This window comes from Candidatus Enterococcus courvalinii (genome assembly GCF_017315945.1).
GTDB lineage: Bacteria > Bacillota > Bacilli > Lactobacillales > Enterococcaceae > Enterococcus_B > Enterococcus_B courvalinii.
The window spans coordinates 173015-230685 of the sequence record NZ_JAFLWI010000002.1; the positions used below are offsets into that span (position 1 = coordinate 173015).

At 36.5% G+C, this 57671-nt stretch carries 47 protein-coding genes, 5 pseudogenes and 1 CRISPR repeat array (2 of these 53 running past the window's edge); of the genes and pseudogenes, 41 read left to right on the top strand and 11 right to left on the bottom strand.

Annotation, left to right across the window (positions count from 1 at the left end; all coding sequences use genetic code 11):
• The 3 genes in view from JZO71_RS01655 to JZO71_RS01665 are tightly spaced (at most 43 nt apart) and all read left to right on the top strand, a layout consistent with a single transcriptional unit that may run on beyond the window.
• On the top strand, positions 1-980 hold the 3' portion of the coding sequence (locus JZO71_RS01655) for an FtsW/RodA/SpoVE family cell cycle protein (RefSeq protein ID WP_347401322.1). It extends 169 nt beyond the left edge of the window; the window shows 980 of its 1149 coding nt (coding positions 170-1149); its start codon lies off the left edge, out of view; its stop codon occupies positions 978-980.
• Positions 952-2103, top strand: a complete 1152-nt coding sequence (locus JZO71_RS01660) for an FtsW/RodA/SpoVE family cell cycle protein (RefSeq protein ID WP_206897864.1) — start codon at positions 952-954, stop codon at positions 2101-2103. The genes JZO71_RS01655 and JZO71_RS01660 overlap by 29 nt, the downstream gene beginning before the upstream one ends.
• A 43-nt stretch (positions 2104-2146) precedes the next feature.
• Positions 2147-3712 carry a phosphatase PAP2/LCP family protein gene (locus tag JZO71_RS01665; protein ID WP_206897865.1) on the top strand — a complete coding sequence of 522 codons (1566 nt, stop codon included), beginning with the start codon at positions 2147-2149 and terminating at the stop codon, positions 3710-3712.
• A 179-nt stretch (positions 3713-3891) separates the two neighbouring features.
• On the opposite strand, the gene JZO71_RS01670 is transcribed toward JZO71_RS01665, so the two are convergent.
• Positions 3892-4641, bottom strand: a complete 750-nt coding sequence (locus JZO71_RS01670) for a MurR/RpiR family transcriptional regulator (protein WP_206897866.1) — start codon at positions 4639-4641, stop codon at positions 3892-3894.
• A gap of 119 nt (positions 4642-4760) precedes the next feature.
• Between JZO71_RS01670 and JZO71_RS01675 the strand changes: the two genes are divergently transcribed.
• From JZO71_RS01675 to JZO71_RS01730, 13 genes and pseudogenes are all read left to right on the top strand, one after another.
• Positions 4761-6128, top strand: coding sequence for an alpha-amylase family glycosyl hydrolase (locus JZO71_RS01675; RefSeq protein ID WP_242590340.1), 1368 nt, complete (start codon positions 4761-4763; stop codon positions 6126-6128).
• A gap of 131 nt (positions 6129-6259) precedes the next feature.
• Positions 6260-6445 carry a hypothetical protein gene (locus tag JZO71_RS12420; RefSeq protein ID WP_242590341.1) on the top strand — a complete coding sequence of 62 codons (186 nt, stop codon included), beginning with the start codon at positions 6260-6262 and terminating at the stop codon, positions 6443-6445.
• Positions 6442-7599, top strand: coding sequence for a glycerate kinase (locus JZO71_RS01680; protein ID WP_206897867.1), 1158 nt, complete (start codon positions 6442-6444; stop codon positions 7597-7599). Before JZO71_RS12420 ends, JZO71_RS01680 begins: the two co-directional genes overlap by 4 nt.
• On the top strand, positions 7586-9562 hold the full coding sequence (locus tag JZO71_RS01685) for a fructose-specific PTS transporter subunit EIIC (protein ID WP_206897868.1): 1977 nt from the start codon (positions 7586-7588) through the stop codon (positions 9560-9562). The genes JZO71_RS01680 and JZO71_RS01685 overlap by 14 nt, the downstream gene beginning before the upstream one ends.
• Positions 9563-9577: 15 nt before the next feature.
• Entirely contained in the window at positions 9578-12229 is a 2652-nt protein-coding gene (locus JZO71_RS01690; protein ID WP_206897869.1) for a glycoside hydrolase family 38 N-terminal domain-containing protein, read from the top strand.
• Positions 12230-12248: 19 nt separating this feature from the next.
• On the top strand, positions 12249-13967 hold the full coding sequence (locus tag JZO71_RS01695) for a class I mannose-6-phosphate isomerase (protein WP_206897870.1): 1719 nt from the start codon (positions 12249-12251) through the stop codon (positions 13965-13967).
• A 182-nt stretch (positions 13968-14149) separates the two neighbouring features.
• Entirely contained in the window at positions 14150-15133 is a 984-nt protein-coding gene (locus JZO71_RS01700; RefSeq protein ID WP_206897871.1) for a LacI family DNA-binding transcriptional regulator, read from the top strand.
• Between the two features lie 135 nt (positions 15134-15268).
• A pseudogene (locus JZO71_RS01705) lies at positions 15269-16645 on the top strand (sucrose-specific PTS transporter subunit IIBC); the annotation flags it as partial.
• 59 nt (positions 16646-16704) lie between these two features.
• A complete protein-coding gene (locus JZO71_RS01710) occupies positions 16705-18090 on the top strand; it encodes a glycoside hydrolase family 32 protein (protein ID WP_206897874.1) in 1386 nt (461 codons plus the stop codon).
• Between the two features lie 527 nt (positions 18091-18617).
• Positions 18618-19187, top strand: coding sequence for an RNA polymerase sigma factor (locus tag JZO71_RS01715; RefSeq protein WP_206897875.1), 570 nt, complete (start codon positions 18618-18620; stop codon positions 19185-19187).
• Positions 19184-20575 (top strand): hypothetical protein, encoded by a 1392-nt coding sequence (locus JZO71_RS01720; protein WP_206897877.1) that lies wholly within the window; start codon positions 19184-19186, stop codon positions 20573-20575. The genes JZO71_RS01715 and JZO71_RS01720 overlap by 4 nt, the downstream gene beginning before the upstream one ends.
• Positions 20576-21014: 439 nt before the next feature.
• A complete protein-coding gene (locus tag JZO71_RS01725; protein ID WP_206897879.1) occupies positions 21015-21713 on the top strand; it encodes a PTS transporter subunit EIIC in 699 nt (232 codons plus the stop codon).
• Between the two features lie 155 nt (positions 21714-21868).
• Entirely contained in the window at positions 21869-22570 is a 702-nt protein-coding gene (locus tag JZO71_RS01730; RefSeq protein ID WP_206897880.1) for a YcjF family protein, read from the top strand.
• A gap of 390 nt (positions 22571-22960) precedes the next feature.
• Here JZO71_RS01730 and JZO71_RS01735 read toward each other — a convergent pair whose 3' ends face one another.
• From JZO71_RS01735 to JZO71_RS01745, 3 genes are all read right to left on the bottom strand, one after another.
• Positions 22961-23698, bottom strand: coding sequence for a nitroreductase family protein (locus JZO71_RS01735; RefSeq protein ID WP_206897881.1), 738 nt, complete (start codon positions 23696-23698; stop codon positions 22961-22963).
• Positions 23699-23838: 140 nt separating this feature from the next.
• Positions 23839-24324 (bottom strand): hypothetical protein, encoded by a 486-nt coding sequence (locus JZO71_RS01740; protein ID WP_206897882.1) that lies wholly within the window; start codon positions 24322-24324, stop codon positions 23839-23841.
• Entirely contained in the window at positions 24321-25346 is a 1026-nt protein-coding gene (locus tag JZO71_RS01745) for an NADP-dependent oxidoreductase (protein ID WP_206898064.1), read from the bottom strand. The genes JZO71_RS01740 and JZO71_RS01745 overlap by 4 nt, the downstream gene beginning before the upstream one ends.
• 199 nt (positions 25347-25545) lie before the next feature.
• Between JZO71_RS01745 and JZO71_RS01750 the strand changes: the two genes are divergently transcribed.
• The 13 genes and pseudogenes from JZO71_RS01750 (at position 25546) to JZO71_RS01805 (ending at position 35313) form a co-directional block, all read left to right on the top strand.
• Positions 25546-25863, top strand: a complete 318-nt coding sequence (locus JZO71_RS01750; RefSeq protein WP_206897883.1) for an ArsR/SmtB family transcription factor — start codon at positions 25546-25548, stop codon at positions 25861-25863.
• Between the two features lie 60 nt (positions 25864-25923).
• Positions 25924-26070, top strand: a complete 147-nt coding sequence (locus JZO71_RS12425) for a hypothetical protein (RefSeq protein ID WP_242590342.1) — start codon at positions 25924-25926, stop codon at positions 26068-26070.
• A gap of 12 nt (positions 26071-26082) precedes the next feature.
• A pseudogene (locus tag JZO71_RS01755) lies at positions 26083-27141 on the top strand (oxidoreductase); the annotation flags it as partial.
• A 14-nt stretch (positions 27142-27155) separates the two neighbouring features.
• A pseudogene (locus JZO71_RS01760) lies at positions 27156-27976 on the top strand (oxidoreductase).
• An 86-nt stretch (positions 27977-28062) separates the two neighbouring features.
• Positions 28063-28438, top strand: a pseudogene (locus JZO71_RS01765) (VOC family protein).
• 315 nt (positions 28439-28753) lie between these two features.
• On the top strand, positions 28754-29023 hold the full coding sequence (gene rpsN / locus JZO71_RS01770; RefSeq protein WP_206897884.1) for a 30S ribosomal protein S14: 270 nt from the start codon (positions 28754-28756) through the stop codon (positions 29021-29023).
• A 31-nt stretch (positions 29024-29054) separates the two neighbouring features.
• Positions 29055-29228: a 50S ribosomal protein L32 gene (gene rpmF / locus JZO71_RS01775; RefSeq protein ID WP_206897885.1), complete on the top strand. Its 174-nt coding sequence runs from the start codon at positions 29055-29057 to the stop codon at positions 29226-29228.
• Positions 29229-29240: 12 nt separating this feature from the next.
• Positions 29241-29618: a hypothetical protein gene (locus JZO71_RS01780; RefSeq protein ID WP_206897886.1), complete on the top strand. Its 378-nt coding sequence runs from the start codon at positions 29241-29243 to the stop codon at positions 29616-29618.
• Between the two features lie 7 nt (positions 29619-29625).
• A complete protein-coding gene (rpmG, locus tag JZO71_RS01785) occupies positions 29626-29790 on the top strand; it encodes a 50S ribosomal protein L33 (protein ID WP_277988581.1) in 165 nt (54 codons plus the stop codon).
• A 28-nt stretch (positions 29791-29818) separates the two neighbouring features.
• Positions 29819-30866 (top strand): annotated as a pseudogene (locus JZO71_RS01790) (CobW family GTP-binding protein).
• 13 nt (positions 30867-30879) lie between these two features.
• The gene (locus tag JZO71_RS01795) at positions 30880-30999 is read left to right on the top strand and encodes a putative metal homeostasis protein (RefSeq protein ID WP_206897888.1); all 120 of its coding nucleotides are present in this window, start codon (positions 30880-30882) and stop codon (positions 30997-30999) included.
• A gap of 18 nt (positions 31000-31017) precedes the next feature.
• The gene (locus tag JZO71_RS01800) at positions 31018-32541 is read left to right on the top strand and encodes a zinc ABC transporter substrate-binding protein AdcA (RefSeq protein ID WP_206897889.1); all 1524 of its coding nucleotides are present in this window, start codon (positions 31018-31020) and stop codon (positions 32539-32541) included.
• A 243-nt stretch (positions 32542-32784) separates the two neighbouring features.
• Positions 32785-35313, top strand: coding sequence for an ATP-binding cassette domain-containing protein (locus tag JZO71_RS01805; protein WP_206897890.1), 2529 nt, complete (start codon positions 32785-32787; stop codon positions 35311-35313).
• A 34-nt stretch (positions 35314-35347) separates the two neighbouring features.
• Here JZO71_RS01805 and JZO71_RS01810 read toward each other — a convergent pair whose 3' ends face one another.
• From JZO71_RS01810 to JZO71_RS01820, 3 genes are all read right to left on the bottom strand, one after another.
• Positions 35348-36091 (bottom strand): TraX family protein, encoded by a 744-nt coding sequence (locus tag JZO71_RS01810; protein ID WP_242590350.1) that lies wholly within the window; start codon positions 36089-36091, stop codon positions 35348-35350.
• A gap of 332 nt (positions 36092-36423) precedes the next feature.
• A CRISPR array of direct repeats spans positions 36424-37516; the repeat unit is 36 nt; unit sequence GTTTTAGAGCTATGCTGTTTTGAATGCTTCCAAAAC.
• Positions 37517-37826: 310 nt separating this feature from the next.
• Entirely contained in the window at positions 37827-39617 is a 1791-nt protein-coding gene (locus JZO71_RS01815) for an ABC transporter ATP-binding protein (RefSeq protein ID WP_206897892.1), read from the bottom strand.
• 4 nt (positions 39618-39621) lie between these two features.
• Positions 39622-41343 (bottom strand): ABC transporter ATP-binding protein, encoded by a 1722-nt coding sequence (locus JZO71_RS01820; protein WP_206897893.1) that lies wholly within the window; start codon positions 41341-41343, stop codon positions 39622-39624.
• 77 nt (positions 41344-41420) lie between these two features.
• Here JZO71_RS01820 and JZO71_RS01825 point away from each other — a divergent pair, with 77 nt between their 5' ends.
• The 3 genes from JZO71_RS01825 to JZO71_RS01835 all read left to right on the top strand — a co-directional run bounded on the left by JZO71_RS01825 (position 41421) and on the right by JZO71_RS01835 (position 43955).
• Positions 41421-42197 carry a MerR family transcriptional regulator gene (locus tag JZO71_RS01825; RefSeq protein ID WP_206897894.1) on the top strand — a complete coding sequence of 259 codons (777 nt, stop codon included), beginning with the start codon at positions 41421-41423 and terminating at the stop codon, positions 42195-42197.
• 241 nt (positions 42198-42438) lie between these two features.
• Positions 42439-42741 carry a hypothetical protein gene (locus JZO71_RS01830; protein WP_206897895.1) on the top strand — a complete coding sequence of 101 codons (303 nt, stop codon included), beginning with the start codon at positions 42439-42441 and terminating at the stop codon, positions 42739-42741.
• Positions 42742-43085: 344 nt separating this feature from the next.
• The gene (locus JZO71_RS01835; protein WP_206897896.1) at positions 43086-43955 is read left to right on the top strand and encodes a histidine phosphatase family protein; all 870 of its coding nucleotides are present in this window, start codon (positions 43086-43088) and stop codon (positions 43953-43955) included.
• 203 nt (positions 43956-44158) lie between these two features.
• Here the strand turns inward: JZO71_RS01835 and JZO71_RS01840 are convergent, their stop codons facing one another.
• A complete protein-coding gene (locus JZO71_RS01840) occupies positions 44159-45007 on the bottom strand; it encodes an SDR family oxidoreductase (protein ID WP_206897897.1) in 849 nt (282 codons plus the stop codon).
• Positions 45008-45119: 112 nt separating this feature from the next.
• On the opposite strand from JZO71_RS01840, the gene JZO71_RS01845 reads away from it, so the two are divergent.
• The 4 genes from JZO71_RS01845 to JZO71_RS01860 all read left to right on the top strand — a co-directional run bounded on the left by JZO71_RS01845 (position 45120) and on the right by JZO71_RS01860 (position 49720).
• The gene (locus JZO71_RS01845) at positions 45120-45587 is read left to right on the top strand and encodes an Rrf2 family transcriptional regulator (protein ID WP_206897898.1); all 468 of its coding nucleotides are present in this window, start codon (positions 45120-45122) and stop codon (positions 45585-45587) included.
• Between the two features lie 517 nt (positions 45588-46104).
• Positions 46105-47268: an SAM-dependent methyltransferase gene (locus tag JZO71_RS01850; RefSeq protein WP_206897899.1), complete on the top strand. Its 1164-nt coding sequence runs from the start codon at positions 46105-46107 to the stop codon at positions 47266-47268.
• A gap of 169 nt (positions 47269-47437) precedes the next feature.
• Positions 47438-48817, top strand: coding sequence for an FAD-dependent oxidoreductase (locus tag JZO71_RS01855; RefSeq protein ID WP_206897900.1), 1380 nt, complete (start codon positions 47438-47440; stop codon positions 48815-48817).
• A 303-nt stretch (positions 48818-49120) separates the two neighbouring features.
• Complete coding sequence (locus tag JZO71_RS01860) at positions 49121-49720, top strand: hypothetical protein (RefSeq protein ID WP_206897901.1); 600 nt, start codon at positions 49121-49123, stop codon at positions 49718-49720.
• Between the two features lie 124 nt (positions 49721-49844).
• Here JZO71_RS01860 and JZO71_RS01865 read toward each other — a convergent pair whose 3' ends face one another.
• The gene (locus JZO71_RS01865; RefSeq protein ID WP_206897902.1) at positions 49845-51752 is read right to left on the bottom strand and encodes a BglG family transcription antiterminator; all 1908 of its coding nucleotides are present in this window, start codon (positions 51750-51752) and stop codon (positions 49845-49847) included.
• A 262-nt stretch (positions 51753-52014) separates the two neighbouring features.
• Here JZO71_RS01865 and JZO71_RS01870 point away from each other — a divergent pair, with 262 nt between their 5' ends.
• The 4 genes from JZO71_RS01870 (at position 52015) to JZO71_RS01885 (ending at position 54914) form a co-directional block, all read left to right on the top strand.
• Entirely contained in the window at positions 52015-52482 is a 468-nt protein-coding gene (locus JZO71_RS01870; RefSeq protein WP_206897903.1) for a PTS sugar transporter subunit IIA, read from the top strand.
• Positions 52482-52763 carry a PTS sugar transporter subunit IIB gene (locus JZO71_RS01875; RefSeq protein WP_067481906.1) on the top strand — a complete coding sequence of 94 codons (282 nt, stop codon included), beginning with the start codon at positions 52482-52484 and terminating at the stop codon, positions 52761-52763. The genes JZO71_RS01870 and JZO71_RS01875 overlap by 1 nt, the downstream gene beginning before the upstream one ends.
• 62 nt (positions 52764-52825) lie before the next feature.
• Positions 52826-54196 (top strand): PTS ascorbate transporter subunit IIC, encoded by a 1371-nt coding sequence (gene ulaA, locus JZO71_RS01880; RefSeq protein WP_067481908.1) that lies wholly within the window; start codon positions 52826-52828, stop codon positions 54194-54196.
• Between the two features lies 1 nt (position 54197).
• Positions 54198-54914 (top strand): transaldolase, encoded by a 717-nt coding sequence (locus tag JZO71_RS01885; RefSeq protein WP_206897904.1) that lies wholly within the window; start codon positions 54198-54200, stop codon positions 54912-54914.
• A gap of 76 nt (positions 54915-54990) precedes the next feature.
• Here JZO71_RS01885 and JZO71_RS01890 read toward each other — a convergent pair whose 3' ends face one another.
• Both JZO71_RS01890 and JZO71_RS01895 read right to left on the bottom strand, forming a co-directional pair.
• Positions 54991-55380, bottom strand: coding sequence for a YxeA family protein (locus JZO71_RS01890; RefSeq protein ID WP_206897905.1), 390 nt, complete (start codon positions 55378-55380; stop codon positions 54991-54993).
• A 322-nt stretch (positions 55381-55702) separates the two neighbouring features.
• Complete coding sequence (locus JZO71_RS01895; RefSeq protein WP_206897906.1) at positions 55703-56530, bottom strand: restriction endonuclease; 828 nt, start codon at positions 56528-56530, stop codon at positions 55703-55705.
• Positions 56531-57020: 490 nt separating this feature from the next.
• On the opposite strand from JZO71_RS01895, the gene JZO71_RS01900 reads away from it, so the two are divergent.
• Positions 57021-57671 carry the 5' end (the start) of a HelD family protein gene (locus tag JZO71_RS01900; RefSeq protein ID WP_206897907.1) on the top strand. It continues 1482 nt past the right edge of the window, so only the first 651 of its 2133 coding nucleotides appear in the window; it begins with the start codon at positions 57021-57023; the stop codon falls past the right edge of the window.

The window sequence follows — 57671 nt, forward strand, 5'->3', positions numbered from 1 at the left end:
TTGTGATTGCGGGAATTTATCGGCTAAAAAAGAAAATTTTATTAAAAGGATTCCTTGCCAAAATTGCGCTGGGTTTGGGAGTCGTTAGTTTGATTTTGGTTTATGTCATTGGCGTAAATATCAATGGTGCACAACGATGGGTTTCGTTAGGTGGTATTCAATTTCAGCCTTCTGAAATAACAAACGTTGCATTAATTCTCTATCTAGCGTATTTTTTTCGGGTGGAACGATCGAAGAAGGAAATGTGGGTACCTTACGTCCTCGTTTTATTTAGTGGATTGCTGATTTTATTTCAACCAAAAGTGACAGGAGCAATCATTCTTTGGGGAATCGCACTAGTGATCATTACGACAGCACAGTTGCCTTATCAGTTTTCAATTGCCGTTTTTCTAGCAACAATTGCAGGAGTTGCAGTGGTAGGTGGAACGATCCTTTTTCTAGGTAATCATGATCTTTTACCAAATTTGTTCATGCATACCTATGACCGTATTCAGTTAGTGAGGGATCCATTTTTAGATCCGTATGGAAAAGGATTTCAGATGAGTAACTCCTATTATGCGTTATATAATGGTGGCTTCTTTGGTCGAGGGTTAGGAAATAGTATTACAAAAAAAGGTTATTTACCAGTAGCAGAAACAGATTTTATTTATTCGATTTTAGTAGAAGAATTGGGAATGATCGTGGGACTAATTGTTTTAGCACTTCTTTTTTTAATCATTCTTCGATTATTTATGCTAGCTGCAAAAGAAGCTAGTCAACAAATTAGTCTGATTTATTTTGGTGTCGGGACTTTGTTGCTCTTACAGACGAGTATCAACATTGCAAGTATCTTAGGAATGATTCCGATGACTGGAATTCCACTGCCGTTTATCAGTTATGGAGGAACCAGTTATTTGTTCTTATCGATTGCTTTAGGAATCTGTCTAAAATTCTCCTCGGAGGTAAGTGTAAATGATCAAGCGTTTGAGCAACGAGTTTAATTATTCTCTGTTTTTGCCAATTTTCATTTTTTATTTGATGAGTATAGGGGTGCAAGCGATAGCTGCTGATCTGGATGGGGTTGACGTAAGACGTGTCGTCTTCAAGCAAACGATTTTTTGTCTAGTTTCATTTATCCTGTTAGTTGTGACTAGTAGAATTCCTGTAGCAACTTTACTAAGATACGCACCGGTTTTGTATGTGCTGTCACTTGGCTTGATGGCTCTCTTATATTGGTTTTATGATCCATCAATGTATATTTTGACAAACACAAAACGTTGGCTGCGAATCGGCTCATTTTCTTTCCAGCCTTCTGAGTTGATGAAACTAAGTTTTATTCTTTTTATGGTAAGTCTGACAGTTCGTTTTGAGATGGAATGGTCTCAAAAAAAATTAGCAAGAGATTTGAAAAGCGATTTATGTTATTTAGGAAAAATTATCCTGTACAGTTTGCCCACCTTTTTGTTGATGTTTATGCAACGAGATTTTGGAACAAGTTTAGTTTTTATTGCAATCCTAGGTGCGCTGTTTATTATTGCTGGCGTGCATTGGAAAATTTTGACAATCATTACAGGTATCGGTGCAACGTTAGGTGGTGCATTATTAGTTCTGGTGTTCAGCGAATGGGGGAACAAATTGCTCTATTCCTTACATTTTAAGACCTATCAATTAGACCGTGTTCGCGCATGGATCGATCCATTTCAATATAGTGACACGATTGCGTATCAGCAAGTTCAAAGTCTTTATGCGATTGGTAGCGGTGGGTTATTTGGACGTGGGATTAGCGGAATCTCTGTGTATGTGCCAGTTCGAGAATCAGATATGATCTTTACCGTAGTTGGTGAGGGTTTTGGTTTTATGGGCGCGGCATTCGTTGTTTTTCTCTATTTCTATTTGTTTTATCAAATACTTTCTGCAGCTTTGAGAACCAATAACAAAGCGAATCTTTATCTTGCAGTGGCGTTTGTTTTTGGACTGATGTTTCAAATTTTTGAAAATATTGGTGCAGCAATTGGTATATTGCCACTAACCGGCATTCCGTTACCCTTTTTAAGTCAAGGTGGTACTTCGTTGATTGTGTTAGGAATTGGGTTAGGTGTCACGATGGGATTCAAGAAAAAATAGCTTGTTAGAAACAAAATAAAAGAATAAAAAGTGAGGATACTTTATGCGAAAGAAATTGTTTTTGAACAGCGCTGCCGCGTTGTTCTTACTACTCATAGTTACAGCTGGAGTTATGATGAATGCACCATGGCTTAATCGTGTGGATCAAATTTTTACCCAACATCGATTACCAGATAACGCCTATGTAACTATTTTTGTGGGTGTGGTATCGAAGGTGGCAACGATTGCTCCAATATTACTCATTTTTGGTGCAGTAGCGATTTTCTTACTAAAGACCAATCGGAAATCATTAGCAATTTGGTGTCTGGGAAATCTCCTATTTGTTAGTGGTATTGGCTATGTCTTAAAGCATTTGATCCAACGGACACGCCCCGATCAATTGCAATATCTTGCACGTTCTTCCTACAGTTTTCCGAGTGGTCATTCTGTGTTGATCATGACATTTATTTGTTCCATGATTGTGATTTATGCTTTCAGCAATCAAAAGATTTTTTTACTGATTAAACTGGGTTTCTTTTTCTTACTAGTTGTGATTGCTGGTGGTCGCATTTATTTGGGGGTCCATTATTTCAGTGATGTTTTTACTGGATTGTTGCTTGGGTACGGGACGACTTTTGGAACAGCTGGTCTTTTTTATCCATACTTGCGAAAAGAAACATTAACTACTCGGCAAACTAGAAAAGGTCGTTTTTCAACGTGGCAAAAAGTTTTACTAAGTCTGGTTACTGTTCTAGTTATCATTATTTCTGGTTTGAGTGTTTTTGCTTTGCGCTTTTATCACAGTAGTCAAAAGATGGCTGACTCAATGTATTCACCTGTTGAACGAAAGGGAAATACGAAGGCGCCGGAAGCTTCAGAGCCAATGAGTATTTTACTATTGGGAATTGCGAATGATTCAAAAAGAAAAACTGACTACAGAGCAAATACAATTATGGTGGCAACTTTGAATAATCAGACGAAGAAAACGACTTTAGTCAGTATTCCACGAGATTCGTTTGTAGAAATCGTTGGAGCAGATTACGAGGATAAAATTAATCACGCACATTCGATTGGTGGACCAGAAATGATTATGAATACTGTTGAAAAGTTTTTAGATATCCCAATTCATCATTATGTGTCGGTCAATATGGATGGGTTGCAGACACTGGTAGACGCAGTAGGTGGAGTCACTGTAGATAATGATTTTGCTTTTTCGGCTGAAGGAATTGATTTTCCAAAAGGGAAGCAACATTTGGATGGCTGGGAAGCATTACAATATTCGCGAATGCGTTATGAAGATCCTAAAGGTGATTATGGTCGTCAAGGTAGACAACGAGAAGTGATGGAATTGTTGATAGACAAAATGTTATCAACGAAAAGCGTTTTTAGTTATCAGAAAATTATGGACGGTATTGGAGAGAATGGGAAGACGGATCTGACCTTTGATCAAATGCAAAAAATCTTAACAGGTTACTATTCTTGCTTAACAACCATTGAAAGTGAACAAATGCAAGGTGAGGGATTTACGGGAGATGGAATTACTGGGCAAGATGGAATATCTTACCAAAGAATACCAGAAGAAGAAGTCCAAAGAGTGAAAGATTTATTGCATAAACAATTAAACTTGTGAAGAAGAAATTTTACCTAGTCAGAAGATAAACTTAAAGCTCGCGGTTAGTTTATGACAAATAACAAAGTGAATTGTTAAAACTTATTCACGTATAAACAGCATAAAGACCTCTCCGTTTTAGGGGGAGGTCTTTATGCTTATATGATTGATAGGAGAAATCTGGATTCCGCTCTCAATGCTTAAAAATATAACCCTAAATAAGTTTCAATCAATAAATCTGCTTGAAGCATCAGGGCAGAACGAGAGGTAATATCATAATTTTCATAAATATTTGTTGGCATGGAAGAGCTCAGCGTAACATCCGTTAGCTTAGCTAGTGTACTATTGCCGTTATTCGTAATAGAAAAGAGATCAACTGATTCAACGTAGTTCATTTTTTTTACGGCTTGGATAATCGTTTTTGTTTCACCGCTCATCGATAAAAAGAGAACAATATCATCTTTTTTGGTAAAGGTTGGCATCAATTCAATAAGATGTGATTCATACGTATAAAGTGTGGACTTATTTAGTTGCAAAAATCGCTTGGCGACGTACTCTGCAATCGGCTTTGTTATGCCAACACCGGCAACATAGAGTGTGGAAGCGCCGTGAATTTTTTGCGCAATGTACGTTAATTTATCTAAATCAGTGCCGGTTATCACCGCATCTAAATAAGATCGATATCGTTCAGCCAGATCCTTTTGCGGAACAATTTGTGTGTCGCTGACAATTCTTTCTACTAAATATTTAAAATTTGAAAAACCATCTAGCCCAAGTTTTTTGGTCATTCGAATAATCGTGGTATTTGATGTGTTTAATTCCCCGGCAATTTCAGCTAAAGTAAGTTTTTTTACTAGGTTAGGATGTTCGTCCAAATAATAAAAAACATATTTCTCAGTTTCAGAAAGATTTCCAATATCAGTTACAAAGTAATTTTCAATGGCCCCCATTTGTATCTCCCCCTTGGCGTATAATTATACGCTTTCTGAACTTTTTTTAATATGGTTTTATGATATAACTGTGTTTGTAATAAATGAAAGGGCTTTTAATTATTTGTTGAGGTGGATTTATGATAACAGAAAAAGTAGCAAAACATCTAGAAAAAATATACACAAGTAAGCAAGAACTCGATCAAGCAAAACAACTATTTACCGATTTACTAGAGAAATACGCAACGAAAGAATTTGCCAGAAATCCAGCAATCGATCAATCAAATGCGTATCTAATCACTTATGGTGACAGTTTTCAAAATGATCGCGAAAAAGGACTCAAAGTGTTAGCTGAGGTAGTCCAAACATATCTCGATGACAGCATCACAGATATTCATTTACTACCTATGTTTCCGTTTACCTCGGATGATGGTTTTTCTGTGACTGACTATTTAACCATTAATCCAGCATTGGGTAATTGGGAGGATATCAAAAAGTTAGCACTGAGAAAACGTTTGATGTATGACTTTGTTGCTAACCACATGTCAGCTAAGAGCGAATGGTTCAGAAAATTTTTAAACAATGACAGAGGTTTTGAAAAAAGTTTTGTTGAATATCAGAAAGCATTTGATACCACAAAGGTTACTAGACCAAGAACTTCTCCGTTGTTTCATGAGTATTCAAATGATAGAGGAGAAAAGAAGAAAGTTTGGACCACATTTAGTGATGACCAAGTAGATGTCAATCCAAAAGATCCAATCATGTTAGCACGTTTGTCCGAAGTGTTGCTTGAATATACATTTCGTGGCGCATCGTCTATTCGTTTAGATGCTATTGGTTTCTTATGGAAAGATTCTGGAACGACCTGTATGCATTTACCCAATACGCATGAAATTGTGAAAATGTGGCGAACACTGCTAGATCATTTTTCACCAAATACACAAATCATTACTGAAACAAATGTCCCACACAAGGAAAACATTTCGTATCTTGGTAATGGCCACGATGAAGCGAATCAAGTGTACCAATTTCCACTGCCACCGTTAGTTCTGTTTTCTTTTATTCAAGGGAATACGAAAAAGTTAGCTGAGTGGGCAAGCACTATTCATGCTCTTTCAGATGAAGCAACGTTCTTTAATTTCTTGGCTTCACATGATGGAATTGGGATGCGACCAGTGGAAGGAATCTTAGATGATGACGAGCGGGAAACAATCGTTGAACGAGTGTTGAACAATCAAGGAAAAGTTTCATATAAGAGTAATCCTGATGGGTCACAAACCGTTTATGAATTGAATATCAATTATGGGGATGCGTTACGCTCATCCGAAGACACAGATCAGCTTGCAGCTAAAAAGGTGATTGCCGCGCACAATGTTTTGCTTTCATTTGTGGGTGTCCCAGCGATTTATTATCATTCGATCTTTGGTTCACGTGGAGATTTACAAGGTGCTGAAGAATCAGGTATTAATCGACGAATCAATCGAGAAAAATTGACATTGAACGATTAGCTAGTGAATTAGACTCAGACCCTTATCGCAAAACCGTTTATGAAGGAATCACAGGACTGCTAAAAGAGCGCCAGAACTATGAGGAGTTTTCTCCGTATGGGGAACAAGAAGTACTGCATTTAGATGAGCAAGTGTTTGCACTCAAACGAACGGCTAAAGATGGATCTGAAATTATTTCTTTAACCAATGTAGCTTGCACCGAAAAAACAATCGAAGGTCTAAATGGAGTGAACCTTCTAACTCAGACAGAAGTGAAAAACAATCTTCGATTAGAACCATATGGTATTGCTTGGATCAAAGTTGGTGAGCAAAAGTGAAAGTTCTCGTAGCAATCGATAGCTTTAAGGGAAGTGCTCGTTCGGTTGAATTGAATCGTGCTGTTGCTAAAAAGTTGAATCAACTTGATTTTGTGGAAAGTACAGCAGAAATTGCGATTGCAGATGGTGGCGAAGGTACATTAACAAGTGTTCAAAATTCTCTGAATGGAACAGTTCTGGAAATACCAACGATTGATTTAATGGGGAATCCAATCAATGCTAAAGTGCTTAGCTTTAGAGCAGATGGGAAACGACAAGCATTAATTGAGTCGGCTGATACGATGGGTTTGGATTTGATTAAGCCAAATGCGGAAACAGTGAGAACCGCTTCGTCAAAAGGTCTGGGATTACTGATTAAAGAAATAGAACGACGTGGTTTTGAAAAAGTGATTATCACACTGGGAGGCTCGGGCGTTACTGATGGAGGCTTAGGGCTACTGAAAGAATACGGTGCAGCATTTGTTGACGCACAACAAAATAATTTAGAAGAAGGAAACTTATTACTAGATGCCAGAGAAATAGAACTTTCAACAATCAAATTTCCTGAGATACCAATTGTTGTGGCAAATGATGTAACCAATCCATATTTTGGAGAACACGGTGCATTTCAAGTGTTTTCGCAACAAAAAGGCGCAACAGTTGAACAAATACAGCAATTGGATGCCAACGCGAAGAACTTGAGTCAAGTGATTTTCAAAGAATTAAAAATTGACTTAGCGACTACGGAAGGTGCGGGAGCTGCTGGTGGGCTGGGAGGCGCGTTGGCTATTCTTGGTGCTAAAATGGAACCGGGATTCAAATTGATTACAGAGCTGATCAACTTTGAAGAAAGGCTAAAAACAGTTGATGTGGTAGTGACCGGCGAAGGGAGTATCGATCAACAGAGTCTGTTTGGTAAAGTACCTTTTGCTATCGCAGAGTTAGCAGCAAGGTACCAGAAGCCAGTGATTGCCATTTGTGGCAAAAAAAGTATAACTAATCATGAATCTTCTCCATTTTCTGGAATTTTTTCGATTCAAACAAGACCAATTTCTTTGACGGATGCAATGGAGAAAGAAACAACCTTGACGAATGCTGCTGAATTGGTATCTTCAATTTTTATTACTGCTTTTCAACTATCAAAAAATGGGGGAATAGAACATGGATCTAAGTAGTATCACAAATGAATCATTGATTTTTATTCATCAAAGTTGGCAAACACAAGCGGAAGTCTTCGATCACTTGATTGATGCTTTCGTTAGTAATGGCATCGTTATCGATAAGGAAGCATTCTTAGCAGCTGTTCGCGAAAGAGAGACGATTTCTGAAACTGGAATGGAGAATGGTTTTGCTATTCCACACGGTAAATCAACAACTGTTTCAAAGGCTGCAGTCGCTATTGCTACTTTAGACAAAGCGATGCCGGCAGGAGCTTGGCCATCAATTGACCCAACAAATCAAGTCGAACTTGTTTTCTTGTTAGCCATTCCAGATGCTGAAAAGGGACAAACTCACTTGAAAATTTTATCTGAGCTAAGCGTGAAACTGATGGATTCAGTCTTAGTTGACCAACTAAAAAAAGCAAGAACAAAAGCAGAAATATTGCAATTATTATCGGATCAAAAAAGTGAAGTGGAGGAAGTAGCCCCAATGACAGCGAAAAACATCTTAGCTGTAACAGCGTGTGCCACGGGTATTGCTCATACTTACATGGCAGCTGAAGCATTACAAAAAGCGGCTAAAGAAAAAGGAATCAATATTCATGTAGAAAAGCAAGGCGCAAACGGTATTGAAGATGGCATTACACCAGAGATGATTCAAACCGCTGATGGAGTGATTTTCGCGACGGATATTGCACCAAAAGGAAAAGAACGATTTAAGGGTCTTCCTTATATTCAAACAAAAGTTGCCGAACCATTGAAACACGGACCTGCGATGATTGATCGATTGATTACTGCACCCGATGGCAGGTTCAAAGCAGCGGATGATCTAACTAGCAGTGCTACTAGTTATGGACCAAAAAAAGCTTCCGTCATGAGTACATTGATGCAAGCAGTTATGACCGGTATTTCATACATGATTCCAATCTTAGTTGCGGCAGGTGTCATGATTGGTATTTCGCAAATTGGTGCTAGTTTCTTCGGATTAAGTAAAGAAATCGGTAACGCTGAAATGGCTACAAATGCAAATCAAATCATTGTCTTACTGCATTATATTGGACTTACGGGGAACATGACGATGCGCTTTATGTACCCAATTTTCACAGCGTTTATGGCATATTCAATTGCTGACCGCCCGGCATTAGCTTCCGGTTTTATTGGGGGTGCATTTGCTGCGGGCTTACATCAAACTTTATGGGGGGTAGAAGGTGGTATTCCTTCCGGTTTCTTTGGTGCATTGATCTTAGGAGCAGTCTCCGGTTATGTTTGCAAATTCTTGAATGAACACGTGAAATTACACAAAAATTTACAAGCCATGAAGCCTATGTTGATTATTCCTGGTCTATCTATTTTGGCAGTTTTCTTTGTTAATTATTTCTTGGTGGATCCAGTATTTGGTGGATTAAATGGTTGGTTACAACAGATGGTTATGCAATATCAAGATTCTGGTAAAGTGGTGCTTTCAACAATCATTGCTTGTTTAACAGCGTTTGACTTGGGTGGACCAGTAAATAAAGCCGCTGGTGCAGTGGCAATCGGAATGGCAGCTGATCAAATTTTTCCGTTGACGCCTAGAGTATTAGCAATCGTAATTCCACCAATCGGTATTGGTCTAGCCACTATTTTGGATAAATATATCGTTGGTCGTCGTGTATTTGATGATAATTTACGCGTAACAGGTCGCACATCCTTAGTTCTTGGCTTCTTAGCAATTGGTGAAGGTGCAATTCCATTTGCTTTGCAAAATCCATTGATCACGATTCCTATCAATATGATTGGTGCATCGATTGGTGCAGTTTTAGCTGTTGTTTTAGGAGCAGTTCAGTGGTACCCACTTCCTGCAGTTTGGGGTTGGCCACTGGTTGAAAATTTTTGGGCATATGCTGTCGGTTTAATCGCCGGTGTTCTGTTCATCGCCTTAGGAAATATCTTTATCCGATTTTACTTGATTAAGAAAAAAGAAGCGAAAGAAGCTTAAAAGTAGGGGAAACTAATGACAAAAACAGTATTCGTAGTGGCACATTCACATTGGGATCATGAGTGGTATTTTACACAAGAAGATTCTGATATTATTTTAGTAGAAAATCTCGATTATTTAATTGATACTTTAGAAAATGATTCTGCATTCACTTGTTATTCTTTTGATGGACAGTTTTCTATTGTTGAGAAATATTTGAAAATCCGTCCAGAAAATAAAGAGCGCTTGTTAGCGCTTGTGGAAAACAAACGACTTTTCATTGGACCTTGGTATACTCAAGCAGATGCGTTGCTTGGGATGACTGAATCCGTTGTTCGTAATTTATTGTATGGAGTGAAATATGCAGAAAGCTTTGGTCATTCCATGAATATTGGGTATGCACCAGACATTTTTGGACAACATGCTTATTTACCATCCATTTACTCTCGTTTTGGCCTGGACTATTCTATTTTCCAACGAGGTGTTTATAATGAACAAGTTGCAAAGAACTTGAACTTTTTGTGGGAAGCGCCTAATAAAGAGACAATTAAAACAAATAATATTTTTTATGGCTATGGCCCAGGAAAATTTTTAACAACGGAAGAAAACTATGTTAATCAACGTTTGTTACCTATTTTGGATGAATTAGCGAAGAAAAATCAGAGTACCGATGCAATCTTGTTACCTGCTGGCGGTGACCAAGTCATTATCAATAAAGATTTTCCTGAGACCGTGAAACAATTAAATGAATTGGATTCAGCTTATGAATTCCTGCTCAGTGATTATGAAACATTTATGGCCTCTGCTTGGGATGAAAACAATTTCCCTGATACGATTTCTGGGGAACTACTCGCTTGTCAAAAATCACGTATCCATAATACATGTCGTTCAGAGCGGTATGATATTAAACGTTTGAATTTTGAAGTTGAGGAATTGCTGATTCATGAACTAGAACCATTATGTTTGATTGGTCAACGGCACGGAATCAAGTTTCCACAAAACTGGTTGGATCAAATTTGGAAAAAAATTTTTGATAGTCAAGCACACAATGGTATTGGTGCATCAAATTCGGATGATGCGAATCATGATATCGTTGTTCGCTTAACCAGTGCATTACGCCAAGTAAAAGACTTGATTAATTTAGTAAAACGTCAATTGGTAGGAGCTATCAGTAGTCAATTAGAAACAGAAGATGTTGTAACGTTATTTAACACAGATATTAAAACACAAACTTTTACAAGCGAGTTGGTCCTGTTTAGTTCAAAACCGACTTTTGGTCTAAGAACAGTGACGGGAGAAGCAATTGAATATGTAGTCAAAGAACAAATCAGTCTCGATGGAGGTAAAAGAATCATTGTGACGTCAAAAGGGGAGAAAGAAGAAGAAGTCCCTCCTTATTATCGCTCAACTATTTTGTTGAAGGACGTTTCAGTTCCTGCGATGGGATACACTACTCTCCTAATTGAGGACCAATCAGGAGTAACAATCGGTTCAACGGAAAAAGCAGCTACAACTTCCATTGAAAACGAGATATTCAAATTTAGTTTTGCTGATCGGCTAGTGATCGAACATTTACAAACGGGAGAAAGAATAGAAGACCCATTCCATTTTGATGATACTGCGGATGCAGGAGATTCTTTTGATTACTCACCGTTAAAAAGTGGTGATGAAGCAATCGTCATTAGTGACTATGAGAGAGGTACTGTAACCAAGAATGACTTGTGTCAATCTGTGGAGCTAACGCATACCGTTAAGTTGCCAGCCAAATTAACTGGTGAAAAACGATCAACGGAAAGAGTAGAGTTTGTTATTCAAACGAAAGTCTCACTTTACACCGGTGAAAACTTTATCCGAATCACACACCAAATGAATAATCAAGTATTGGATCATCGTGTCCGTGTTAATTGGAGAACAGGTGTTACAAATTTAGCAAAACACCATGCAGATCAAGGATATTCAGCGTTAGAACGTTTGAGTACTAATCCATATGAAGAAAATTGGCGTGAATTAGGATTCGTTGAAAAGCCAATGCCAATCTATCCATTAGAAAGTTTTGTTGCGTTATCTGATGAAAAGGCGCATTTTACTTTCCACACAGGGATGATGAAAGAGTATCAAGTAGAACCTGAAAATGAACAATTATCAGTCACTTTATTCCGTAGCAACGGATTGTTAGGTCGAGATGATCTTGCATGGCGTCCAGGACGTGCTTCTGGAATTAATAATATGGTGGTTGAAACACCAGACGGACAGATGCAGACGGAAATGTCATTTGACTATTTTGTAAGCTTTGGTGAAGGACATTTTGATCCAGCTGAAGCCTATAACATTTCGAAAAAATTATTCACAACGCAAGATTTTTATCAAGCACAAAACTTGAATTCTTATTTGAATCGGATCGATCGTTTTAATATTCCACCGCTAACTAACATTGTTCCTAGCGAAGATTCATTGCTGAAATTAGAAAATAAACAATTGTTTATGAGTACTGCTAAAAAAGAGTGGGCAGGGGATGGGATGATCATTCGCTTGTTCAACCCAAATGAGACAGACGAATCCATCAAATTAATGAACTTGGACCGATTTGATTCAGTTAAAGTTGTCGATTTAGCAGAAAATGTGTTAAATGATTTCGTTCAAGGACAAACTTTAGGATCAAAAGATTTTCTAACACTTTGTCTAAAATAAGTAAGGGAGTTAAGGAATCATGACCTACGATTTAAGACCAACAATCAAGGTACAAGAACATGCTGCAGTTGCAGTCGGAATCGCTAAGATTGTTGCGAGTTTAAAAGAGCAGATAACTAAAAAAGAGGCACAAATCATTTGTTTCGAGACATACCCGGGAATCGATCAGCAACTTTTAAACCAATTGATAACTGAACTAGCACCAGAAAAGGTGATTCACAGTGAATCTTGTATTCGACCAAAAAATGAGATCAACCGTGAGTTAACAAAAGAACTGACAGATGATCGAGTCTTCGGCTTGATGTCACATGCTGAGATGGTTGATTATTTTGATTGTTCCGCGATTACTGAAGCACGACAGAAAATCAAAGCAGCAAATGGTTTAGTTATTGTGTGGGGTGTAGGAGCCGCTTTGGTAGCTTCTTCACCTGATATAACTGTCTATTTCGACATTACGCGTTGGGAAATCCAAAAACGATTCAGAAAAGGGCTGAACAATTGGTTGGCTGAGCCTGAAACAGATGTACTCAAGAAATTTAAACGAGGTTATTTTTTTGAATGGCGAATCGCGGACAAAGTAAAAAGTCAGTTACGTTTCCAAACGGATTTTTATATCGATGGAACGAAGAATGACAGCTGGACAATGATTGATCGTGCGACGTATGAAACAGTTCAAGAAAAAGCTGTACAGCGACCTTTTCGCTTAGTTCCATACTTTGATCAAAGTCCTTGGGGTGGGCAATGGATGAAGGAAAAATTTCAGCTTCCAGATGAAAGTCCAAATTATGGCTGGGCATTTGATGGTGTACCAGAAGAAAACAGTGTAATCTTTCAATTAGAAAATGCACAATATGAAATGCCAGCAATCAATCTCGTTCGAAATTACCCAAGTCAATTGTTAGGCGAACGGGTGTATGCTTTGTTTGGCACCGAATTTCCAATCCGATTTGACTACCTTGATACAATGGAGGGTGGAAATTTAAGCTTGCAAGTCCATCCTAAGGTTGAATACATTCAAGAAAAATTTGGAATGGTTTATACACAAAATGAAAGTTATTATATTTTGGAGGCAAAGGAAGATGCTTCAATCTATCTTGGGCTAAAAAATAATACTGACATAGATGAGCTGTTTAACGAACTAGAAAAGGCAAGCAAAGATAGCGATTATGTATTTGATGATAGCAAGTATATCAATCATTTTCCTGTTCAAAAACACGATCATTTTTCGATTCCTGCGGGAACAATCCATTGTGGTGGTACAAACGCGGTTGTACTTGAAATCAGTGCTACTCCGTATATCTTCACATTCAAACTTTGGGACTGGGGTCGTTTAGGATTAGACGGTAAACCTCGACCAATCCATTTGGAACACGGACGAAAAAATGTCGATCGCCGATTTGATGAGGATTATGTTAGGGCGAATCTTTTTTCACCAAACGAGGTTCTTTCAAATGATGACCACTCGCTTATTGAAAAAACTGGGCTATGTGATTTAGAGTTTATCGAGACTCGACGACATACATTTACAGGTGAAATAAAAGTAGAAGCACATGATTCGGTAAATATGCTTTGTTTGGTTGAAGGGGAGTTCATTGATTTAGTCAGTGATGATGGTGAATTCGCACCGATCACTATTCATTACGGTGAAACCTTTATCATTCCAGAGAATTGCCAGAACATATCCTTCAAAAGTAACGGGAAAAATCCTTCAGTAGTAATTCAAGCTTTTATCAAATAAGAGAAGAGCCTATTGCAAATGCGGTAGGCTCTTTTATTATGTACTCTGTGCAAAAAAATAGTATAGGATGAAAACGACTTACCACTTTGCATGGAAGGTTGTGGACAGATGATAATCTAACTGATTTGATTGGTCATTCTTGTGGTATCATAAAGAAAAACAAACATTCATAAGGAGAAATAATGGTTACTATTAAACAGATTGCTAAAGAATCCGGAGTCTCGAAGAGTACGGTTTCTCGTTATTTGAATAAAGGATACGTTAGTGAAGCAACGGCAGAAAAAATCGAAAAAATCATCAGCAAATATAATTATTCGCCTAATGAGTTTGCTCGTAATCTAAAGAGCCAAAAAAGTAATTTTATCGGAGTGATTTCTCCACGGTTAACTTCACCATCGATTATGGCCATTTTGAATGGAATTGATGAAGTTGCACGAAAAAATGGGTTTCAAATGCTGATTTCTAATACTGAATTGGAAATCAAACGCGAGATTGAGAACATCTACAGTTTAGTGCAAAACAAAGTAGCTGGTATTATTTTATTGGCAACGGAAATTACTAAAGAGCATATCAAAGTAGCAAATTCAATCGATGTGCCAATCCTGTTTGTCGGGCAGTCGAATGAAGCGGTCTATTCCGTAGATCATGATAATTATCAAGCAGGTGTGAATCTTGCGCAAGCCTTGCTGGAGTATGGGCATAAAGAAGTGCTTTATATTGGTGTGCCAGAAAATGATTTATCAGTCGGAATCAATCGGAAACAGGGAGTTGTGACAGCTTTTCTTGATAAAGGAATCACGCCACAGATTGTTTCTTCAACTTTTTATCCAGAAGATAATTATCAGTTGGGATTAGAGTTGCTACCCCAAAGTAAGGCTAGTTTGATTATCTGTGCGACAGATAGTATGGCGATGGGTGTAATTAAAGCCGCAAACCAATTGAATATTGCCATTGGTACTGAACTTTCGATCGCTGGATTTGGTGGTTATTCTTTTGGTGAATATCTCTATCCACCGTTAACGACAGTGGACTTTCACCATCAATTTGTCGGTGAGAAGGCAGCGCACCTAATGACCGAACTTTTACAAGGAAATGAGATTGATCGACAAACAATCGTTGATACGACAATGATTCTCAGAAATAGTGTATGTGCTGTTAAAAAATAGTTGACAGCGCATACATTTGCGTGTTACGCTGTTTTTGTTAATGAGGGAACGGTTCCGCAAAGAGTTGAGACTTTATTCCATTATTTTTTTAAGTAAAAACGGGAACGGTTCCATAGAAAGAGGAGGACGAACAAAATGGAAAACCGAGAAATTGCAACAGAAGTGATTAATGCCGTTGGTGGTGCAGAAAACATTCAAAGCGTTGCGCATTGCGCGACTCGACTACGATTGATGGTCAACGATGAAAGTAAAATCAATAAAAAAAAGGTAGAAGATATTCCCAAAGTCAAAGGCGCATTTTTTAACTCTGGACAATATCAGATTATTTTTGGAACGGGGACTGTTAATAAAATTTATGACGAAGTTGTTGGCTTAGGTGCCAACGAGGTTTCCACAACTGAAATGAAATCAGAGGCAGCTAAAAATGCGAATCCTTTTCAACGAATGGTGCGTACGTTTGGGGATGTCTTCGTACCGATTATTCCTGTCTTAGTTGCAACGGGTCTGTTTATGGGACTCCGCGGATTGATTACTCAGCCTCAAATTTTACAACTGTTTGGTATGACACCTGATGCAATCAATTCGGACTTTCTTTTATACACGCAAGTTTTAACTGATACAGCGTTTGCCTTTCTCCCAGCTTTAGTTGCTTGGTCAACATTTAAAGTTTTTGGTGGCAGTCCAATTATTGGGATCGTTTTAGGATTAATGTTAGTGAATCCTGCTTTGCCAAATGCTTATGCAGTAGCTTCTGGAGATGCTACACCAATTATGTTGCTGAATTTTATTCCGATTGTGGGCTATCAAGGAACTGTTTTACCAGCGTTTATTGCCGGTATCTTGGGCTCTAAATTGGAAAAAAGATTGCATAAATCAGTACCAGATACGTTCGATTTATTAGTTACACCTTTTGTTACATTGTTAGTCATGAGTTTATTATCCTTGATGGTGATTGGACCAATTTTCCATTCCTTTGAAACAGTGGTCTTGAATGGAACAGAATTTGTTTTGGCTTTACCATTTGGTTTAGCTGGTTTGATTATTGGCTTTTTGAATCAATTAGTCGTTGTGACTGGTGTACATCATATTTTTAATTTCTTAGAAGTTCAACTATTGGCAAATACTGGTGTGAACCCATTTAATGCAATTATTACTTGTTCCATTGCAGCACAAGGAGGCGCAACTTTAGCTGTTGGTTTTAAAACGAAATCGAAAAAATTAAAGGCATTATGTTTTCCATCTGCCTTATCCGCTTTCTTAGGCATAACAGAACCTGCAATCTTCGGGGTAAACTTACGTTATGTAAAACCATTTATCATGGGGTTGATTGGTGGCGCTGTGGGTGGCTTTGCAGCTAGTTTGCTGCAATTAGCTGGTACTGGAATGGCAATTACAGTTATTCCTGGAACGTTGCTTTATTTAAACGGTCAATTATTACCTTATTTATTTGTAAATATCTTAGCAATCAGTGTAGCTTTTGTCTTGACGTACTTGTTTGGCTACCAAGAAAAAATGGAAGAAGAGCTAGAACAAGCATAGACAATTGGCTCTAGTAAGGAAATGAATGATAAATGTTAGATGGTAAAGTAAAAGACAGTCGTTATCCGTTGAGTTTCCATTGCACACCAGAAGAAGGGTTACTAAATGATCCAAACGGATTAATTGAGTATCAAGGAGTGTATCATCTCTTTTATCAATGGAATTCTAAAGACTGCTCACATGATTATAAATCTTGGGGACATGTTGTTTCTCCGGACATGGTTCACTGGGAACGTTTGCCAGCAGCATTGATTCCGAGCGAGTCTTATGACAAGGACGGAATTTATTCCGGATCAGCGATTGAAAAAGATGGCAAATTATACTTGTTCTATACTGGCAACGTGATTAATCCTGATGGAAGCCGAAGTAGTTTTCAATGTTGGGCAGTTTCAGAAAGCGGTGTGGAGTTTAAGAAATTAGGCCCGCTTTTTGAACATCCTCAAGGGTATACGCGTCATGTGCGTGATCCAAAAGTCTGGTTTGATAACAAAACACATCAATGGCGATTAGTGCTTGGCGCTCAAACGTTAGCAGAGCAAGGAACAATCCTTTGTTACTCATCAAATGACTTTAAAAAATGGCAGTTTGATGGGGAACTTTTTGATCCAGATGAAATGGATAAGATCTCTCAGCGAGGCTACATGTGGGAATGCCCTGATCTTTTTCAGGTGGATGGTCAAGAACTCTTGCTTTATTCGCCACAAGGATTAACCGTGGAGCGAGAACAGTATCAAAATATTCATCAAACGATCTATCTGCCATTGACGAAAGAATGGCAGATAGTACCAGAAAATGGATTGATAGAAATGGATTGGGGATTTGAATTTTATGCACCCCAAACGTTTGAAACGGCTGATGGTCGACGCGTACTCTATGGTTGGATGGGCGTAATGCCACCTGAAAAGGAACAATCGCAACCAACAGTTGCAGAAAGGTGGGTACATTGTTTAACGATTCCTCGCGAAGTAAACTTCCATGAAGGTCGGCTTTATCAAAGACCCGTCCGAGAATTACAACAGTTGCGTGGCGAAGAGTCTTCTTTTGAGTTGATGAGAGACTGGGAATCTCCCTTGGCAGAATTTGGTTCAGAAGTATGTTTAATATTTGATTCTCCAGCCAAAGAATTTCAATTTGAAGTCACAACAGGTTTCTTGTTAAAGTTTGATGTTCAGACAGCGATGCTCGTATTGAGTCGAACGAATTGGGAAGACGGCGAAGAAGAATTTCGTCGCTACCAGTTAAATGAACCATTGAAAGAAATTCAGCTGATGATTGATGGATCAGCCGTAGAAATTTTTGTGAACCATGGAGTAGCAGTAGCTTCCGCCCGGTTTTTCGCATCTGAGAAACCACGGCTCAAATATACTGGAAAGAATCAAGGGCATGGCGTGCACTTCAGCTTGCTTGATTGTCGTTAAAAGAAAAACCACCAATTTTTTGGTGGTTTTTTGTGTGAATTTAAGGAGTTGTTTGAGCTATAGTAATTGAAAGGAAAACAAGTTAAACATGCTACACGTTGTAAATAACTTCAAGTAAGTTGGAATTTTAGCACGAGTGGTAATCATTATTGGCTTTTTGTTCGTATGATTGAACTTAAATCACTTGGATATTTTTTGTACATAACTTGATAGGGTGATTGTTAAAAATGAGTGACTATTATTTAGAAAAAAATTATTTTCATGGAAGGAAATTGTTCCTTATGCTTTGTACTATGTGTGAAATCAAAAATGTTAAGGATGAAACATGTTGAATTTTGGGGAGCTCTTTTACGTGAAACTTTATATTTTGAGAAAGTGAGTGCAATGAATGGAAAAAAGAAATAGTTTCATCATGTATATTCATCAAAAAATACTTGATTTCGTTTTTTTATAAGAGAAAATAGGGCGAGGTAGTTAAGTGTATGCTAACAGTGTTTTTGGAAAGTACTAGCGTAGGTGGTGGAGAAATGGAAGATATCGAAAATGAACTTTTTTATCAGCGATTAAAAAAACGTGATGATGATGCATTCGACTATCTAATTACAGCTTATAGTAAATTATTGTGGGCGGTGGGGAGTCGTAGTGGCGTTCATAATAACATGGATTTGGAAGAAGTAGTCAGTGATGTTTTCTTGCGATTTTGGCAACATCCTGAAAAATTTAATCCAGAAAAAGGTAGTTTGAAAACGTATTTGTGCATTATGACAAAGAGTATGACCAGAAATAAATGGCAAAAAGTCCAAAAATTTAAACAAGAACCATTGACGGAAATAAACGAAGATGCGCAACAACTGATTAGTGACGAACTTGATGAGAAAGAAGCATGGCAAGAGCTTTATAACTTGATTTTGACGTTTGACGAGCCAACACGTCAACTATTGTTTTGGCGAATCTTTTGCGATTTATCTCCTCTGGAAATCGCTGAGCGCACAAAACTCACAAGTAAAGAAATTGATAATTATTTGTATCGTGGGCGTAAAAAACTCCGTCATTTAGTGAATGAAAATTCTTTTTTTAGAGAGGTGGAAAATAGATGAAGAAAGATCCTTTAGAATATTTAACTGAAGAACAGTTAGATGAATTACTGAAATGTACTGATCAACCCTTTCACGAAAAAAATAAAAAAGAAATTAAGAATAAATTTACAATAAAAAAGAATATTCTTAAAAAGAAAAGACACAAAAAAAGACGCTGGATAATTGGTGGATCAACCGCAGCATTAGGGTTACTATTAGTGGGATTTACTTTTCGAGATGATTTGTCGTTAGCTTATAAAAAACGGTTTGGCACAGATACAGAAATCTTGTTGTTAAATTCGGATAAGTTAAGTCAAGAAGTGACGGATCAAGGATTACGTCTAAAAGCTGTTGCCTCTTTTAAAGATGGCAATAATCAATATTTGGTTAGCCAACTAACTGATTTAACTGGTGATCGGTTAGCAAAAGATACAGTCATCGAGCATTGGGAAATGTTTAGCGGTGGGAATACCCAAGTGGTCAATTATGACGAAGGAACGAAAACTGCTACATTAGTTACCAGCGCAATTGGTGCAGATGCTACGCCAATTTCCGGGTTTCAACTCCGTTCTTTTGCAAGTCAAGAAAAAAACTTTATAAAAACTTTTACTCCAAAATGGGAAGAAATAGTAAAACCAGCTAAATCTTGGATAGACTTAACAAAACAAGAAAGCCAAGGTGGTGGATTTGATGAAAAAGGAGCCAAAAAACTAGGCATTACTTGGGACGAGATAATCAAGGAAGGATTAAAACCATTGGAGGTCAATGAAAAATTAGATCAAAATTTTACGATTTCCAACATCGCTTACAAAGATAATTTATTACATGTCCAACTAAAAATACCTAATGAACCTAAGCTGGCAGCTATTTTTCCAAGTTTAGCTGTTGGTGAAAAAGAAATAGAGCCGATAGTAGATTTTAGTGTTGATGAAGGAACGCATAATAATCAAACAGGTAGATCTGATTACCAAGAATATGTTTTTGCTATTTCAGAAGCAGATTTAATGCAAGCAAAACTTCTTTTAAACGGCTGGAATTGGGGTGTCTACCAAGAAGGTAATTGGCTGATACAATTGAAAGAGGCAAAGGAATTACCAATCACTAACTTGCCTGATCAAGAAATTGATGGAGCAACTGATAAAGTATTCTTAGAAAATATTACTTTATCACCGCTGGCACTAGACTTTGATTATACGGGAAATTTAGTTAACGTTCCGATTAAGTTGACTTATAAAGATGGGACAACTTTTAGGTTAGATGAAGACATTAGTCATTTTCAGGAAGGAAAAAAAGAGCACTATCGTTATGAATTTGGATTAAAAGATAACAAAGAAATCCAATCAATTAAAATTGGAGCGAGTGAACTAAATTTAGAATCCAAGAAAACAACAACTTCTGAAGAGGATTGAAAGAAAAGTTGATGTGACAAAAGTGCTAATCAGCGAACGGCTAATTGGTACTCGTATCAATTGTTCCTTAAACAACTCAGCCAGCTCAAGATAACCACTAAAAAATTTTTTTAAAATAAACAGGTGCTTTCAAATTTCTAGTTTTCGGAAATTGAAGGCACTTTTTTATGTATGTTACAGCTTTTTTGTGTTCAGAAAGAAGTTGTTGAAAAAGATAAGAATGAACAGTTTCAGCCTTATCTACAAAGAATACAGCTAGTAGAGTTCCGTTTTGTTTTGATTATAAAAAGTTCTTTTCTTTTTGAACAGGAACACGTAAGCTAGCCTTGTGAAATTTTTTTCATGTTGAACTGTGTACTGAAAACTGTTCCAGAAATCGCTTAATTGTGCAGACAAGATGTTACTATCCTTCGTGTAAGAAAAATATTGGAGGTAAATCATGAAAAAGAAAATTCAGTCTTATTTTTCACTATTAGGAAAATCGTTCCTAATGGCGGTAGCAGTTATGTCTTTCTTTGCTTTATTGCTATCAATTGGTGCGGTTTTGAAAAATCCATATTTTGTTGAGGCGATGCCTTTTTTGGGTAATCGAGCCACCCAATTTGTTGCAGAAGTTCTCAATGAGTCGGGTTTGATTGTTATTCGCTTTATGCCACTAGTTTTTGCAGTCTCAATTGCAATTGGCTTATCACCTAAAGGAGATAAAGAGTTAGCTGCTTTTTCCGCTCTTATTGGTTATTTCTTTATGATCAGCTTCTCGGCATTGACTTTAAAATTTTTTGGTCTAGCACTAGAACCAGATGTTTTGGTAGGAGATAATCACATCCTGAGTGTTGGACAAACCTTAGAGATGCGCAAAGCGATGCAGACGATGGTTTTAGGTTTGCAAACAATTGATACAGGTGTGTTAGGTGGGATCATTGTTGGGATGTCAGCATCTGCTATTACAAAACGGTTTAAAAATCAAAAACTACCAATGATTTTTAGTTTTTATCAAGGAAAGCATTTTCCACCGATTATGACGGGTCTTGTTTTTATGTTCGTTGGTATTTTAGTGACATTTGTTTGGCCAGTTTTGGGAAATAGTATTTACGCAACAGCCGGATTCGTTGTTTCAGGTACGGGTGTTATTGGTTAAATGAGTCTTCTGGGGATGCATGTTAAACGTGTGCTTACTTAAATAAATGATAAACTTTTGGTAGTAACAGGCATATCCTGAACGTTTTCTTGTTGCTAAATTGTATTCCGTGCTACAATTTCTTTAGTAATTTTTTGATAAAGGGGTCATGAAAGATGTTTGGGAAAAAGAATAAGCAAAAAGAGAAGCAGCTTGAAATACCGAATGAAAAGAAAGTGAATGAAGGAATTAAGTTGAATACACAAGAAGAACAAGAAGAATTTCAGTCATTCTTTACTGACGTGTTGAAACAATTTCCAAGTAAAACCTCTGCGACCATTATGAAATCTTTTGACAATACGAAGGATAAAGCGTTACAGTTGACGGCTGCTAGTCGGAGTCGTTTCGATAGCGTTTTTGATGAATTTCTAGCAGATGTAGATCAAGAAACTCGTAAAAAATGTCATACAACGATTCATGTGGCATCCTTAACAGCTGCAATCATTGGTTTATCGCCAATTCCGTTTTCCGATGCGTTTTTATTAGTTCCAGTACAGTTGACGATGATGGCACGTTTACATAAAATATTTGGACAATCTTGGTCGGAAAGTTTGGGTAAAAGTTTGACTAAAGAACTGGTAGTTGTCAGCTTTGGTCGTAGCGCAGTAGGCAATATCTTAAAATTTATTCCAGTAGTTGGAACAATTAGTGGTGGAGCGGTCAATGCGGTGGTTGCGATGGCAATTACGGAATCTCTTGGGTGGGTGACGGTCAAAATGCTGAATGATGGGGAAGATATTTTTGATCAAGTGATGTCATTTAAAGGCCAATTTGATACTTTGTTCAAGGCGATTCAAGGAGTTAGTAAGAAAAAATAGCCAAAAGTTGACTATGTGACAGGTAGTCAACTTTTTTACGTCGATTTTATCAAAACGAATTAAATAAACAAGTTTATTACACTAAACCTATGAAAGCTCCCACCAAAAAAATTGATAAATTCTTAACATACTTGAAGATAATCAAACCTTTGCTAAAAAAGTCTTTCGAAGAAAAACTCAGAAGCTTCGTATTGATAAATGACCTAAAATATTTTTCGTTGAAGATGGGCATAGTTTATAAGAATGCTTTTGAATTTTGACCTTATACAATAGAAAAAAGCTGAAAGCAGATTGTTGGCTTTCAGCTTTTTTGTTCTTTTTCTGTGAGAAGTATTTTTCCATAGTGAAGCCTAGCTTAGAACAATCAAGAGTTCTGGCTCAAAAATAGTTTTAATTTTTTAAGAAGCCAGCCTTCTTCACAAATTCATCCACTTCATAACGTGGTTTTTGTTCAAGTGCATAGGTACAGCGTTCAACCCAATTGAATGTATCCGCGCCATTTGTTAGCTGGTCATAATAGTTACTTACTTCTTGGTTATAGCTGGTTAAGTCAGTTTCTTTATCTGGATAAGCGTCTGTTCCGACAATAAATTGCTGAGGCAAACGTGGTTTAACTGGAAGTTGTTCTGCTGGATAGCCTAAACACAAGACAAACAATGGCATCACTCGCTCTGGCAGATTAAATAAATCTGCTAATTGATCCATTTCATTTCGAACACCACCGACAATGACACCACCTAGACCTAAGCTTTGAGCTGCAATTAACGCTTTTTGTGCCGCCAAAGTTGCATCAACAACAGCGACCGTATATAATTCCGTATTTTGGAAAACTTTCGGATCAGTAACAGTTAAAAATTTTTCACTTCGATGTAAGTCTGCACAAAAAAGTAGAGTTAAGGGCGCTTTTTTCAGCCATTCTTGTCCACCAGAAATAGTAGCTAATTCATCTCGTTTGGCAGGATCAGTCACTTCGATAATTGTATAAGCTTGAAGATAACTGGATGTTGGTGCCATTTGACTGCACGCAAGTATGGTTTGTTTGGTTTTTTCATCAATTGGTTGGTCGGTATATTTACGTGTGGAACTGTGTTGCATTAAAAGATTGATTAGGTCCTTTTGCGTATTCATAATTAGTTAAAAACCCCTTTTCATATTCGTTTCGTGGAGAAAGTAAATCTGTTTCTGTTGGTCATTTATCTGTGTGCCCGCGTCATAATGGACGTTGTTTTTTACTATATACCTTTTAGCTTTTAGCAGACAAGTATTTTCTATTTTATTTGAAACAACTGGACAGCACTTTCAATTATCAGTGCGATCGTTACAACCAAACTAAGTGAGAGTAAGACGAAGGTAGTTGGTAAGGTTGCTGTTGCAAAAAAAGTTGCCATGGCAATAACAATAATTAGTTTCCAAAATACCCCAGCATGATAAGCTAGTTCTTTCGCAAAATGAGCAACATCTAGTTGGCTGTTAGTCTGTTGATTAAAAACCATGAGCCGTTTGCCTAGCGTTCGCACACCAAGTACACCACTCAAAAACATCAATAACCAAACAAGCCAGACACGTCCATTAGTAAAAGAAAAGTTGACTTGTCGAAAACTGAACCAAATAAGTAACGCAGCTAGATAACTCAAAGACGAAGTGGCTACCATTTCCAAAAAGAGAGTCAAGCTAGACAATTTTTTTGTAGTGAGTTTTCGGATAATAATTAAGGCAATCAATGCTAAGAGACAAAGAACAATGGTGATTGTCATACACGCACCTCTTTTTCAGAATCATTGGTCATTTGCAAAATGATTTTGCCAGTAGCTCGACCAGATTGCGAATAACTGAGTGCTTCTGCTACTTTAGTTAGTGGAACAATTCGATCAATCACGGGTTTAATTATTTCGGCTTCGATCAAATGTCCTAAGATGTCTAGCTGTGCACCACTTGGTTTCATGAAAAGAAAAGTATAAGAGGCCTGTGTTTGTTTTTCTAATTTTGTTAGGTTACGTGTCGCGATTCCAAAAGCAAGCCGTTTCCAAAGCGGAACACCATATTCTTTACCAAAGCGATAGTTAGGTAATCCCGCGATGCTGACCACTTTTCCGCCAGGTTTGATGATTTTGAAGGCATCTTCTAATGTCGCACCACCACGTGTATCAAATACATAATCATAATCTTTCAAAACTTCTGCAAAGTTTGTTGTTTGATAATTAATTGGATAATCAGCACCTAATGAGTTTACGAGATCAAAATTATTTGCGGAAGTAGTTGTGGCAACATAGGCACCTAAGTATTTTGCAATTTGGATCGCTATCGTTCCAATTCCACCAGATCCACCTTGAATCATGACTTTTTCTCCAGGTTGAATCTGCATAATGTCATGTAATGTTTGGTAACTTGTTAGTCCAACTAAGGGAATCGAAGCAGCTTCTTCAAAATTGATATTTTTTGGCTTGAGGGCGATATCACCTTGATCGACAGCGATATATTCGGCAAAGGTGCCAATTCGATTTTTTTGAACTCGACCGTAGACAGCATCTCCAACTGAAAAATTTGTCACTTTTTCACCAACTACAGTGATAATTCCAGCAAAGTCGCTCCCCATAATCATGGGCATATCATAGCTAAGCAACATTTTAAGTCCGCCATCTTTGGTTTTGATATCGATCGGATTAATACTTGCGGCAACGATTTTTACTAAGACATCATTCGAGCGAATATCTGGAATAGGAACCTCTTTTATTTTAGGCATGGATTGTTTGTAAGTATCGATAACAGCTGCTTTCATTGTGTTTTTCATAGTTATTTCCTCCAGTTATATGGGTTTGATTTTAATCGTTTAATATTTTGAACGAATTACTTTCACGAGTTTAGTTCATTGGTTTAAAAATGTCAACCGATAATTCTTGACAAATTTTGCGTATTATTGTTTAATGGTTTAAAATCATAAACATAAGAAAAGTTCGAATCAGAAAGGGATTAGTAAGATGGCAGAACAGACGTTAGAAATTTTCAAAGCGGGAATCCCTATTTTTACGATGTTGCAAGACGAAAAGAGACAACAGATCTTAGTCATGCTTTGTAAAAATGGTCAAATGACAGTGAATCAGATAACGGATCACTTATCATTATCACGTCCAGCTGTCTCACATCATTTGAAACTGATGTTGAATGCTGGAATTTTAGCTGTCAGTCAAACTGGAACCGAGCGCTACTATAGTGTCAATATGGGTGAAACGCTTGATCTCTTAAAACGGTTAACAGCTTCACTCGAGTCAGATATTGAAAATGGAGCCGCGAAATAAGGCTTTATTTTTCAATCCTTATGTTTATAGGTTTAAACATTTAAAGAAAGAGGGTTTATTATGACAAAGAATCCAATGTTCCAACCACTTCAGCTAAAAAATGGAACGATTTTAAAAAATCGTTTTGTAAAACCGGCCATGAGCGAGATAATGGGCGATAAAGAGTATCGTCCAACAGAAGCGATTGTCAAACTTTACAAACATTAGGCAGAAGGCGGTACAGGTTTGCTGATTACTGGGAATGTGATGATTGATTCCAACGCATTGGGAGAAAAAGGAAATATTGTCATTGAAGATGAACGTGATTTAGCCATGCTCAAACGTTGGGCAGAATCAGGGAGCCGTAATGGCACTCAGACTTGGATTCAGTTAAATCATCCAGGAAAACAATCACCCAAGCATGTTAATCCACAACCAGTTGCGCCAAGTGCAGTTCCATTAGAAGGTGCTAATGCGTTTGCTTTTAACGCTCCTCGCGCGTTAACAATTTCAGAAATTCAAGCAATCGTTCAACGTTTTGCACGTAGCGCAGCAATCGTCAAAAAAGCTGGCTTTGGTGGTGTGGAAATTCATGCGGCTCATGGGTATCTTCTAAGTCAGTTTTTATCGCCTATTTCAAATATCCGTCAAGATGAATATGGTGGAACGTTGGAAAATCGAATGCGCATAATTGAAGAAGTCTATCAAGCAATGCGCGAACAAGTGGGAGAAGAGTTTCCAATTGCTTTAAAAATTAATTCTTCTGACTTTCGGGCAGGTGGTTTCAGCGAAGAAGATTCAATCGCGGTAATTCATCGAATGGCTGCAATTGGCGTTGATTTAATTGAGATATCTGGTGGAAATTACGAAAATACGATGGTTCAAGGTAGTAACAAACATGGCGCGTTTTTTATTGATTATGCTGCAAAAGTAAAGCAAGGAATCGATACACCGATTCTTGTAACTGGTGGATTCAAAAGTTTAACTGGGATGGCGCATGCCGTTTCTAATCAAGAAACGGATTTAGTGGGGTTAGCTCGTGCCATTGCACTGATTCCCGATTTACCAAATCAAGCTGCAGCCGGAAATTTTCATGAAATCAATCTTGAAATGTTAAGTACAGGAATCAAATCTCTGGACAAAAAAGCTGGGTCTTATATTGGATTGAGTTATTATGAGATGCAAATGAGTCGAATCGCGGAAAACAAACAAGTTTTACGTACAAAAAATGCTTGGATTCCGTTGTGGTTTGCTTTCAAGACTCAGGGACTATCTATTTTATTGCCACAAAGAGCTTAAGGAGAGAGGTCTACATGAAAAAAGAAAAAGTTGTCCTAATCACAGGTGCAAGCAGCGGAATTGGATACCAAACAGCAGAATTATTAGCAAAGCAGGCTATCAGGTTTTTGGTGCAGTAAGACGAGTAGAACGCATTGCGATTCTTGAACCACTTGGTGTCATTCCTTTGCGACTTGATCTTACTCAAGACTCCTCAATCGAGGAGTTCGTCCAAAAAGTTATTTCTACAGCTGGCAGAATTGATGTGTTAATTAACAATGCAGGCTATGGTTCATATGGCGCAATTGAAAACGTACCGATTGCAGAAGCAAGAAATCAATTTGAAGTCAATCTTTTTGGATGATCACGACTGGTTCAGTTAGTGTTGCCTCAGATGCGGACACAGCATTCTGGAAAAATTATCAATGTATCATCAATGGCGGGACGAATGACTACGTACATGGGCGCTTGGTATCACGCAACGAAATACGCACTAGAGGCATTTAGTGATGCACTACGAATGGAAACAGCTCCTTTTGGCATCGATGTAGTCATTATTGAACCGGGTGGAATCAAAACGAATTGGGGATTGCTTGCGGCAGACCATCTGAAGGAATCCTCTCATGGCACTGATTATCAGGAGACTGCAAAAGCTACCTCTGAACGAATGCGAAAGACCTACTCATCAAACCGATTATCTGATCCTAGCGTAATTGCAAAGGTAATTTCTAAAGCCGTGAATAGTTCACGGCCAAGAGTAAGGTATTTAGTTGGTTATGGGGCAAAAGCTTCTGTCTTTCTTCACACGATTTTACCAACGCGCTTATTCGATCGAGTCATTCAAAAAGTTGTATAAATAATTTTTAAACCGCTAAAAAGTATAAAATAAACAAGCCATCTGGATAATTTCGTCTAGATGGCTTATTTCATTAGAGTCAAAAAATGAAATTAGATATGATTGGCATTATTACGAAGAACATGGCAAAATCAATCGGATTTTATGCGCTATTAGGGTTCACCTCGAATGGAGCGGCTACCGAAGAATACGTTGAGCTAGCGCATGAAGGTATTGGGGTTTCTTTGAACACTAGTAAAATGATTGCTGGTATCTATGGATATGAACCACAGACAATTAGTGACAAAATCGAATTCGCTTTTTTGTGACTTTGTGGTAGGTGCAGATTATCAAAAAGCAAGTGACGCTGGCTATGAGACTTTTAAAGAACCTTGTGATGCCTTTTGGGGTCAGCACTATGGGATTATTAAAGATCCTGACGGAAATCTCCTCAGTTTATTTGCGAATCTTGCGATAAAATAACGATTGAAAAAGAATAGAGATAAAAAACAACTTTCGTTCAGTACGAAAATTGTTTTTTTGTTTATCCAAAGTAAAAACACGCACTTTTTTTCGACTAATTGTATCAAACTATCAGAGAACGATGTTTTTCTATTTATTGCACATTGACAAAAAGGATTGTCAAATTGGGTATATATATGCGTGGGTGTTCATTTGAATAAAATTTCATGTTATTTTTATGTTGACAAAGTAAAACTTACTTGATAAAGTGTCGTTGTTAAATCGTAACGATTACGCTTTGCGGTGAACAAATCGAAAAAAGGAGTGGCACCACCAATGGCTAAAAAATCAAAAATAGCACGAGCAAGAAAACAACAGGAGTTGATTGAGCAGTATGCAGAAATCCGACTTCAGTTAAAAGCTGTCAACGACTATGAAAGTTTGGCAAAGCTACCCAAAAATGCGAACCCAAATCGCTTGAAACGACGCGATCAAATTGATGGGAGACCTCGAGGCTACATGCAAAAATTTGGTATTTCCAGAATCAGATTCCGAGAATTAGCGCTTCAAGGTTTGATACCAGGGGTAAAAAAAGCAAGTTGGTAAATTGGTAAAAAGAAATCTGGAGGAATAAAAAATGGCAGTTCCAGCAAGAAAAACATCAAAAGCAAAGAAGAAATTGCGTAGAGCACATTTAAAAATAGCGAAACCTGAAATTTCATTTGATGAAAAAATAGGTGATTATCGTCGTAGTCATCATGTTTCACTTAAAGGTTATTATAAAGGGCGCAAAGTAACTGGCAAAGAATAAGGGAGGATTAAAATGAACATTATTTATCCGCCACTAGTTGAACAAAGCTTTCAATTTTATCAGAGAAAGAATAGTGGAGACCTCAGTAAAACGGCTCTTTATCGTTCAATGGTCGCTAATCAAATCATTACGGAGAATGGTCATCCAACAGCTGAAGCAATTGAAAGAGGGTTTGTACGAGATTTTTATGAGGAACAGGATCTTTCATTTGAAGAATTTTTAGCAATTTATCCAATTTTTACTGCGTATGAAACAGAACTTTTCCAAAAAATTGATGGGTTTTGGGAGATACCAGTTTCATTGAAAAATGAATTGATGATTCAACTTGAACAAGGAAAATTTAGTTATGATGAACAGGTTCAAGTTGAAGCGTTTTTGTCAGAAAGATAAGTCAGAAATGAAGGTGAAACGATTGAGAAAAACAATTATTTTAGCGTGCGAAGAAACAGGTGAACGAATTTATTTAACAAGTAAAAATAAACAAAATACACCAGAACGTTTAGTTTTAAAAAAATATTCGCCTAAATTACGCCGACGTGCAATTTTTAAAGAGGTGAAGTAAGCATTTTTGAAGAAGAAAGGTGATTTCGTTGGGGGTACCGATAACAATCGTATCTGGCTTTTTAGGGGCTGGAAAAACAACCTTGATCAATCAGGCGTTAAACGCGACCGAGCTACCAAGAGAAGAAATAATTATTATTGAAAATGAGGTCGGACAAACAGGAATCGACCACGAACTCTTACTGCACACAAAGGAGCGTGTTCTGCAATTAAACAACGGCTGCATGTGTTGTAGCTTGAGAGAAGATTTGATAACAACTTTAGCAAGCATTGAAGAAGTGACCAAAGAATGGCAAGTTCCTTTGTCTCAAATAATTATTGAAACGACAGGAATTGCTGATCCTCAGCCAATTATTCAAACGATTTTAACTACGCCTGTTCTGCGAAACACCTATTATATTGATAGTCTTTTGACTGTTGTGGATAGTCAAAATAGTTCGATGTATCAAAATGAACCTGTCAACCTGAAACAAATTGCGTTGGCAGATCGAATTATTTTTGCGTTAAAAGAAGGCGATACCATTCAGCAATTGCTCAGAAATATTAGCAAAATTGACTGAAATCAATCCATTAGCTGATTTTATTTATTTTTCGGAAACAGCCCCGATTACTGCAACCGACTTTTTTCACTTAAACAAATTTCAGGCAATGGAAGTGTTAAATGAATCTCTGGCAACCCAAACTGAGGTTGAAAGGACAAATAATCTTCACCCTAGAGATTATCATCACAAAGACCATCTACTTGATCACTTACATGGATCAGCCATTCATCAACACAACGAACATGGTTTTCAAACCGTCTTGCTGACTGCAGAGTGTGAATTAAATGAAGCTGCATTAATACGTTGGATTGATTGGCTATTATTTGCTAATCAAGAATTGTATCGTTTCAAAGGAATCATTGCGCTAGAAAATCGTGAATTAGCAGTTGCTGTCCAAGGTGTCAATCAGCAAGTGAGCTTTCAACTGACTCCTTTAGAAAAAACAACGACGAAAATCGTACTTATTGGAAAAAATTTAGCATCAAAAAAAATAGAAGAAACATTTAATCAATTGTGCATTGCTTACAAGCAATGAGAAGGAGGAATCAATGGAGAAAACAGACCTTTCAAGTGCGTATCGACGATTAAAAAGTCCAAACATCAAGACAAGAAAACGAGCATTAAAGATTATCAAAGAATATAAGCGAAACAACCAGCGAGTTAGTTGAATGAAAAGGAGAAATCAAATGAAAAAGTGGAAAATTGGTTTGTTTAGCCTACTATTAGTAAGCGTACTAGGCGCGTGCAGTACGAATAGTCTAACAAGTAAAGAAACAAAAAAAGAAAAACTGTCAGTTATCACAACTTTTTATCCTATGTATGAATTCACGAAGAATATCGTGGGAGATGAAGGCGAGGTCAAGTTGTTGATTCCAGCTGGAACGGAGCCACATGATTATGAACCGTCTGCCAAGGAAATCGCAAGTATTCATGATGCAGATGTCTTTATTTATCATAATGAAAATATGGAAACTTGGGTGCCACAAGCTGAGAAAAGTTGGAAAAAAGGTTCACCTAATGTAATCAAAGGGACCGATGGGATGGTGTTGTTACCTGGAAGTGAGGAAGAACACGATCATGACCATGGAGAAGAAGGGCATCATCATGAGCTAGATCCCCATACGTGGGTTTCACCTAAGATGGCGATTAAAGAAGTGACATCAATCAAAGAACAATTAGAACAACTTTATCCAAATAAAAAGAAAACTTTTGAAACAAATGCAGAAAAGTATCTAGCAAAATTAAAAGCACTAGATGAAGAGTACACGGAAAAATTAAGTACAGCTAAGCAAAAAAACTTTGTGACACAACACGCTGCTTTTGGTTACTTAGCCTTGGATTATGGATTGAATCAAGTCCCAATCGCAGGTTTGTCTCCAGACCAAGAGCCTTCACCAAGTCGTTTAGCTGAGCTAAAAGAATATGTTCAGAAGAATGAGATTAAATACATTTATTTTGAAGAAAATGCCGAGGATAAAATTGCAAAAACGTTAGCTGATGAGGCGAAAGTCAAACTCGAAGTATTAAATCCTGTTGAAAGTTTAACAAAAGAACAAATCGCAAATGGGGAAGATTATCTTTCAGTGATGAAAGATAATCTAACTGCTTTAGAAAAAACAACAAGTGTTTCAGGTAAAGAAATCAAACAAGAAAACGCAACGGAATCGACTAGGACAGTTGCTAATGGTTACTTTGAAGATAATGCAGTCCAAGATCGAGCATTAGCTGATTATGCTGGTGAATGGCAATCACTTTATCCTCTCCTAAAAGAAGGGGATTTAGATCAAGTTTTTGACTATAAAGCAAAATTGAATAAAGACAAAACAGCACAGGAATATAAATCTTATTACACAACTGGCTATAAAACAACTGTTGATAAAATGACAATCACAGATCATACGATTGACTTTGTTGTCGATGGTCAGCATTATCAGTATGAATACAACTATGCTGGATATCAGATTTTAAATTATGAAAAGGGAAATCGTGGAGTACGTTTTCTTTTTGAAACAGCTGACAAAGATGCCGGAGAATTTAAATATGTGCAGTTTAGTGACCACAATATTGCTCCAGTTAACGCGGAACATTTCCATGTCTTTTTTGGAGGAGAGAGTCAACAAAAACTTTTCAACGAGTTAACTAACTGGCCCACTTTTTATCCAGCTGATTTGACTTCACAAGAAATTGCGCAGGAAATGATTGCACATTAATTCAATCAGGTGAGTGAATAACCAATAATCTGAAGATTTTGACTATCACTTATTAGAATAGTTAAAAAGTAAAGGAGTAGAGAATTCTACTCCTTTTTTTGTGTGTGAGTAAAAGTTGAAAATGAAAATCTATTTAAATTATCAAAATTTCTAAATAAATGATAAAAGGGTGATTCACATTCGATGTACAATAAAAGTAGAAAAATTAAGTATGTATTACGCATATTTTTGGAGGGGTTAGAGATGAAACAGAAGTTCAACTCGATTGAAGTTAGAGGAGGAACTGTTAATAATTTAAAAAATATCAATGTAGATATTCCATTGAATAGTTTTGTTGCTATTTCAGGTCTATCTGGTTCAGGGAAAAGTTCTTTAGCAATGGGGATTTTGTATTCAGAAGGATCTCGGAGATATTTAGAAGCTCTTTCAACCTACACACGAAGAAGAATTAGTCAAGGTAAGAGATCTTCTATTCAGCAGGTCCGTCATATTCCTTCTGCCATTGCTTTGCGTCAGCGACCCGTAGTTCCATCAGAACGCTCCACAGTTGGGTCTATGAGTGAGGGATTCAATGTGGTACGATTGATTTTTTCTCGATTAGGATCATCGGTCTGTCCAAACGGGCACCGTGTTGCCCCTAGTTTAAAGATTGCTCAAGCAATGGACTTACCTGGTGGACCGAATAGTCAACGTGGAATGATCAGCTGTCCGACATGTGGTGTAGAATTTTTGGCAAAATCAGCTGAAGACTTTTCCTTCAATGCTGGTGGAGCGTGTCCAGAATGTCATGGTACAGGGAAAATCCGTGATTTGGATGAAACAAAATTAATAAGTGATGCAAACAAAACACTTGATCAAGGGGCAGTTGCTTCATGGCGATTACCAGGTCGAACATTTATGCCAACAGTTGCAAGAACTTTAGGTGTCCGAACAGACATCCCATATAAAGATTTAACAGAAGAAGAAAAAGAAATTGTCTTACATGGAAAAAAGAAATTATACCCTGTTGATTTTAGAACTTCTACTGGACGGGTGATAAAAACAGAAAAGACACTTTATGAAAATGCTTATGATGCGGTCTATGATTCCTTAAAAACTTCTAAAAGTGAGAAAGCAATTAACAAAATCAATACCTTTTTCCATTTCTCCACATGTCCAACTTGTCATGGCACGCGGTTTAATCCAGAGTTGTTGACTCAACTTACTGGTGATGAAAATATTGTTGAAGTTTCTAATCGTACCTTGGGAGAATTAAAGGTGTGGATGAACCAAACAAAAAAAGAGTTACCAAAAGAAATGCACGTAATGGCAAACATCTTATTTCAAGAATTACAAGACAACATCCAGCCGTTATTGAATTTAGGACTAGACTATTTGCAATTATCACGCAATGGAAATACGCTTTCTACTGGTGAACTTCAAAGAATCCAATTAGCTCGGACGTTACGTTCAGAGACAACAGGAGTTTTATATGTATTAGATGAGCCTTCTATTGGGTTACATCCAGATAATGTCAAAGGCTTGATTGAAATTTTTAATGAATTGATTAAGCAAGGTAATTCTCTAGTTGTAGTAGATCACGATGTAGATATCATTCAAGAAGCTGATTGGATCATTGAAGTCGGACCAGGTTCTGGCGCAGCAGGAGGAACTATTATTGCCCAAGGCACTCCGAAAGATTTGACGAAGAATCCTAATTCACTAATTGGACCTTACATTGACGGCTCAGCACCAATCATTCAGAAAAAAATCAATGCCAAAAAAAATCTGAAAGAAACGATTCATTTAGAAGTTAAAAATTATTTTAACATTAAGGATATCAATGTTACGATTCCTGGAAATGAAATAACTGCGGTTACTGGGTTTTCTGGATCAGGTAAAACAAGTTTGATCTTAGATAGCTTAGTACCTGCCATTCAGGATCTCAGTGCTGGAAATCATTTACCCGAACAGGTAAATGAATTGACTACGAAAATTCAAAATGTCGTCAGCGTTGACGCAAAGCCAGTTGGGAAAAATACACGATCAACGATAGCAACCTATACCACGATTATGAATAATTTGAGACATTTATTTGCAGAGTTGCCTGCTGCGAAAGAAAAGAAGTTTGGTATTGCTTATTTTTCTTATAATAATAAAGAAGGCGCATGCCCAAATTGTGGAGGTTTGGGAACGGTATCTTTAGATATTCAATATTTACCAGATATGGAAGAAATTTGTCCAGTGTGCCATGGTACTCGATTTAAGGAAGAAGTACAGAAAATTCATTGGAATGGCTATAGTATTGTTGATTTACTTGCTCTATCTGTTAGGGACTCACTTAAAGTATTCAAAGCTATTCCAAAAATCCAAAAGCAAGTGGAATTATTAGATGAGATTGGATTAAGTTATTTACATTTAGGTGAGAGTACAGCAAGCCTTTCTGGTGGAGAAGCACAACGATTAAAATTAGTTAGTCATCTGAATAAAAGACAAACAGAGACACTTTTTGTCTTTGATGAACCTTCCATTGGCCTTCACCCATTAGATGTACAAGTATTATTAGAAGTGATGAATAAGTTAAAAGCCAAAGGTGCAACAATCATTATGATTACTCACGATCTTGATTTGATGCTCAATGCAGATTATCTGATTGATTTGGGGCCAAAAGGAGGAGCAAAAGGCGGGTGTCTAATGGCAAGTGGGCATCCCATGGAATTAATCAAGAACCCTAAAAGTTTGACATTAAAATATTTGAAAGAACATAGTGAGAAATTCAATATTAATAAGTAAAAAAAAGGCTCAATCAAATGAGCCTTTTTGCCTATTAATGAGCAAATAAAAATGCAGATAAGAGATACAAAATGGCAATATGCGCAGGGTAAAAAATATAAAAGAAATACTTCATACCTTTTCCTTTTTGTCCATTGTATAACAAAATAGGAACGATCGCGAAAACCATCATCCATTGAGTGGAACCTAAGAAAAAGTAAACAGCTGCAACTAACGCAATCATCAAACACTGGATTCGACGATTATTTCTAGCAAGGTACAATAAAGGAATCAACAGCACCATCACATTGTTCTCAGCTAAAAGCAACATAGGAACCAATGCACTAATTGCTAAAAATGCTAAACGATTTTCAACAATCATTGGACTAGACATAAGTAAAGGTACTAACAGGGATAGTAAGATGGGAAGAAGAAATAAACCAATTCCTGCTAATATCTTTTTCAAGTTACTCGTGTGTTTTCCGTCAACAAAAAGGTCAATAGCAAACATCATCAACGTACCAATAAAAAGATCTCTAAAAATATTGTTCATTAAAACCACTTGATCATAACCAATAAGTTTTTCAAGAATAAAAGTAAAAAATGTCATAAGGACCATAGAAATATATAATCGAGACATATACTTCTTTTTACTGTGAGTGTGACTAAAACCAACAACACTGACGAAAAAGAAAAGTGTTGCAACGGGTCGACCAAACCAGTCTAGCCAATCAGGCGCTCCAAATGGAACAAACATTTGATGAATATGATCAATGAACATTAAAATGATTCCTATCATTTTTAGGTCAAAGGTTGATAAACCTTTCCTAGGTGTGTCAATTGTCAAAATAATTCCTCCTAACTAATATCGACTGTATTTTAACAATCGAATTTCATTAGAAGCAATTGAAGCAACTTGTCAGGAACGAACAATTTTGTCATAAAAGATTTTTTGCATACATCATCGATGGAGAGTAAATAAATATTAAGTGGTAGTTGGGGTAGTAAATTCATGATATACTGGAAAAAAGATCTTTGAAATCTAAATAAATATCGAGAAGAAGCATCCAAACTGAAGCCTTGCTATGGGTGAATAGTGCGATTACGGAACCTCAAAAATTTTTATCCGAGGTTTTAGAGCTATGCTGTTTTGAATGCTTCCAAAACTGGAGGAATAGGCGGTTTGACTACAGCGCTGTTTTAGAGCTATGCTGTTTTGAATGCTTCCAAAACAATGCAATCTTTATTTGACGCTTATCGTTCGTTTTAGAGCTATGCTGTTTTGAATGCTTCCAAAACTTTGACGGAATTTGCCAAAGTATCGCCTACGTTTTAGAGCTATGCTGTTTTGAATGCTTCCAAAACAAGAGATGCCAAAAACTTTAGCATCTTTTCGTTTTAGAGCTATGCTGTTTTGAATGCTTCCAAAACTAAACTTCATGCGGTTATTACAGGAAAACCGTTTTAGAGCTATGCTGTTTTGAATGCTTCCAAAACATATTCACACGCAGTGGGACATGAAGTCATGTTTTAGAGCTATGCTGTTTTGAATGCTTCCAAAACTGATAAAAATCAACTTGAACCTGTCGGATAGTTTTAGAGCTATGCTGTTTTGAATGCTTCCAAAACTAACAAGCTCATCATCAAGCATTACTGTTTGTTTTAGAGCTATGCTGTTTTGAATGCTTCCAAAACGCAATCTCAACGACAGAATATGCACTGTTTGTTTTAGAGCTATGCTGTTTTGAATGCTTCCAAAACGTCGTGGAGTGTAGCAAGCGCTATGAGAGGGTTTTAGAGCTATGCTGTTTTGAATGCTTCCAAAACTTTTGGGTAATCAAATAACCACAAACAAGGGTTTTAGAGCTATGCTGTTTTGAATGCTTCCAAAACAAGAAAGTCTATTGTTAAAGTAAATCTTAAGTTTTAGAGCTATGCTGTTTTGAATGCTTCCAAAACCCATCTAATCAACAAAGAGCTGCTGACGTAGTTTTAGAGCTATGCTGTTTTGAATGCTTCCAAAACGAAATACATTCAAAGAAGAACGGTTTTAGTGGTTTTAGAGCTATGCTGTTTTGAATGCTTCCAAAACTAAAGATGTTTCTACTTTTAATGTGACTTTGTTTTAGAGCTATGCTGTTTTGAATGCTTCCAAAACACACGACTATCAAGAAAGAAATTTCGGTCAGTTTTAGAGCTATGCTGTTTTGAATTCTTCCCCAATAATAATAGCTGTGTTTATCAATCGTATCGAACTGAGCCATTTGAAGGAAACGAGTTTGCAGTAACTAGCCATATTCGTCAGAAAAATAGCAAATAATTTTTTGATACTGATTCCAACAAAAAAACCACCAACTAGTTGGTGGTTTTTTTATTGGGTAAATATTTGGGAATAACAAACATGAGAAAATATCATACTAATAAATTAAGTTGGAAGATAGGGATAATTTATTAGTATAGATATTATTATAACGTATTTAAAACACGTTTATGATTTGTTTTTTTTATAGTTGTTATTATCTTTTTTACCTAAATCAGGTTGCCTGAAATTGGCTATTGTAAAGTGAACGATAGAGTGTTGGACGTTTCAACAGTTGTTTATGTGTTCCTGTTTCAATGATATCGCCCTTATCCATTACTAAAATTAAATCAGCATTTTCAATGGTGGAGAGGCGGTGGGCAATGACGAAACTTGTGCGATTTTTTGTTAATGAGTTCATTGCTTCTTGAATTTGTAATTCTGTTCGAGTATCCACACTAGAAGTTGCCTCATCTAAAATAACTACAGGCGGATTCGCCAAAATGACACGAGCAATGGTCAACAGTTGTTGCTGTCCTTGTGAGAGGCCTCCGCCATTGTCACTTGTTACGATGGAATCATAGCCATTAGGAAGTGTCAGAATAAAGTGATGACACTGAGCGATTTTAGCTGCTTGGATAATTTCTTCTCTTGTTGCATCCATTTTTCCGTATGCGATATTTTCAGCAATCGTACCTTCAAATAACCAAGTGTTTTGTAAGACCATTCCAAATAGGGAACGAAGATTTTCTCTTGGAAGATCAGTCGTTGGAATCCCATCGAATTCGATTTGACCGGATTCGATGTCATAAAAGCGCATAAGCAGATTGACTAGCGTTGTTTTACCTGCGCCGGTTGGTCCAACAATAGCGATTTTCTGGTTTGCTTTCGCATCGAAATCAACTTTCTTCATCAATGGTTTTTCAGGTGAATAACCAAAGCGAACATCTTTGAATCGAATATTTCCATCAGGGTGTTGAATGGTTGTTCGACTTGTATCTGCTTGTTCTTCTTCATGATCTAAGATATAGAATATTCGTTCAATCGAAGCCATGGCAGCTTGAATCGAGTTAATGACGTAAGAAGCTGTTGAAATTGGTTCGGAAATTTGATTGATATATTGTAGATAAGCTTGCAAGAAACCAATCGTTATTCCACCACTTAATACGGTCATTGCACCAAAAATCGCACTAAAAATGAAAGCAGATTGGTTAATGAAACGGGATAAAGGATAGATGGCAAAGTTCAAGAATTGTGCACGTTTAAATACAGTATAATGTTCATCGATTGTTTGACTGATAGCATCCCTTTGTTGATCCTCTTGGTTAAAGGACTTTGAAACGATGATACCAGAAAGATATTCTTCCATTTCGTTGTTGATACTACCAAGTTTCACTTGAGCTTTGTCCGCGACTTCTTTATTTATCATTGAAAATTTGTGCGTTACCAGTCCGCTAAGAATCAGTAAACCAATCACTAAGATTGACATTTTACTGTCGATATAAATCAACATGATTCCTGCAAAAAGAATAGTTACTATAGATGTGAATAGTTGGTTGACGCCAGTCAATAACACTTGAGAAAGCTGATTCAACCCAGTGGTCGTTCGACTAATCAGATCGCCCACCTGATGATTATCAAAAAAAGACATCGGCAATTTTTTGATTTTTTTCGTAATCAGTTTTCGCGTATTCAAAGTAAGTCGTTCGCTCAATGTCGCCATTGCTCGTTCTTGAACGTAAGAAAGTCCACTACTGATTAGCGAAAATTGGATTAAAAGTAAGACCGTTGGAAGTAATTGCTCTATAAGTAAGTCAGCTGTCACTGACAAAGCTTCTTTCAGTTGGATGATTGCAACGATTTTATCAATTCCTAATGCCATCAGGAAGGTCATTGCAACTACTAAACTATTTCCAATCAAACTGCAAAACATCAATAGATAAAAATATTTATGTTCAGAACGATGTAATTTCCAAAAGCGATACATCAGATATTTTTTATTCGCCACCATGTTGTTTTGTTTCATATTATCACTCCTTCATTCCTTGCGAGGCTGCAATTTCTTGATAAATTTGGTTGGTGCTTAACAGTTCTTGATGTGTTCCTTCACCAGCTATCTTGCCATTGTCCATGAGTATGATGTGATCAGCATGGGCGATTGTACTCAAACGTTGGGCAATGATTACTAGTGTTTTGTTCGAAAATTCTGTGGTGAGTGCTTTTCGCAAAGCAGCATCTGTTTGATAATCCAAAGCAGAGAAACTGTCATCAAATACATACATTGAAGCAGGTTTGATTAGTGCTCGTGCAATACAGATTCGTTGTTTCTGTCCGCCAGAATAGTTACTGCCTCCTTGTGCCGTGAATGATTCATATTTGTCAGGTAAAGTATCTACAAATGGTTCTAGCTGAGAGATTTTTGCTGCTTGATCAATTTCAGCTGGCGTGGCGTCAGCTTTTCCCATTAAAAGATTTGATTTAATTGTTCCTTTGAATAAAAATGCTTTTTGGGGAACATAAGCAACCTGCTCACGAATACTATTTTGTGTCAAAGCAGTTGTTGGGACATCATTCAATCTAATTTCACCACTTGTAGGGTCATTGATTCGTAAAAGAAGCTTCATCAGGGTGCTTTTCCCAGAACCAGTTGCGCCAACGATCGCCGTTGTTTTTCCAGCTAGGATGGTAAATGAAATTTTTTCAATCACTGGATAGCTTTCTTTTCCGTAGGCAAAAGAAACGTTTTGGTAGCTAGCAGTATTGGCATCTCTGGTTTGAAAAAAAGTCGACTCTTTAGGGTCACTGATTGACGGTTCAAAATCCATGACTTCTTCCAGTCGTTTCAATGAAGCAACGGAGCGAGGGATGACCACAAAAACCATTGCTGCAAGCATGAGGTATGAGAGTGCCAAAAGCGCGTATTCAGTAATTGCTGCGATATTTCCAATTTGGATGGTCTGATTGACAACCAGGTAGCCACCAACCCAAAGAATGGAGGCGTAGACAACGCCCATAATCAAAAAAGCGGTAGGAGTGATAAAAGCGAAAATTTTATTCACTTGGATCATCTGATTTGCATAGCTGGTAAAGGATTCATTGGTTTTCATTTCTTCATGGTCCTGATTATTGAATGCACGAATCATATTGATCCCCGTAAAAAACTCTCTTAGTTTGGTAGTAATACGGTCCATTTTCGGCTGAATACTTAATGCAATTGGTGTTCCTTTTTTTAGCAAAAACAATAATACAACCAAATAAAAGACGATGGCTACCAGTGGAATCCATAATAAGTTTGGAGCATTGAGATACGTCATGGTCAAAGCAAAAACAGCAATGATTGGAGCAGGTAAGATCAGTTGACAAAACATCACAATCATTTGTTGCACATTGTCCACGTCATTTGTTATACGAGTGAGCAGAGTGCTAGAACCAATTTTGTCAATATCCGAAATGCTTAGTTCTTGAAATTTTTGGAAAAACGATTTTCTGATTTGGCGACCAAAACGTCCTCCAAGGATTCCCGATAGATAGCTAGCAATCACGGCGGCAATTGTGCCTAAAATTGTAACAATAATCATTTGAACAGCGATGTCCTTGATTGTATCAAGATCATTTTTTAAAATACCAAGATTGATTAGTTGAGCTACTAACATAGGCACTCCTAAGATTCCAATGATTTGTAAGACAATGAAGCAGCTAGTCAGAGCAACGATACCTTTATTTTGTAACAAGAAATTTTTTAGTACTTTCATAAGTCATGCCTCCTTAGTTTTGACAATAATGGAGTATACAGGTTAAAGTAGCTTTAAGGTCAAGGAGGTTTTTTCAAATGACTAAAACATTTTCTATTGGTGAAGCTGCGAAATTTTTGAATTTACCAACATCTACGATTCGTTATTGGGATTCGATTGGTTTGTTAACGAATTCCCGAAATGAAGCCAATGATTATCGGACATTTACCTATGATGATTTATTTGCATTGTATGATGTCAAATTCATTCGAAGTTTGGGTTTGTCAATCAAAGACGTTCAGGGAATTTATCGAAAATCAGAAAAAAAAGTTTATGAAGTACTGGAGCAGACAGAAAAACGTTTGGCAGAAGAAATTGAAAAATTAAAAGCAGAAATGACACAAATTAAGCAACGAAAACGACATCTTTCATCAACTGGGTTTGATTTGACTGGGACACACGATTTGAAAATTGATTTCACGAAAATGGTTCGTGCTGATTTAGATGAAAACTTTACCGCACGAAAATATTTAGAAAAAAATTGCAACTCTGGGATTATTTGGCAAGAAAAAAATCAATCGCTGGAATATGCTTTTTGTATCGATACAACATTTGAAGGCGAAATAGAAGAAGAAATCCTTTGGGAATACAATCCAGCATTTGATTATCAACCAGTAATCATCGAAATAGATCCTACCGATAATAATCGTAATAATCTCCAAGAGGTTATCACTTCGTTAACAGCCAAGGGTTATGAGATTCAGCAAGTTATTGGCGAGTTTCTCGTAAGAAAACAATATGAACAGACCTCTGATAAGGAATATTATTTGTCGTGGATCGAAATCAAGAACAAAGAAAAACAAAACAAGCAATAGGCGGCTGAGTGAACTTGTTCAAAAGTAAGATTCGCAAAGTTACCTTATTCGTTGTAGGATAAAAGAAGTAACGAAGTCATGGTGAAGAAGAGATAAGAGGGTTAAACACAGGCAAGAAACTGAAGGACCTATTGATGTCTGGGTACGAAGCCCATAACTGTACGAAAAAATTGGAACCCCTATCAAAAGAACAACAGCTATGAAATTGTTACTAATTTTATGAACGAGGAGAGTGTTTGTAATGAAAAAGAGAATTTGTTTTGTCTTAGCGGTAGATGGTGGATTGACCTATTCTACACTTCCTATAGGCTTAAGAAGTCAGGAACGCTTAAAAGAGTTCTTCTCCAAAGACTATGATGTTTCACTGAATTATCTTCGAGACAAAGAACAGGTAGATTATCTGATCGTACCAAGACAGTTGGCGCCATTCATCGATGAAAAAAAGTTGCCAATCATTGAGGTTCCATCAAATTTATTTGTAATCAAAGATTATCAAGGAATCAAAGAAATTATTGACCACTATTTTGAACAGGAAGTCAACTGATGTAGAAGTAGTCTGAGGAACAGTCTTAATAAATAATAGAAATACAAATCCAAAAAATATTTGACAGCGCTTTCGCCAAGTGTTACTTTATTTGTATAGTAAATTGAATAGGGAAAGATAATAGGATTGTGATTATTAAGTTAAGCAAGACCTGACTAGTTTCGACTGGTTAGGTCTTTTTTTGTGTCACTCTACTAAGGGTAGTTACTTATAAAATTACGTATCACGAATAAAAAAATCCTTAGTAAATCCAGTAAAGAAAGGAGGTATTAGATTTACTTCAGTGAACATTTATTATCAAGAGTGAGAACTAAAATAGCGCATATCAAAGAAAGGGGATAGAAATGAAAAAGTGGTTGAAGATAGTAGGAATGATTGGATTGATGTTCTCTTTATCAGCTTGTCAAGAAACAAACTCAGCATCAAGCAATGAAAAAGAGGAAAATAAAGTACCAGACCAAGTAGAAATTTATTTAGCGAGGCATGGGAAAACTATGTTGAACACAACGGATCGCTCACAAGGCTGGATTGACGCACCGTTAACACCAGCAGGCATCGCTGTTGCTGAGGATTTAGGGGGAGGATTATCAGATGTAGATTTTGATGCAGTTTATTCTAGTGATAGTGGGCGAGCAGTCGAAACTGCAACGTTAGTATTGAAAAATAATGGACAAGAAAAGCTTTTAGATACATTACACACCGATAAACGATTACGTGAATTTAACTTTGGTACCTACGAAGGAATCCCTAATCCTGAAATGTGGGGTGAAATTGCCAAAGAGCAGGGAAAAACGTTAGAAGAGTGGCAAGCTGAAATGGGCGAAGAAGGATTCGTCAAAACGATTCAAGGTTTTGCAGACACTTTACATGAATTAGATGAAAAGAAACTTGAAGAATTAGGAAAAGAACATGACGTCGCTGCTGACGAAGTGAGTTGGCAAGCGGAAGATTATCAAACCGTCATCGATCGTGTTTCGAGTGCAGTAAATGATATTGTCAAAACAGCAGAGGAAAAAGGTCAAGATAAAATATTAGTCACTTCACACGGCATGACAATTGCTTCATTTGTCGCATCAATCGATGAGTCGGCAGAAGTTCCGCCAACTGGCTTAAAAAATGCCAGTATTTGTAAAATTATTTATCAAGATGGCAAATACACAGTAGAATCAGTTAATGATTTATCTTACTTAGAAAAAGGAGCAAAAGATAAATAAATTAATTTTTTTAAGCAAATAGCAATTTTTTAGAAAATTTATGCATAAAAATTTACAAATGAAAAATTTCATGAGATAACTGATCAATAGAAAATACCTTGGCTATTTTGAATAGTCAAGGTATTTTCTAGTTTACTTTCAATAAAAAGCTTTATGTTTAAGTATTCATTCTGTTAATGCAAATAATCAGTGAGTAATTCAAATTACTCTTCGATTAGTTCTTTGAGAGCATTGGGGCGACTAGTCAAAGTTTTTTCAAGTACCTTCTGTAGGTCATCAGAAACCACATCTAACTGACCTGTTTCAATATCCATTTGAAATGACAGAAACATTTCGGCCACAGGTTGAGGAAGACCACCCGCTACTAAGTTGTCGATAAATCCTTTTTCATCTGTAACAACGGCTTCGATTTCCTTACCGCTTGCTTCCTTTAGTGCATTTGCTAATTCTGAATAAGTGATTGGTGTATTTGATAGTTCAAGAATTTCTGGAAAGTCATTTTTAAACAAAACTTTTGCAGCAGCTTCAGCATATTCACGTTTGAGAGCCCAGCCAGTTTTTCCATTTTTCGCCACATATACAAATTTTCCAGTTGCTAATGCGCGCTGGATAATTGGCATTTCGTTTTCTAAATACCAATTATTTCTTAAAAAGGTATGTTTGATCTCTGCTTGTTTTATTTCTTTTTCAGTGAAAGAATGATCGGCAGCTAGTAGACTTGTTGACTGATCTGCCTTGGGAAAACTTGTGTAAACAATATATGAAACACCAGCTTTTTTAGCTGCTCTAACAACATTCGCATGCTCTGCTTGGCGATTTCCTGGGGCACCTGATACGAAAAGCAAACGATTGATTCCTTGTAGGGATTCAACCATGGAATCCTCATCCGCATAATCACCTATTCGAACATTGAATCCCGCCTCTTGCAATTTTGCTCCTTTTTCTTTATCTCGAGCTAAAGCATAAATGTTCTTTTTATCAACCAGCTTGCTTAGATATTCTAATGCGTATCCTCCAAAACCACCAGTTGCTCCAGTTATTAAATAATTCATATTAAACACTCCTCTAACTTTTTATTTGATAGCTGTACAAATACAATTTACACCTTTATCATAAAGAGTATGTTAAAATAAGTCAAGAAATAAATGTAAAGGAGCCTTAAAAATGAAATACTCCATACAAATGAGCGATGCAATCCACATTCTTGCGTACATCGAACTTTTTAAAGATACAAATCAACTTTCTAGTGAACTGATTGCTAGCAGTGTTGAAACAAACGCTGCGAATATCCGAAAAATCATGGCCAGTTTAAAAAAAGCTGGTCTGATACACACAAAAGTAGGGAAGCCAAATCCTGTTCTTGCAAAAGATCCTAGTGAAATAACTTTTTTAGATGTTTATAAAAGTATTGAAGGAAATACGAATCTAATCCAAGTCGACCCTAAAACAAATCCTAATTGTGTGGTTGGCGCAAATATCCAAGATGTTCTTTTAAAAGAGTATGATTTTCTCCAAAAAAAGGTGGAAGAACAGATGGAACAAATCACATTGGATACCATTCTTCACGATATTTCTTTATTGGAAGTACAACGAAGACCAGAAAATAAAAAAATCATAGAAAAATATCTTTAAGCTAGTTAGAATGTAGAAGTTTAAAGACATAATGAATTTAAACATAAAATCTTTAAAGAAAACTAGAAATCCATAAATAAAGCTGTCAAGGAAAGATGACCTATTTGGTAACCTTGGTAGCTTTATTTATGCGTATACATAAGATAATTTTATTCTTCTTTTATTGCCGTATCTGAAAAACAAACTCAGGTGTAGAAACCACGCTCTTATAAGCAAAGCGAACGATTTTAGATTGGCTACTAACATGTAAATATTTAGCTAAAAAGACGACAGAATTAAATTTCTACGAATCAAAAAAATAGAGAAAACTAGATGAAGTAAACTACCTGAATCAGAACGATAATAATTAGAATCTTGCGCTGGATAAAAAATAAAGTTCCTGTAAATTTTTTTGTTAGGGGTTTCTTGAAAATTTCAATTAAAATCAGATGATAATTTTCTGATTTTCGTGATAATTGCATCAAATCTTTTGAAATTCTTGGGATTTAGTCAGAAAATAGCATCAGGAGGCAGTAAAATGTTAGACAAAGAAGTATATAATCAATTATTTAAACCATCTTTTTCAAAAAAAACACAAGTAACATTTTGGGACGGTTCTACTAAAGAATATGGGGAGACTGAAGGTGAAATCGTTTTTCGCATTGTTTTTAATGAAAAAATCCCAGTGAAAGAGCTAATCAACAACGCTTCATTAGCACTGGGCGAAGCGTATATGAACAAAAAAGTGGAGATTGAAGGCGACTTACAAGAACTAATCTATGATGTGTATAATCAAGCACATGGTTTTTTTCACAATAATAACTTTAAAAAGTGGATGCCAAAAGAAAAACATACAAAAAAACAGTCTGCTCATGATATCCATAGCCATTACGATTTAGGAAATGATTTCTACGAAATGTGGCTAGACCACACATTAACTTATTCTTGTGCTTATTTTGAAACACCAGAGGACACCTTAGAACAAGCACAAATTAATAAAGTCCATCACATCCTTGATAAACTATTTATCAAGCCAGGAGAAACACTCTTAGACATCGGCTGTGGTTGGGGAACTTTAATTTTAACAGCGGCCAAAGAATATCATGTCAAAGCTAGTGGAATCACTTTGAGTGAGGAACAATACCTTCATATTCAAAAAAACATTAAAGAAGAAAACTTGGAAGAACTAGTTTCTGTTGAGTTAAAGGATTATCGAGACTTAACTGAAACTTTTGATCATATAACTAGTGTTGGAATGTTTGAACATGTAGGAGCAGAAAATCTAAAAGAATATTTTGCAGTGATTGATAAACTTTTGGCAACAGGTGGAACAGCACTAATTCATGGCATCAGTCGTCAGCAAGGTGGTGCAAAAAATGCTTGGATTAATAAATATATTTTCCCAGGTGGCTATATACCCGGCGTAACAGAATTAGTAGAACACATGACTGAAAATGATTTGCAGATAATTGATCTTGAAAGTCTACGTCGAGATTATCAATTAACTTTGGAACATTGGACGACTAATTTCCATCAAGTTGCAGATAAAGTGATTGAACAAAAAGATGAAGCATTTTATCGAATGTGGGACTTATACTTACAGGCCTGTGCCGCATCATTTCAAGCTAGCAATATCGACGTCATTCAGTATTTATTAGTTCACCCAAATAACAATATGATTCCAATGCATCGAAATGTTTAAGAAGCGAGTATCTCGCTTCTTTTTTGTTATGATAGACAGACGACTAGTTAAGACATGATAAATAACTTTTGATATTTCACAAGCAAAAGGTATGACAGAAAAATTGGTTCGTACTATTCTGGAATTGTGAGGGGAGAAATTATTTTTGTAATAAGGAAGGAGATTTACTGTGAGTAAAAGAAAAGTTATCATCGTAGGCGCATCACATGGCGGACATCAATCTATTTTGGAATTACTATCTAGATATGGTGAAGATGTGGAAATCACGTTATTTGAGGCTGGAGATTATATTTCGTTTATGTCGTGTGGCATGGAACTTTATTTAGAAGACCAAGTAACAGATGTAAATGATGTCAGAAACTTTCGTCCAGAAAACTTTCCAGAAGCAAATGTTCATATTTTGAACAATCATGAAGTAAAAACAATCAATGCAGATCAAAAGACAGTGACTGTAACGAATACACTGGAAGGTCAAACAAGCGATTATACTTACGACAAATTGATTTTAAGTTCTGGTGTCACACCAAATTCACTTCCAGTTCCAGGAACTGATTTAGAAAATGTTTATTTGATGCGTGGGTATAACTGGGCAACGAAAATCAAAGAAAAACTCAACAACCCTGATGTTAAACAAGTAGCAGTTATTGGTGCTGGATATATTGGTATTGAAGCAGCGGAAGCTTTTTGCAAAGCTGGAAAAGAAGTAATTCTCTTAGATATGATTGATCGCCCATTGGGAACTTATCTGGATCAAGAAATGACAGACATTTTGGAAGGACATCTAACAGAAAAAGGAATCCAAGTAATGACTGGCGCAAAAATCGAAGCATTTCTAGGAGATGGAAAAGTTTCAGCTATTCAAGTAAACGGCGAAGAAATTCCAACTGATCTAATTATTCAAGCAGCAGGAGTAAAAGCCAATACTGAATGGTTAGAAGGAACAGTTGACTTAGACAAACGTGGTTGGATTGTAACCAATGAATACCTTCAAACAAATCTCCCAGACGTGTATGCTGTGGGGGATGCAACACTTGCTTATTCGATTCCGGCACGTGCAAAAATGCCGATTGCTTTGGCAACAGTTGCCAGAAGAGAAGCACGTTATGTTGTCCAACATTTATTTGAAAGTATCCCAAGCAAACCTTTTGGTGGCGTGGTCGGTTCATCAGCTTTGAGCGTGTTTGACTATCATTTTGCTGCAAGTGGCTTGAATAGTTTTACCGCGGATAAAGCCGGGGTATCGATTGCTTCAGCTTACTTTGAAGATACTTTACGACCAAAATATGTACCAGAAAAATTCGGAAATACGAGAGTTTCTGTTCAATTATTTTTCAATCCAATGACCCATCAAATTTTGGGTGGGGCTGTGTTATCAACGTATGATATTACTGCTCAAGGAAATGTATTAGCTTTAGCAATCCAACAAAAATTAACCCTAGAAGATTTAGCTGAGGCAGACTTTTTCTTCCAACCAGGATTTGACCGTCAATGGAGCTTAGTGAATTTGGCAGCCCAACATGCATTGGCTGAAAAAGAATTTATTGAATAAGTTTCATATGTCTTATGGACAAAAATAGGAAAAGCGATCAATCAATTGATTGATCGCTTTTATGATTTCTTTTATTTGTTAGGAAGTCTTATTATCTTGTGTGTATGTCCACGAAGTATTCCAAAAAAGAATAACTAAAAACCATAGGCTACAGTCATACTGTCAAAGCTATTCCATTTATAACGTGGTTATCATCAATCAAAAAAATGTTGCACTACCATACAAAAAAAGATGGAATAACAAAAACATGATACTATTTTTATGCAGTCAGAATCGTTATTCAAAAATAGAGGAGGAATCTTAATGAAAAAAGGAATCAAGTCAGGGCTAGCAATTTTCACGATTATGGTATTTGGAATTGTAAGCGGTAATCAAGCAGTGTCGGCGAGCACGAATGATGCTGGAGCGAAATATGACGATAAACTCGTTACAATCCAGAGTGTGTTAGATCCTTGGTGGGTTGTTGATTATGATACAGAAACTTCAACGATATCGACAGATTTGAATCAAGGAATTGATAGTCAAAAATGGCTCATGTCCTATAATGAACAAGAAGATGCTTATTTTATTTCTTCACACTATGTTCCTGATGCGCTCGATGAAGGTGAACGATTGAAATATCCTAAATTTTTAATCGCTTCTTCAGTGAAAGATGAACAAGGTAACGAGGTTATCAATACAGAAGTAGAGTATCCTAATGAACGAAGTTTTTGGCGTTTAGTTGAAGACAACGAACACAAGAATGGAGAAGTTTATTACTTAGAAAATGTTTTTAATGGGAAAATGATGGACGCGCCAAAGTTACATCTAGGAAAAAAACATCAGCTGATTACATTCCCGAAAAATGGTGGAGATAATCAAAAATGGCTCATTCAAGTGGAAGAAGCTGTAGATCAAAATTAAGTTGATATTTCATTACATAATATACTTGAATAATGACCGATGATTTGCAAATATTAGAGTGCTGTTTCCTGAATCCCTAGACTTTTGCTTTAGGGTATTCATTTATGAAACAGCACTCTTTTTATTAACGAATAGTGGATAAAAATAATTCAAAATTTTGCGCGTCAGCTATCTTTTGCTGTAGTTTTTGATTTTCAACTAGATCAGATAAATATTCAAAAAATACTTGGAGCTGCTCTTTATCTTCTTCAGCAACTGCCAGCAGAAAAATAATTTTGACTGTTGCAGTTTGACGCCAGAAAATCGGTTCTTTCGAGATATAAACAAAAATTTTTGTTTGTTGGATCGACGCATCGATTGCATGAGGAATGGCAATCAAATTCGTAATATTCGGTGGTGCAATTTGCTCCCGTGCAATCACTTTTGCAATAAAATCTTCAGAGACAATTTCTTGTTCTTGTAAAATCATTCCGATTGACTGGATTAATTCGTTCCGCGTGATTTTTTGATCGTTGACGATAAACAAGGTTGGATCAAACAGGCTTAAAAAATGACGTTTTTCTTCTTCTTCAGCTAAAAGTTTTTCAATTTTCTCCATTCCTTGTTTAATATCTAAAAAGTCAATTTGGATAACAGGAATCTGTTTATTTTTAAGTGGAACTGTTGAGATAAGAAAATCAATAGTTGTTAACTTTTTTGTTTGATAAGCTGTGTAAGAAATAGTATCAACGATTTCTAACTGATCAGCAAAACGCTTCTTTAACATTGCTTCAATCAGCCGGCTTGTCGAGACACCTTGACCACAGACAACTAAAATCCGTTTTTTATCTGCTGTGTGCGCTTTTTTTCGTTCGATAGCTGCTGCAATGTGTAAAGCTAGGTAACCAATGTCATCTTCTGTGAACTCAAAAGTGCTTAGCCACTTACTATTATTTGTTGCCAAAACTGCCAGCTCAAAAGCATACGAAAAATTCTTTTTGATCTCCGATAACAGGGGATTTTTTTTATTTTTCATAATTTCCTTTAACGTCAGATAACTAGAAAAATGAATAAAGAGATCTTTTCGCAAAACTTCATCTTGTTGCAGATCTTCGCCAATCATTTCGTTAATTTCTATTAACATCTGGTCAATGAATTGATAGATTTTAGTTGTTTGACTACTGGAATGTTGTGGCTGTTGTAAATCTAAAAAAAGATGGTTCTGTAGCCAAATTTCATCTTGCAGATCAAATCTAACTTGATTCTTTTTTTCAATTGTTGCTAAAAGTTCTCTGATTGAAGACTGAATTTTTTCATCGATGATAAAAAAACTGGAAACAGCTTCAAGATGATGCTGATTTTTCACTCGAAGAATAGCAATTGCCAAATGGATAACAAAGTTTTTTCGGTGGTAGTCAGAAATCTTATACAAATCAGGTGGAAAGTAATCTGTTACTAATTGAGATAGTTCGACTAAATTGATCTCGTGAAACAGCTCGTATTCATTTCGTGAGAACTGTGAGATATAACTTTCAAAATTTTTTTCAATCAATTGATCTGAAATTACTTGACGAATGGCTGATTCTTCCCCAATGAGTTTATACCCAATGTTAACTTTTGAAGTGATTTTGACCTCATAAGAAGCAAGTAATAAACGAAGCTGACGAATATAACCTAAGATCGTCGTTCGCCCAACATACAATTGATTGCACAGTTCATCTAATGTTTTTTCTTTCTCTGAAAATAAGAATAAAAATAATAATTGCCTGATTCGGTCTTCAGAAGTTTCTAGTTGATGGGATGGGGTGGTTGATTGTGAATGTAGCTCAGTAAATAGTTCTTGAACATTTTCTTTTTGTAACATTTCGTATCCCACACCTCTTTTGAGAACGACTGTTGTATCATATTTTGATAGAAAATCATTTAGTTCTTTCAAATCATTTCTGATTGTTCGCTTAGAAACCGAAAAATCAGAAGCCAGTTGCTCACTGGAACAATTTTTTTCGCTATAGAGACGCTGAAACAACTGATTTAACCTCTTGTACGCAAACATAATTATCTCCCCCTTATTTGTTATCATATATAGGAATGTTCTGAATTACAATTGGCAGATTTTGGTAAGAAATCAAAAGCTGGGAAAAGGCTTACAACATCAAGGCACTATGAATTATTTTGAAAGTTGTCGAATGATTTCCATTTAATAACGGAAGTCGTTGAACTAAAAAATTCATCTTTTTCCACTTTGAAAGGGAAAGAGAAGTGGTATCGAATGTATGCGATTTCATTTATAGTATGGATAGCGAGGAGGTAATCGAGTGAAAGAAATCGAACAGAACTATTTGTGTGAAAATCATTTAGTCTTCCAATCAAAGGTGGCTAATTGGGAAGAGGCAGTCAACTTAGCTGCAAGACCTTTGTTACAAGAACGAATCATTGAAGAAAAATATATTCAGGCAATGATTAAAAACGTTCGAGAAATGGGTACGTACATTGTTTTAGTACCACGAGTTGCAATGCCTCACGCCCGGCCAGAGGCAGGTGCTTTAGGGACAGGATTTAGTATTTTGAAATTAGCTGAGCCAATTTCTTTTGGCGATGCAAAAGAGGTGTATTTAATTATTTGTCTAGCAACGGATAATAATGAAGCGCATCTAGCAATGCTTCAAAAAATTTCTGCACTAATTGATGAAGAGGAAAAAGTCGATGCATTACTAGAAACTTCGACAAAAAAAGCATTTATAAAACTAGCAGAAATGTTTATCAAAGAAGAGGAGGAATTTTAATGATCAAAATTATTACAGTGTGTGGAAATGGAATTGGTAGTAGTAATTTGTTGGCAATGAAAATTAATCAGATTGCGAAAAAGAATGGGTTTGAAGTTGATGCGAAATCCAGTGATTTTAATGCAGCGTTAGGCGAAGAGCCTGATCTTTTTGTAACAGTTGATGAATTTGCCAAACAGTTTCCTGCAAACAAAAAAGTTGCTGTTGTTAGAAGTTACGCAGACAAGAAAAAAATTTCAGAAGACATTTTACCGGTATTAGAAGAACTAAGTAAAGGGTAATCAGTTATCTTATATGGCCGTATAAGAAGATTAAATAGAACAATAAAACAGGAGGATTCATAATGGAATTTTTGGAATTTCTCAAGGATATGTTTAGTGAACCAGCAATTTTGATGGGGTTAGTTGCTTTGGTTGGCTTGGTTGCAATGAAAGCACCTGGACACAAAATTTTAACCGGAACATTGGGTCCAATTCTTGGTTACTTAATGTTAGCAGCAGGGGCAGACGTTATTAGTGGAAATCTTGATCCACTTTCTCAGATGATTGAAAAAGGATTCCACATTACAGGAGTAGTGCCAAATAATGAAGCTGTAACTTCTGTCGCACAAAAAATTCTTGGTGTTGAGACAATGTCGATTTTAATTGTTGGACTGATTGTTAATTTATTAGTCGCACGTTTTACCCGTTATAAATATGTCTTTTTAACTGGTCATCATTCATTCTTTATGGCGTGTTTATTATCGGCAGTGTTGGGTGCAGTTGGCTTTTCTGGAACTTCTTTGATTTTAGTCGGTGGCTTTTTCTTAGGTGCATGGAGTGCAATCTCGCCAGCAATTGGTCAAAAATATACGCTTCGTGTCACTGATGGTGATGAAATCGCTATGGGACACTTCGGTTCGATTGGTTATTATTTATCAGCCTTTATTGGTAGCATCGTTGGGAAAGGTTCAAAGTCGACAGAAGACATTCAAGTACCAGAAAAGTTTGGGTTCTTACGAAACACGACAATTTCTACAGCATTAACGATGGTGATCTTTTACTTGATCTCCGCGATTGCGGCAGGACCTGAATTTGTTTCGACTTTGTCAGATGGGAAATCACCATATTTGTTCGCAATTCTTTGCGGATTAAAATTTGCAGTAGGCGTTACAATTGTTTATTCTGGTGTCCGTATGATTCTTGCTGATTTATTACCTGCATTTCAAGGAATTGCGGATAAAGTCATTCCAAATGCTGTACCAGCTGTTGACTGTGCTGTATTTTTTCCATATGCACAAACAGCAGTTATCATTGGCTTTATTTCAAGTTTTGTCGGTGGCTTGATTGGCATGTTCATTCTCGGTGCTTTTGGTGGTGTGTTGATTATTCCAGGATTAGTTCCACACTTTTTCTGTGGTGCAACTGCAGGTGTCTACGGCAATGCGACAGGGGGACGACGTGGTGCAGTGGTTGGTTCCTTCGTCAATGGCTTATTCTTAGCCTTTTTACCAGCCTTGTTACTACCAGTTTTAGGACAGTTAGGGTTTTCAAATGCAACCTTTGGTGATTTTGACTTTGGCTGGATTGGTATTTTATTAGGAAAAGTTGGTGGTCAATTTGGACAAACGGGAATTTATGTCATCATTGTGGCAGTTCTAGTCGCTTTGATTGCCCCAAGTATTATTCGACCATCCAAAACAGCAATTAATAATGAAGAAATGGAGCTTGATTAAAATGAATTTTAACCTTGATATTTATTCAGATGGTGCAGTGATTGAAGAGATGTTGAAAATGAAAACTGCTGGAATCGTTTCGGGATTTACAACTAATCCTAGTTTGATGAAGCAGGCGGGAATTACGAATTATGTTGCTTTTGCAAAAGAAGTATTAGAAAAAGTTGAAGGATTACCTATCAGTTTTGAAGTTTTTGCCGATGATTTTGCAACAATGGAGAAGGAAGCTTTGAAACTCGCCGAATTGGGTGACAATGTTTATGTCAAAATTCCAATCATGAATACGAAAGGCGAGGCATCGACCGAATTAATCCAGCGATTATCAGAAAAAGGATTGAAACTTAACATCACAGCTATCATGACTTTAGAACAAGTAGAAACTACAGTTGATGCATTAGCGAAAGGTACTGAAAACATTGTATCGGTTTTTGCCGGACGTGTTGCTGACACCGGGATTGATCCATTACCATTGATGGAAAACTCGTTGGAGATTTGTCGCCATAAAGAAGGAACCAAATTACTTTGGGCAAGTTCCAGAGAAGTTTATAACATCGTGCAAGCAGAACAGTTAGGGGTTGATATTATTACCGTGACACCTGCAATTCTTTCTAAATTGTCGATGTACCACATGGACCTGAATGAACTTTCGCTGGAAACAGTCAAAATGTTCAATCGAGATATCCAAACGTTAGGATTTACTATTTTAGATGAAGAATAACTGATCAAACTAAAAAAGAAGCTTGAAGCAATCCGTTGATTGTTTTAAGCTTCTCTTTTTATCAGTTTTTACTAAACTAGTTAGCAGTAACTAGTTTATTTTTTGCTTTCTCAGGTAAGTCTTTTTGATCAATTGTATTGGGGCCTTCGATGATTCGTTTTTTACTCATGGTTACTTTGACATACGAATTAGGAACTAATGGTTGAGCATTATCATTAGAAATTTGGATGTTTCGTTTTTCAGTTTCGCCGTCTTCCTTAACAAAAGTCAAGTCGTAGTCGTAAGAATACCAAGGACTATTGTCGCCAATCCCACTTTCACTTTTGTGTTTTACTTTAGCTGGGACTTGGTTTGGGACATGTGCATAGGCGACTTCGCCAACATAAGTATCTTGATAATATTGATAACCTTTAAATCCACCAAATGCCAATAATGCCAAAAATACTAAGCCAATTACTTTTTTCATTTTATCACCTTTTCTCCTAGGAATATGTTCTAGTATAGCAAGGGTACTCCAAGTTTGGGCTAACAGGGCGCTAACAGTTTTGCAAGATAAACAAATGTAAAAATGAATCCTAAAAAGGAGAAACTACGCATTCATTTGACCTCTCTTTTAACTATAACTATTCACTGGAAAAAACGAAAATTCGTGCCTTCCTATTTAAAAATAAGAATGAAGGTTGAAGTAGTAGAGGAGCGATTTGAGATATAAAAAATAAAAAACACTGTGAAAGAAACAGTGTTTTTAAAAAAACGAATTTAGTTTTAGAGATGATTTCTTTAATTTATTAAAAGTCAGACCAGTCAGAGTCATCATTTTCTATTAAGTTTGGTAGTGGCTCTGAAGAAACCGTCTCAGACTCAATAGAAGGAGAAAGACTTTCTAAGTTTTCAGATTCATTTTTAGAATTACGATCAGCAGAATATTTATCACTTAAATATTCTTTTAAAGTATCGCGATCCCATAATTCAACATTTCCCTCTTGTGCAAGCTGTTTCGCACTTGCAGAAAAATAGTTATTTGAAATTACGCTAACTTTATCAAGCTTGTAAAATGTTTTTCCTGCCAATACTTGTTGAACGATGCTGTTTCCAAGTACACTTGAATGTTTTCGGCATTGAAAACCATAAGATGTCGTTCCCATTGTGGCAAGTAAGTCTAGTCCTTGGTTATCTGAATTAACAGCATTATTAATGTCACTGTAGCCAATTTTTTTTAAGAGTTGTTCACAGTATCGTCCAAATTCAACTTGAGTTAGTTGATCAATTTTTTGTAGTTCAAATTCAAAACTCTTCCGCTGTACACGATCCATCTCGTGAACTATTTTCTTTTTTTGTTTGTTTAAGTCTTGAAGTTCATTTTTTATATGTTTTTTTTCAGCAGCTGAGTGCTCAATTTCTTGATTGATTTTATTTAGATGATTCAGTCTTGAGTGATCAAATCCTAATTTCTCTAATAGTATTAGTCGAAGAAATTTTGGCAGAATAAAGTAAGCAAATACAAGGCTAATCCCAAAACCTCCAAGTCGTTCACTTAATGTACTACTTGCATCAAATAAAAGAGCAATCCCCGAAATACCAAAAAGTGCTGCCATAATAATTCTAAAAGTTTTCATTTAATATGCCTCCAATTTTTATTTTCTTTTTCATAGTAAGAACATAACTATCCAATCTGTTAAATAGGCATTCAGAATTATTTATATTCCTAAGTTTTTTCACAAAGGAGAAGAAAGTAGTGCTAATTATAGTTAATAATTCATGTTTCCCCTAAAAAAAGGACTAGAATATTTAGTTATTAAAAAATATCATTTTTGTTATTTCTTTTTTAATTATACACTAAAAAAGTTTAGCCTTTTAATAAAACAAAGAGTTATGTAGCTATTAAAACCCCAAAAAATATAATGGCTTACAAAAAAAGCGGACCAATAAATAGTCCACACTTAAAGTCATAAAATAGTTTTTCTTTTACATCTTTATTATACCGCAAAAAAAATTGTAATTGTAGCCTTGTTTTTGACCTGAAGTGGCTGTAAACTGCTATTCCGTAGATAAATCATTTACGACACATTTTTAGTAATTTATAAAATAGGCAAAGGGCGTGTTTACTTGAAGGATGTACAGAAAAAAGAACAACAGCATTTAACGTCAGTTTATCAAGAGTTGAAAGCAGAACAAAAACGATTACTGCAGTTGATTCAACAAAAAGATCAGCATGGACGACAACACATCGAAGAAATGACTGGTGATATTCGCTTAAATATGGATAATATCACGGACAATTTAGACACCTTTGCCAATATTGAAGCATTGAATCGGCAAATTGACCAGTACAATATTCAACTGGATTCTGCCAGAAAAAATTTGAAAAAGGTTGAACGATTATTGGCCTCACCTTATTTTGGTAAAATTTCTGTGGACTTTTTAGAAGAAGAGTCAGAAGAAGATTTCTATATTGGGATCAATGGTTTTACCACTGAAAAAGGATTAGATTTAATCTACGACTGGCGTTCGCCGATTGCTGAACTATTTTATAACAATGAATTAGGGAATTCTCATTATCAGGTGAATGACCGAGACATTGAAGTAGCAATTCAAAATCGTCGACAATTAATTACGAAAGAAGGTCAACTAATCAATTATTTTGATACTAAGACGACCATTCAAGATGATGTATTGCTCGATGTGCTAGCGCAAAATACTTCAAGCACAATGCGAGATATTACGGCGACAATCCAACAAGAACAAAATCGGATTATT

Coding starts and splice junctions, on each gene's coding strand:
- JZO71_RS01715 (WP_206897875.1), top strand. CDS start 18,618: ATGGAAGATATCGAAAATGAACTTTTTTATCAGCGATTAAAAAAACGT.
- JZO71_RS01810 (WP_242590350.1), bottom strand. CDS start 36,091: ATGATAGGAATCATTTTAATGTTCATTGATCATATTCATCAAATGTTT.
- JZO71_RS01710 (WP_206897874.1), top strand. CDS start 16,705: ATGTTAGATGGTAAAGTAAAAGACAGTCGTTATCCGTTGAGTTTCCAT.
- JZO71_RS01835 (WP_206897896.1), top strand. CDS start 43,086: ATGAAAAAGTGGTTGAAGATAGTAGGAATGATTGGATTGATGTTCTCT.
- JZO71_RS01795 (WP_206897888.1), top strand. CDS start 30,880: ATGGAGAAAACAGACCTTTCAAGTGCGTATCGACGATTAAAAAGTCCA.
- JZO71_RS01750 (WP_206897883.1), top strand. CDS start 25,546: ATGGCAGAACAGACGTTAGAAATTTTCAAAGCGGGAATCCCTATTTTT.
- JZO71_RS01740 (WP_206897882.1), bottom strand. CDS start 24,324: ATGACAATCACCATTGTTCTTTGTCTCTTAGCATTGATTGCCTTAATT.
- JZO71_RS01660 (WP_206897864.1), top strand. CDS start 952: ATGATCAAGCGTTTGAGCAACGAGTTTAATTATTCTCTGTTTTTGCCA.
- JZO71_RS01875 (WP_067481906.1), top strand. CDS start 52,482: ATGATCAAAATTATTACAGTGTGTGGAAATGGAATTGGTAGTAGTAAT.
- JZO71_RS01690 (WP_206897869.1), top strand. CDS start 9,578: ATGACAAAAACAGTATTCGTAGTGGCACATTCACATTGGGATCATGAG.
- JZO71_RS01820 (WP_206897893.1), bottom strand. CDS start 41,343: ATGAAAGTACTAAAAAATTTCTTGTTACAAAATAAAGGTATCGTTGCT.
- JZO71_RS01720 (WP_206897877.1), top strand. CDS start 19,184: ATGAAGAAAGATCCTTTAGAATATTTAACTGAAGAACAGTTAGATGAA.
- rpmF (WP_206897885.1), top strand. CDS start 29,055: ATGGCAGTTCCAGCAAGAAAAACATCAAAAGCAAAGAAGAAATTGCGT.
- JZO71_RS01850 (WP_206897899.1), top strand. CDS start 46,105: ATGTTAGACAAAGAAGTATATAATCAATTATTTAAACCATCTTTTTCA.
- JZO71_RS01845 (WP_206897898.1), top strand. CDS start 45,120: ATGAAATACTCCATACAAATGAGCGATGCAATCCACATTCTTGCGTAC.
- JZO71_RS01800 (WP_206897889.1), top strand. CDS start 31,018: ATGAAAAAGTGGAAAATTGGTTTGTTTAGCCTACTATTAGTAAGCGTA.
- JZO71_RS01745 (WP_206898064.1), bottom strand. CDS start 25,346: ATGAAAGCAGCTGTTATCGATACTTACAAACAATCCATGCCTAAAATA.
- JZO71_RS01670 (WP_206897866.1), bottom strand. CDS start 4,641: ATGGGGGCCATTGAAAATTACTTTGTAACTGATATTGGAAATCTTTCT.
- rpsN (WP_206897884.1), top strand. CDS start 28,754: ATGGCTAAAAAATCAAAAATAGCACGAGCAAGAAAACAACAGGAGTTG.
- rpmG (WP_277988581.1), top strand. CDS start 29,626: ATGAAGGTGAAACGATTGAGAAAAACAATTATTTTAGCGTGCGAAGAA.
- JZO71_RS01840 (WP_206897897.1), bottom strand. CDS start 45,007: ATGAATTATTTAATAACTGGAGCAACTGGTGGTTTTGGAGGATACGCA.
- JZO71_RS01700 (WP_206897871.1), top strand. CDS start 14,150: ATGGTTACTATTAAACAGATTGCTAAAGAATCCGGAGTCTCGAAGAGT.
- JZO71_RS01885 (WP_206897904.1), top strand. CDS start 54,198: ATGAATTTTAACCTTGATATTTATTCAGATGGTGCAGTGATTGAAGAG.
- JZO71_RS01685 (WP_206897868.1), top strand. CDS start 7,586: ATGGATCTAAGTAGTATCACAAATGAATCATTGATTTTTATTCATCAA.
- JZO71_RS01895 (WP_206897906.1), bottom strand. CDS start 56,530: ATGAAAACTTTTAGAATTATTATGGCAGCACTTTTTGGTATTTCGGGG.
- JZO71_RS01735 (WP_206897881.1), bottom strand. CDS start 23,698: ATGAATACGCAAAAGGACCTAATCAATCTTTTAATGCAACACAGTTCC.
- JZO71_RS12425 (WP_242590342.1), top strand. CDS start 25,924: ATGACAAAGAATCCAATGTTCCAACCACTTCAGCTAAAAAATGGAACG.
- JZO71_RS01780 (WP_206897886.1), top strand. CDS start 29,241: ATGAACATTATTTATCCGCCACTAGTTGAACAAAGCTTTCAATTTTAT.
- JZO71_RS01890 (WP_206897905.1), bottom strand. CDS start 55,380: ATGAAAAAAGTAATTGGCTTAGTATTTTTGGCATTATTGGCATTTGGT.
- JZO71_RS01825 (WP_206897894.1), top strand. CDS start 41,421: ATGACTAAAACATTTTCTATTGGTGAAGCTGCGAAATTTTTGAATTTA.
- JZO71_RS01730 (WP_206897880.1), top strand. CDS start 21,869: ATGTTTGGGAAAAAGAATAAGCAAAAAGAGAAGCAGCTTGAAATACCG.
- JZO71_RS01805 (WP_206897890.1), top strand. CDS start 32,785: ATGAAACAGAAGTTCAACTCGATTGAAGTTAGAGGAGGAACTGTTAAT.
- JZO71_RS01725 (WP_206897879.1), top strand. CDS start 21,015: ATGAAAAAGAAAATTCAGTCTTATTTTTCACTATTAGGAAAATCGTTC.
- JZO71_RS01675 (WP_242590340.1), top strand. CDS start 4,761: ATGATAACAGAAAAAGTAGCAAAACATCTAGAAAAAATATACACAAGT.
- JZO71_RS01665 (WP_206897865.1), top strand. CDS start 2,147: ATGCGAAAGAAATTGTTTTTGAACAGCGCTGCCGCGTTGTTCTTACTA.
- JZO71_RS01815 (WP_206897892.1), bottom strand. CDS start 39,617: ATGAAACAAAACAACATGGTGGCGAATAAAAAATATCTGATGTATCGC.
- JZO71_RS01865 (WP_206897902.1), bottom strand. CDS start 51,752: ATGTTTGCGTACAAGAGGTTAAATCAGTTGTTTCAGCGTCTCTATAGC.
- JZO71_RS01830 (WP_206897895.1), top strand. CDS start 42,439: ATGAAAAAGAGAATTTGTTTTGTCTTAGCGGTAGATGGTGGATTGACC.
- ulaA (WP_067481908.1), top strand. CDS start 52,826: ATGGAATTTTTGGAATTTCTCAAGGATATGTTTAGTGAACCAGCAATT.
- JZO71_RS01695 (WP_206897870.1), top strand. CDS start 12,249: ATGACCTACGATTTAAGACCAACAATCAAGGTACAAGAACATGCTGCA.
- JZO71_RS01860 (WP_206897901.1), top strand. CDS start 49,121: ATGAAAAAAGGAATCAAGTCAGGGCTAGCAATTTTCACGATTATGGTA.